This is a genomic window from Psychromonas sp. MB-3u-54 (genome assembly GCF_002836415.1).
In the GTDB taxonomy this organism is placed as follows: Bacteria; Pseudomonadota; Gammaproteobacteria; order Enterobacterales; family Psychromonadaceae; genus Psychromonas.
Map to the genome: position 1 here is coordinate 57,672 of NZ_PJBP01000179.1, position 57,671 is coordinate 115,342.

46 protein-coding genes and 1 tRNA gene (2 of these 47 cut by a window edge) are annotated in these 57,671 nt (G+C 41.2%); 17 read left to right on the forward strand and 30 right to left on the reverse strand.

Features of this window, described 5'->3' with window-relative positions:
- The 5 genes in view from CXF72_RS16640 to sdhC are tightly spaced (at most 46 nt apart) and all read right to left on the reverse strand, a layout consistent with a single transcriptional unit that may run on beyond the window.
- Positions 1–798, reverse strand: the beginning of a protein-coding gene (locus CXF72_RS16640; protein ID WP_101040730.1) for a 2-oxoglutarate dehydrogenase E1 component. Its footprint begins 2,010 nt before the window's first position; the window shows 798 of its 2,808 coding nt (coding positions 1–798); its start codon is at positions 796–798; the stop codon falls past the left edge of the window.
- Between the two features lie 46 nt (positions 799–844).
- Positions 845–1,558: a succinate dehydrogenase iron-sulfur subunit gene (locus CXF72_RS16645; protein WP_101040732.1), complete on the reverse strand. Its 714-nt coding sequence runs from the start codon at positions 1,556–1,558 to the stop codon at positions 845–847.
- 13 nt (positions 1,559–1,571) lie between these two features.
- On the reverse strand, positions 1,572–3,338 hold the full coding sequence (gene sdhA, locus CXF72_RS16650; RefSeq protein WP_101040734.1) for a succinate dehydrogenase flavoprotein subunit: 1,767 nt from the start codon (positions 3,336–3,338) through the stop codon (positions 1,572–1,574).
- Position 3,339: 1 nt separating this feature from the next.
- Positions 3,340–3,684 (reverse strand): succinate dehydrogenase, hydrophobic membrane anchor protein, encoded by a 345-nt coding sequence (sdhD, locus tag CXF72_RS16655; protein WP_101040736.1) that lies wholly within the window; start codon positions 3,682–3,684, stop codon positions 3,340–3,342.
- The gene (gene sdhC / locus CXF72_RS16660; protein WP_101040738.1) at positions 3,678–4,052 is read right to left on the reverse strand and encodes a succinate dehydrogenase, cytochrome b556 subunit; all 375 of its coding nucleotides are present in this window, start codon (positions 4,050–4,052) and stop codon (positions 3,678–3,680) included. The genes sdhD and sdhC overlap by 7 nt, the downstream gene beginning before the upstream one ends.
- Positions 4,053–5,006: 954 nt before the next feature.
- Here sdhC and gltA point away from each other — a divergent pair.
- Positions 5,007–6,299, forward strand: a complete 1,293-nt coding sequence (gene gltA, locus CXF72_RS16665; protein ID WP_101040740.1) for a citrate synthase — start codon at positions 5,007–5,009, stop codon at positions 6,297–6,299.
- 188 nt (positions 6,300–6,487) lie between these two features.
- A complete protein-coding gene (gene aat, locus CXF72_RS16670) occupies positions 6,488–7,204 on the forward strand; it encodes a leucyl/phenylalanyl-tRNA--protein transferase (RefSeq protein ID WP_101040742.1) in 717 nt (238 codons plus the stop codon).
- A gap of 33 nt (positions 7,205–7,237) precedes the next feature.
- On the opposite strand, the gene CXF72_RS16675 is transcribed toward aat, so the two are convergent.
- Entirely contained in the window at positions 7,238–7,654 is a 417-nt protein-coding gene (locus tag CXF72_RS16675) for a CBS domain-containing protein (protein WP_101040744.1), read from the reverse strand.
- A gap of 741 nt (positions 7,655–8,395) precedes the next feature.
- Between CXF72_RS16675 and CXF72_RS16680 the strand changes: the two genes are divergently transcribed.
- Positions 8,396–8,938 carry a DUF2058 domain-containing protein gene (locus tag CXF72_RS16680; protein WP_101040746.1) on the forward strand — a complete coding sequence of 181 codons (543 nt, stop codon included), beginning with the start codon at positions 8,396–8,398 and terminating at the stop codon, positions 8,936–8,938.
- Positions 8,939–9,041: 103 nt separating this feature from the next.
- Here CXF72_RS16680 and CXF72_RS16685 read toward each other — a convergent pair whose 3' ends face one another.
- Positions 9,042–9,524 carry a YajQ family cyclic di-GMP-binding protein gene (locus tag CXF72_RS16685; protein WP_101040748.1) on the reverse strand — a complete coding sequence of 161 codons (483 nt, stop codon included), beginning with the start codon at positions 9,522–9,524 and terminating at the stop codon, positions 9,042–9,044.
- A 105-nt stretch (positions 9,525–9,629) separates the two neighbouring features.
- On the opposite strand from CXF72_RS16685, the gene CXF72_RS16690 reads away from it, so the two are divergent.
- Entirely contained in the window at positions 9,630–10,529 is a 900-nt protein-coding gene (locus CXF72_RS16690) for a ketopantoate reductase family protein (protein ID WP_101040750.1), read from the forward strand.
- A 53-nt stretch (positions 10,530–10,582) separates the two neighbouring features.
- Here CXF72_RS16690 and CXF72_RS16695 read toward each other — a convergent pair whose 3' ends face one another.
- The 5 genes from CXF72_RS16695 to yejK all read right to left on the reverse strand — a co-directional run bounded on the left by CXF72_RS16695 (position 10,583) and on the right by yejK (position 15,060).
- Positions 10,583–11,818: a COG3014 family protein gene (locus CXF72_RS16695; RefSeq protein ID WP_101040752.1), complete on the reverse strand. Its 1,236-nt coding sequence runs from the start codon at positions 11,816–11,818 to the stop codon at positions 10,583–10,585.
- A gap of 110 nt (positions 11,819–11,928) precedes the next feature.
- Positions 11,929–12,528: a penicillin-binding protein activator LpoB gene (locus CXF72_RS16700; RefSeq protein WP_101040754.1), complete on the reverse strand. Its 600-nt coding sequence runs from the start codon at positions 12,526–12,528 to the stop codon at positions 11,929–11,931.
- Positions 12,529–12,615: 87 nt separating this feature from the next.
- Positions 12,616–12,966: an HIT domain-containing protein gene (locus CXF72_RS16705; protein WP_101040756.1), complete on the reverse strand. Its 351-nt coding sequence runs from the start codon at positions 12,964–12,966 to the stop codon at positions 12,616–12,618.
- A 70-nt stretch (positions 12,967–13,036) separates the two neighbouring features.
- On the reverse strand, positions 13,037–13,903 hold the full coding sequence (locus CXF72_RS16710) for a 6-carboxytetrahydropterin synthase (RefSeq protein ID WP_101040758.1): 867 nt from the start codon (positions 13,901–13,903) through the stop codon (positions 13,037–13,039).
- A 101-nt stretch (positions 13,904–14,004) separates the two neighbouring features.
- On the reverse strand, positions 14,005–15,060 hold the full coding sequence (gene yejK, locus CXF72_RS16715) for a nucleoid-associated protein YejK (protein WP_101040760.1): 1,056 nt from the start codon (positions 15,058–15,060) through the stop codon (positions 14,005–14,007).
- Between the two features lie 175 nt (positions 15,061–15,235).
- Here yejK and CXF72_RS16720 point away from each other — a divergent pair, with 175 nt between their 5' ends.
- Positions 15,236–15,460, forward strand: coding sequence for a DUF1414 domain-containing protein (locus CXF72_RS16720; RefSeq protein WP_101040762.1), 225 nt, complete (start codon positions 15,236–15,238; stop codon positions 15,458–15,460).
- A gap of 5 nt (positions 15,461–15,465) precedes the next feature.
- Positions 15,466–17,250: a DUF3413 domain-containing protein gene (locus CXF72_RS16725; RefSeq protein WP_101040764.1), complete on the forward strand. Its 1,785-nt coding sequence runs from the start codon at positions 15,466–15,468 to the stop codon at positions 17,248–17,250.
- Positions 17,251–17,673: 423 nt separating this feature from the next.
- On the opposite strand, the gene CXF72_RS16730 is transcribed toward CXF72_RS16725, so the two are convergent.
- Positions 17,674–17,764, reverse strand: a tRNA-Ser gene (locus CXF72_RS16730).
- A 195-nt stretch (positions 17,765–17,959) separates the two neighbouring features.
- On the opposite strand from CXF72_RS16730, the gene CXF72_RS16735 reads away from it, so the two are divergent.
- Entirely contained in the window at positions 17,960–19,930 is a 1,971-nt protein-coding gene (locus tag CXF72_RS16735) for an exoribonuclease II (protein WP_101040766.1), read from the forward strand.
- Positions 19,931–20,066: 136 nt separating this feature from the next.
- On the forward strand, positions 20,067–22,379 hold the full coding sequence (locus tag CXF72_RS16740; protein WP_101040768.1) for a YgiQ family radical SAM protein: 2,313 nt from the start codon (positions 20,067–20,069) through the stop codon (positions 22,377–22,379).
- Between the two features lie 329 nt (positions 22,380–22,708).
- On the opposite strand, the gene recR is transcribed toward CXF72_RS16740, so the two are convergent.
- The 4 genes from recR to apt all read right to left on the reverse strand — a co-directional run bounded on the left by recR (position 22,709) and on the right by apt (position 27,149).
- Positions 22,709–23,308 (reverse strand): recombination mediator RecR, encoded by a 600-nt coding sequence (recR, locus tag CXF72_RS16745; RefSeq protein WP_101040769.1) that lies wholly within the window; start codon positions 23,306–23,308, stop codon positions 22,709–22,711.
- 372 nt (positions 23,309–23,680) lie between these two features.
- Positions 23,681–24,010, reverse strand: a complete 330-nt coding sequence (locus CXF72_RS16750; RefSeq protein ID WP_101040771.1) for a YbaB/EbfC family nucleoid-associated protein — start codon at positions 24,008–24,010, stop codon at positions 23,681–23,683.
- A 305-nt stretch (positions 24,011–24,315) separates the two neighbouring features.
- The gene (gene dnaX, locus CXF72_RS16755) at positions 24,316–26,598 is read right to left on the reverse strand and encodes a DNA polymerase III subunit gamma/tau (RefSeq protein WP_101040773.1); all 2,283 of its coding nucleotides are present in this window, start codon (positions 26,596–26,598) and stop codon (positions 24,316–24,318) included.
- 5 nt (positions 26,599–26,603) lie between these two features.
- A complete protein-coding gene (apt, locus tag CXF72_RS16760) occupies positions 26,604–27,149 on the reverse strand; it encodes an adenine phosphoribosyltransferase (RefSeq protein ID WP_101040775.1) in 546 nt (181 codons plus the stop codon).
- Between the two features lie 474 nt (positions 27,150–27,623).
- On the opposite strand from apt, the gene CXF72_RS16765 reads away from it, so the two are divergent.
- The gene (locus CXF72_RS16765; RefSeq protein WP_101040777.1) at positions 27,624–28,568 is read left to right on the forward strand and encodes a tRNA-dihydrouridine synthase; all 945 of its coding nucleotides are present in this window, start codon (positions 27,624–27,626) and stop codon (positions 28,566–28,568) included.
- Between the two features lie 101 nt (positions 28,569–28,669).
- On the opposite strand, the gene CXF72_RS16770 is transcribed toward CXF72_RS16765, so the two are convergent.
- The 7 genes from CXF72_RS16770 to CXF72_RS16805 form a co-directional block, all read right to left on the reverse strand.
- Positions 28,670–30,520: a DUF3466 family protein gene (locus CXF72_RS16770; RefSeq protein ID WP_101040779.1), complete on the reverse strand. Its 1,851-nt coding sequence runs from the start codon at positions 30,518–30,520 to the stop codon at positions 28,670–28,672.
- On the reverse strand, positions 30,521–32,437 hold the full coding sequence (gene uup, locus CXF72_RS16775) for an ATP-binding cassette ATPase Uup (RefSeq protein WP_101040781.1): 1,917 nt from the start codon (positions 32,435–32,437) through the stop codon (positions 30,521–30,523).
- A gap of 17 nt (positions 32,438–32,454) precedes the next feature.
- Positions 32,455–32,691, reverse strand: coding sequence for a glutaredoxin family protein (locus CXF72_RS16780; RefSeq protein ID WP_101040783.1), 237 nt, complete (start codon positions 32,689–32,691; stop codon positions 32,455–32,457).
- An 8-nt stretch (positions 32,692–32,699) separates the two neighbouring features.
- Positions 32,700–34,967, reverse strand: a complete 2,268-nt coding sequence (rlmKL, locus tag CXF72_RS16785) for a bifunctional 23S rRNA (guanine(2069)-N(7))-methyltransferase RlmK/23S rRNA (guanine(2445)-N(2))-methyltransferase RlmL (protein ID WP_101040785.1) — start codon at positions 34,965–34,967, stop codon at positions 32,700–32,702.
- Positions 34,968–35,287: 320 nt separating this feature from the next.
- Complete coding sequence (locus tag CXF72_RS16795) at positions 35,288–36,523, reverse strand: ABC transporter substrate-binding protein (protein ID WP_232785012.1); 1,236 nt, start codon at positions 36,521–36,523, stop codon at positions 35,288–35,290.
- A gap of 14 nt (positions 36,524–36,537) precedes the next feature.
- Positions 36,538–37,980: an ATP-binding protein gene (locus CXF72_RS16800; protein ID WP_101040789.1), complete on the reverse strand. Its 1,443-nt coding sequence runs from the start codon at positions 37,978–37,980 to the stop codon at positions 36,538–36,540.
- A gap of 21 nt (positions 37,981–38,001) precedes the next feature.
- On the reverse strand, positions 38,002–38,727 hold the full coding sequence (locus tag CXF72_RS16805) for a response regulator (RefSeq protein ID WP_101040791.1): 726 nt from the start codon (positions 38,725–38,727) through the stop codon (positions 38,002–38,004).
- A gap of 591 nt (positions 38,728–39,318) precedes the next feature.
- Between CXF72_RS16805 and CXF72_RS19635 the strand changes: the two genes are divergently transcribed.
- The 4 genes from CXF72_RS19635 (at position 39,319) to nspC (ending at position 44,718) form a co-directional block, all read left to right on the forward strand.
- The gene (locus tag CXF72_RS19635; protein WP_198552637.1) at positions 39,319–40,743 is read left to right on the forward strand and encodes a diaminobutyrate--2-oxoglutarate transaminase family protein; all 1,425 of its coding nucleotides are present in this window, start codon (positions 39,319–39,321) and stop codon (positions 40,741–40,743) included.
- A complete protein-coding gene (locus CXF72_RS19640; protein ID WP_198552641.1) occupies positions 40,733–42,214 on the forward strand; it encodes a pyridoxal phosphate-dependent decarboxylase family protein in 1,482 nt (493 codons plus the stop codon). Before CXF72_RS19635 ends, CXF72_RS19640 begins: the two co-directional genes overlap by 11 nt.
- 74 nt (positions 42,215–42,288) lie before the next feature.
- Positions 42,289–43,506 (forward strand): carboxynorspermidine synthase, encoded by a 1,218-nt coding sequence (locus CXF72_RS16815; protein ID WP_101040793.1) that lies wholly within the window; start codon positions 42,289–42,291, stop codon positions 43,504–43,506.
- 81 nt (positions 43,507–43,587) lie between these two features.
- Positions 43,588–44,718 (forward strand): carboxynorspermidine decarboxylase, encoded by a 1,131-nt coding sequence (gene nspC, locus CXF72_RS16820; RefSeq protein ID WP_101040795.1) that lies wholly within the window; start codon positions 43,588–43,590, stop codon positions 44,716–44,718.
- Positions 44,719–45,153: 435 nt separating this feature from the next.
- Here the strand turns inward: nspC and CXF72_RS16825 are convergent, their stop codons facing one another.
- Genes CXF72_RS16825 through CXF72_RS16835 form a run of 3 tightly spaced genes read right to left on the reverse strand, consistent with a single transcriptional unit; the run spans position 45,154 to position 47,085 of the window.
- Positions 45,154–45,795, reverse strand: a complete 642-nt coding sequence (locus tag CXF72_RS16825) for a class GN sortase (protein ID WP_101040798.1) — start codon at positions 45,793–45,795, stop codon at positions 45,154–45,156.
- Between the two features lie 10 nt (positions 45,796–45,805).
- Positions 45,806–46,207, reverse strand: a complete 402-nt coding sequence (locus CXF72_RS16830; RefSeq protein WP_101040800.1) for a hypothetical protein — start codon at positions 46,205–46,207, stop codon at positions 45,806–45,808.
- A 26-nt stretch (positions 46,208–46,233) separates the two neighbouring features.
- Positions 46,234–47,085, reverse strand: coding sequence for an OmpA family protein (locus CXF72_RS16835; protein ID WP_101040802.1), 852 nt, complete (start codon positions 47,083–47,085; stop codon positions 46,234–46,236).
- A gap of 209 nt (positions 47,086–47,294) precedes the next feature.
- Here CXF72_RS16835 and pdsR point away from each other — a divergent pair, with 209 nt between their 5' ends.
- Together pdsR and pdsS are read left to right on the forward strand one after the other, a co-directional pair.
- Positions 47,295–47,996, forward strand: a complete 702-nt coding sequence (pdsR, locus tag CXF72_RS16840; RefSeq protein ID WP_101040804.1) for a proteobacterial dedicated sortase system response regulator — start codon at positions 47,295–47,297, stop codon at positions 47,994–47,996.
- Positions 47,993–50,131 (forward strand): proteobacterial dedicated sortase system histidine kinase, encoded by a 2,139-nt coding sequence (gene pdsS, locus CXF72_RS16845; protein WP_101040806.1) that lies wholly within the window; start codon positions 47,993–47,995, stop codon positions 50,129–50,131. The genes pdsR and pdsS overlap by 4 nt, the downstream gene beginning before the upstream one ends.
- Positions 50,132–50,217: 86 nt before the next feature.
- Here the strand turns inward: pdsS and CXF72_RS16850 are convergent, their stop codons facing one another.
- The 3 genes from CXF72_RS16850 to norV form a co-directional block, all read right to left on the reverse strand.
- Positions 50,218–51,243: a GGDEF domain-containing protein gene (locus CXF72_RS16850; RefSeq protein WP_101040808.1), complete on the reverse strand. Its 1,026-nt coding sequence runs from the start codon at positions 51,241–51,243 to the stop codon at positions 50,218–50,220.
- Between the two features lie 966 nt (positions 51,244–52,209).
- Entirely contained in the window at positions 52,210–53,355 is a 1,146-nt protein-coding gene (norW, locus tag CXF72_RS16855) for an NADH:flavorubredoxin reductase NorW (protein ID WP_101040810.1), read from the reverse strand.
- Positions 53,352–54,890: an anaerobic nitric oxide reductase flavorubredoxin gene (norV, locus tag CXF72_RS16860; protein WP_101040812.1), complete on the reverse strand. Its 1,539-nt coding sequence runs from the start codon at positions 54,888–54,890 to the stop codon at positions 53,352–53,354. Before norV ends, norW begins: the two co-directional genes overlap by 4 nt.
- A gap of 202 nt (positions 54,891–55,092) precedes the next feature.
- Here norV and norR point away from each other — a divergent pair, with 202 nt between their 5' ends.
- Positions 55,093–56,646 carry a nitric oxide reductase transcriptional regulator NorR gene (gene norR, locus CXF72_RS16865; RefSeq protein WP_101040814.1) on the forward strand — a complete coding sequence of 518 codons (1,554 nt, stop codon included), beginning with the start codon at positions 55,093–55,095 and terminating at the stop codon, positions 56,644–56,646.
- Between the two features lie 154 nt (positions 56,647–56,800).
- Positions 56,801–57,671 carry the 5' portion of a low-specificity L-threonine aldolase gene (gene ltaE, locus CXF72_RS16870; RefSeq protein ID WP_101040816.1) on the forward strand. 143 nt of this gene lie beyond the right edge of the window, so the window shows 871 of its 1,014 coding nt (coding positions 1–871); it begins with the start codon at positions 56,801–56,803; its stop codon lies off the right edge, out of view.

Consider the following 57,671-nt stretch of genomic DNA (forward strand, 5'->3'; position numbering starts at 1 on the left):
AAGACGGCCTCGGTGAGCCATCCCTAATACGACTTCCTGTGCGCCCTGCTCACCGGCACGTCGAATCAACTCTTTTAACATCGGAATAAAAGAGTCTCCACCTTCTAAGGAAAAACGCTTTGCACCGGGGAATTTAGATCCAAGATAACGTTCAAGACCTTCCGTTGCAGACAGTTCTTCCATAAAACGATTCTTTGCTTCATAACTGAACGAAGGTTTACTTTCACAGGATTCGATACGATTTTGTAACCAGCGTTTTTCATCGGTATTCGTGATATGCATATATTCCGCACCCACTGACCCACAATATGTGCGTTTAAGTGATGCGATAAGATCACGTAATACCATTGTTTCATTGGAAGCCGCATAGGATCCAACATTAAAACTGGCATCAAGATCAGCCCCTTCTAATTCATGATAGAAAGGGTCTAATTCCTTGATTGTTTCCAGTACGGTAAGTCCTAACGGATCCAATGAAGCCACTTCGTGGCCACGATTACGATAAGCACCGATTAACTGCAGAACACGAACCTGTTTAGCATCATTATGCACTACGTCATTAGACGGGGTAATACATTTTGTTGCTTTAGCGGCCAGTTTCATCTGCGCACGAATGCGGGAATGCGCTTCTTCCGGTTTATCACTTACTTGTGGTAAATCATCGAATACTTTCCGCCAGTTAGCGTCAACCGATAAAGAATCTTCTAAATATGACTCATAGATATCTTCAATATAGGTCGAATTGCCCCCGGAGAAATGGGATGAAGCTAACCATGTCTTCATAACATTAGTTGGCATTTAAGTTTCTTCCTTCTTTTACTTATTAGTTATAATTACATAAAAATTAAATGGCACGTTGTAATAACATTGATTTGATTTTACCGATTGCTTTAGTCGGGTTTAATCCTTTTGGACAAACACTGACACAATTCATAATACCATGACAACGGAATACACTAAATGCATCATCTAAGTCTGCAAGTCGCTCTTCTGTTGCATTATCACGACTGTCAATAAGGAACCGGTAGGCCGCTAATAAACCTGCAGGACCAATAAACTTATCAGGATTCCACCAAAAAGAAGGACAAGAAGTTGAGCAACAAGCACACAAAATACATTCATATAAACCATCGAGTTTTTCTCGCTCTTCTGGTGTTTGCTTATATTCTGCAACGGGTGGCTGCCGATCATCAGTGACCAAGTAGGGTTTTATTTTTTCATATTGCGTATAAAATTGGGTCATATCGATGACTAAATCACGTATTACGGGTAATCCCGGTAACGGACGTAATATTACTTTACCTTTAGACAACAAATCGGACAAAGGGGTAATACAGGCTAAGCCATTTTTGCCATTGATATTCATACCATCGGAACCACAAACACCCTCTCGACATGAACGGCGAAAAGACAAAGTCGGATCCTTCTCTTTCAGTGTGATTAATGCATCAAGCACCATCATATCAGAGCCCTCTGCAATATCTAAAGACATATCTTGCATATAGGGCGCGTTATCAACATCAGGGTTATAACGATAAATAGAAAACTTCACTTGCATAACAATAGCCTTTTTAATAAACACGCGCTTTAGGAGGGAAAGGTTCACGCAATACCGGTTTCATATTAACATCACGTTTACACATATTTTCGGTCTCGGGGTTGAAAATGCTGTGGCATAGCCAACTTTTATCATCCCGATCCGGGTAATCAAAGCGGCTGTGTGCGCCTCGACTTTCCGTTCTAAAGTTAGCCGCCATGGCAGTTGAAAATGCAGTTTCCATCAAGTTATCAAGCTCTAAACATTCAATGCGGTTAGTATTAAATTCCGTGCTTTTATCGTCTAATTTGGCATTTGCCAAACGCTCACGCAGTACTTTCAATTCAGCTAAACCTTTGGCCATTGCCTCACCATCTCTGAAGACAGAGAAATTGTTTTGCATACATTGCTGCAGATCTTTTCTGATTTGATTTGGACATTCAGTGCCGTTACCTTTTTCCCAACGGTTAAAACGTTCCAGTGCAGCATCTATATTTTCCTGCGTAGGTTCCTTAGCAGTGTTTTCTTGCGCAAGTACTACACCTAAGTGTTTGCCTGTCGCACGACCGAATACCACTAAATCTAACAGTGAATTACCACCTAAGCGGTTAGAACCGTGTACTGATACACTGGCTATTTCACCGACTGCAAAGAGTCCTTTGACCTCTACATCTTTACCGTTTTCATCCAACTTAAGCACTTGGCCATTGACTGTCGTTGGCACACCACCCATTTGGTAATGGCAAGTTGGAATAACTGGAATAGGCTCTTTAACAGGATCGACATGTGCAAAAGTACGTGATAATTCCATAACCCCTGGTAATCTCGACTCCAGAACATCTTTACCTAAATGGTCTAGTTTTAATTTAAGATGTATGCCCCAAGGCCCCTCACAACCACGACCTTCACGGATTTCAATCATCATTGCACGGGCAACAACATCACGCCCGGCTAAATCTTTGGCATTGGGTGCATAACGTTCCATAAAACGCTCACCATCTTTATTGAGCAGATATCCACCTTCACCGCGACAACCTTCTGTTACTAGAGTACCCGCACCAGCAATACCCGTTGGATGGAACTGCCACATCTCCATATCCTGCACAGGAACACCGGCACGCAGTGCCATGCCAACACCATCGCCGGTGTTAATATGCGCATTGGTTGTAGAGGCGTAAACACGACCTGCTCCACCCGTTGCAAGCACGGTCGCTTGTGCTTTAAACATCACTATTTCGCCGGACTCAATATCGAGAGCAGTACAACCGACAACATCACCATCATCATTTTTCACTAAATCAAGTGCATACCACTCAGAAAAAACGGTGGTTTTATTTTTAATATTCTGCTGATAAAGTGTATGTAATAAAGCATGACCTGTACGGTCGGCAGCCGCCGCAGTACGAGATGCTTGACCTTGGCCATAAGCTTTAGACTGTCCGCCGAACGGACGCTGGTAAATACTGCCATCTTCAAAACGAGAAAAAGGCAAGCCCATATGTTCAAGCTCGCGTACCACTTCCGGACCGATCTTACACATATACTCGATAGCGTCCTGGTCACCGATATAATCAGAGCCCTTAACGGTATCATACATGTGATACTGCCAATCATCTTCATGGGCATTACCCAATGCAACCGTAATACCGCCTTGGGCTGAAACAGTATGAGATCGGGTTGGAAAAACTTTACTTATCAAGGCACAACTTTTGCCTTCTTCAGAAATGGAAAGTGCTGCGCGCATACCTGCACCACCTGCACCAATCACAATCGCATCAAATTCACGAATCGGTAAACTCACCTTAAACACCCCACAAAATTACAAAACCAGAAATAACATAGACAAATGCAGTTGACGTTAATAAAAACTGTAATACAGCACGTAACAAAGTATTTTTAACGTAATCAGTTAGCACTTGCCAAAGACCAATCCATGCATGCACGAGCATTGCAATTAAGGCAAACAAAGAAAATATTTTGGTCAGCGTCAATGAGAAAAAACCAACCCAAGAAAAATAGTCAATGTCTGCAAAAGTCACAAAACCAACAAGATAAAGAACATATGCCAGTATAACTACCGCACTTGCACGCAATAAAACATAATCATGAACTCCGCTTCTACCGAAGGTTCCCACAACGTTTACCATACTAATACCCCTGTTAATACTGATAAGATAGCCGTGATTATAAATCCAACTTTTGCACTCAAAGCTGCACTTTCTAATTCTTCCCAATAACCCAGATCTTGAATCATATGGCGTACGCCAAATACAATATGGTAGACAAGCCCGGTTAGCGCCGCCCAGATAATCAATCCAATGAAGAAATTATCTATATATCCCATCACGTTATTAAAATCTGTTTCTGAGGTTAAGGACTGATTTAACAGCATTAAGAATATTGCTAATGCAATAAATACGATAATTCCGGATATTCGGTGCAATATTGATGCTGTTGCGGTTATCGGGAATTGAACCGTGGTTAAGTCTAAATTTATAGGTCTGTCTCTGCGCACAATGTAGTCTCTTTTTATTAGCCGGTAAGAAGTTTTTTTTGCAGGTACATTGTTAGCATATTGTTAACATAATGTCAGGCACATGATGTCTTTTTGTGATGCAAGCACAATTATAATCCCGTTATCCGAAAAACAGTACAAATTGCAAGCAGTTGTTATAACAAGTAAAAAAACACTTGTTGTAACAACTGAAAACTAATTTGATCGGGGCTTGTGCTTATATTTCAGATATATTGAGCAGGTCATTTAAAAAAACACTCCTCTGGACTTTTTCCAAGCTTGAAACAAAGGTTGTTTTCGCCTATTTTTATTAAAAAACAATACTTTTATGAAGAGCCTACAAACTGCTGCAAAAACAATCCCAAAAGATAAGCTGGCGATAATAACGCACAGAATTTCCAGTTGTATAGTCTGCTCTTCAGGTTTTTGTTTACGGCTATAAAACACACTTATTATGAGCCTAAAGCCGATCCAATTTGCTCAACCTGATAACGTTGATCAGCGATTAATGCGCGTACCTATTGACCTTTCTAGTACAAATTTCATTCAATATAACATTATTCTGAGCAAGGCATGAACAGAGCAGCATCGGTATTTATATAAACTGAGAACCTAGCGCAGAATGTTGCCAGCTGATGCACAATAACGACACGAAGCAGGCTCTGCCTTGTATAAAGCACGTACGAATTGCTGTGAAAACACACAACAAAGGTCAGAAGCCCCTCCTATTTTAATTTTAAATTCACTGTTATAAGTTTTGTAATGACGTTTTGTAATCATGTTACCTAGATAGTCGATAATATCATCTAAAATTAAAGTATTCCGTTAAATTAGAGCAGAACAGCTCGCAAAGTTGAACTGTTAAAATTGACAAGGGTAAATTTTGCCTGTAAAAATATGCGGGTTAAATTCTTGTGATTCTTGTAATTCTTAAAAGAAATGGAGATACAATAAATGTCTGAACAAAAAGCAATACTTCAATTACCTGGACAAAAAGCGATAGAACTGCCAATCATGAAAGGAACTGCGGGTAATGATGTCATTGATATTCGAAGCTTAGGCCAAGCCGGTTATTTCACCTATGACCCAGGTTTTCTAGCAACAGCTTCTTGTGAATCAGCAATAACCTTCATAGACGGTGACAAGGGAATTCTCTTACATCGCGGATATGCAATTGATGAATTAGCTGAAAAATCTGACTATCTCGAAGTTTGTTATTTACTGTTGAATGGCCAATTTCCTGACAAAGAACAGTCAGAAAAATTCCATCATGTTGTATTACACCATACAATGATTCACGAACAGTTAGCAAAACTGTACCAAGGTTTCCGTCGCGATTCTCATCCAATGGCAATCATGTGTGGTGTCGTTGGTGCATTATCAGCTTTCTACCATGACTCTCTTGATATTACTAACGAAAATCACCGTGAAATTACCGCTTACCGTCTGGTTTCAAAAATGCCAACGTTGGCTGCCATGTCCTATAAATATTCAAATGGTCAACCTTTTGTGTATCCGGACAATAACCTTTCGTATGCAGGTAATTTTCTAAAAATGATGTTTGCTGTACCCTGCGATGAATACAAAGTAAACCCGGTACTTGAACGTGCAATGGATAAAATATTTATCCTGCATGCAGACCATGAACAAAATGCTTCTACTTCGACTGTCCGCCTAGCGGGTTCATCGGGTGCTAATCCATTTGCGTGTATTGCCGCAGGTATCGCATCTTTATGGGGGCCTGCGCATGGGGGTGCCAATGAAGCTTGTTTGAATATGTTAGAAGAGATCGGCAGTGTTGAAAACATACCTGAATATATCGCTAAAGCAAAAGACAAAAATGACCCATTCCGTTTGATGGGCTTTGGACATCGCGTCTATAAAAATCACGATCCCCGTGCCACGGTTATGCGAAAAGCTTGTCATGAAGTATTAGATGATCTGAAAATTAATGATCCTCTTCTTGACGTTGCCATGGAGCTTGAAAGAATTGCACTTGAAGACCCGTATTTTGTAGAGAAAAAACTCTACCCTAATGTCGATTTTTATTCAGGTCTTGTACTGCGGGCAATGGGTATTCCTAAATCAATGTTTACGGTTATTTTTGCAATTTCACGTACTATTGGTTGGATATCACATTGGAAAGAGATGTTAGATCAACCAGGACTGAAAATTGGACGACCACGTCAGTTATATACTGGTGAAATTGGACTGAAAGTTGATGACGTTGAAAATCGTTCTAAATAATAGAAAATAAATGAAAAAAGTGATCAGTGCTGCAGGGAAAAATTTATCCTATGCAGTGCTTGATCACTTTATGAGTGTATTTATTACACAGCAAAAACCACTTTAAAGAGTGGTTTTTTAATTTTCAGTAGTATGATTCAATCCTGCCGCGACACTATCTCTTTTACTTTCTAAATTTGTGAATATTAATGACAATATACATTCCAGAATTGCCCCTCAATAATTCTGTTTTCCCGAACACAAACTCAGCCTTAAGCGATCCCGATGGCCTTTTGGCAATGGGCGGGGATTTAAATCCACAACGTATCATAAGTGCCTACGGGCAGGGAATTTTCCCCTGGTTTAGTGACGGACAGCCCATTTTGTGGTGGAGCCCTTCACAACGCGCCACTATCAAACCAAACTTTGTGCATATCGGCAGCAGCATGAAAAAAATTATTAACAAAAACAATTTCTCTATTTCCATCAACCTTGCCTTTGACAATGTCATTGATGCCTGCGCCGCGCCTCGAGGAGATCAGGATCAGACATGGATTACTTTTGATATGATAGCTGCCTATCAACAATTGCATCGACAAGGCGTGGCCCATTCAATTGAAGTATGGCGGGATAATAAATTGATTGGTGGTTTATACGGTGTCTGTATTGGCAGTGTATTTTGTGGTGAGTCGATGTTTAGCAAAGAGGATAATAGTTCTAAAATAGCCTTTATAGCCCTATGTCAGCACTTTGATAGATTTGGCGGAAAATTAATAGATTGTCAAATATTAACCAAGCATCTGCAAAGTTTTGCGGTGCAAAATAGTTCTCGAAAAAATTTCATCAATTATCTTAACCAATATAAAAATATAAGCGTAGATAAGAAATGTTGGGACCAACAGACTATTTCCATCAAAAACAGATAGGTAAAACATTGAAATTTTACCTATCACATGGTTTTACATTACCGGTGAACAAATATTGAATTGTTTGCTCATTCCGGCTAAAACGTCCTTTCTTGAAATGAGTCCGATAAATTTATTATTTTCATCTACAACGGGATAAATTTTTGGCTTTGCAGATAACATCAGCTGCGCTAAGTCAATAATACTCATGGTTGCTTCAACCGTCAGGGGAGTATTAACCATCACATCCTCGACTAACGCAACTAATTCGCAGTAGTAACTTGCTGCCAGCATTTTAGCTAAACAGTCCTGCTCAGATAACCAACCAATAACGTGACCGCGGTCATCAAGAACAGGGCCTCCAATCTCTTTACTACGGAGCAATTTAGTAACCGCAGTTTCAATTGGCATCTCTTTTTTGAAAAAAATACTTTTACCGGACATGCAGTGTAATATTTGCAGATTTTCCATATGAACCTCCCCTTCGATATAATTAAAGCTTAATCATTTTTACCTGTTTGTCGATGATTTTACAATAAATATTAGGGCTCCCCGGAAATTTAGTTTCCTTCGAATATGTTTACTCGCTAAACTAACGGGTATATACCCATGTTTCTTCAAAATACTTTGTCAGGCGCAAGCTCTTCGATCAGAGCAAGACGCAACATGAGGTAATGGTTATTCCCTTTTCGATTGGTGCAACGCAGCGCTGGTTTTTGATCTTGCGCCCCGTAGGGCAAGGCAAATTGTGCCAATCTGCGTTGTTATAAAATCTCACTGTAGAATAACTATACCCAAACTACTTGAAGATGCAGATTCAGAGTTTCCTGAATGCTAGAACAAGGCGTAACATGACCTTTCGAGCGATTAACTGCGTTAATCCTCTACCGGTAGATGTAAATGCAACCATTTACATCTTAAATGGTTATTCCCTTCTGAAGTGTTACAACGCAGTGCTATTTTTCGGGCGAATCTCCCGAAGGACAAGGCGATAAACGACGATCTTCGTTGTTAGCAAGCGTCGATTTAGAATAACGAGATCATCAGCCTTCTGCCTAGAATTTCATCATTTATCGTCTTGCTGATTCTTGCATCTTCAAATAATTTGGGCATGTACTTCGATTTGATGCCTAGCATCTCAGCACAATTTTCCTTGCTGACTTTGCATCTTGAAGTATCATGGGTATACATATTCAAGCACTAAGGTATTTTATGGCTTCTCTACAAGAACAACTGATGAAATCCGGTCTGATCAACAAACAAAAAGCACAGCAAGTACAAACGGATAAACGCCGTAAAGCAAAACAAAAAAAGAAAAAAGGGAGTGTTGAGGTTTCTGATATGCAAATTTCGCTCAACGATCAAAAACAGCAAAATAAACAGCAAGACTTGGATAAAAACAAAGCAACACAGGCAGAATTAGCATTGCGTGCAGCACACGGTAAACTTATTCAGATGATTGCCCAACATTGCGAAAAAAATTATCAAGGTGAAATTGACTATCATTTTACCTATAGCAACAAAGTTAAACGCATTGCGGTTGACAGTAAAACACAAAAGGGCTTGATTCGTGGTGAGTTAGCTATTTGTGTATTAAATGAAGCGTTTTATTTAATTAATAAAGAGGCAGCGGCGATATTAGCAGAGATTGATCCTTCGGTATTGGTGGCGTTACATGACAAACAAGAACCATTAGCAGCGCCCGAAGATGATCCTTACGCTGATTTTGCTATTCCAGATGATCTTATTTGGTAAATTTTATCGACTGCAAAAATAGCTGCCCAAATTATTTGCATATAAGATTCAAATAATTTGGGCAGCAGAGCGTCTTTTTGAGGTTAAAACACCCTTCTTAAAATTAATCCCTAAAGTTATTAAACTGAAATCCCTGATCGAGCTCAGTGCCTTTAACTAAGGTCATCACGGCCTGTAAATCATCACGTTTCTTCCCCGTAACACGCAGTTGTTCACCCTGCACGGCAACCTGAACTTTCATTTTATTATCTTTGATAAGTTTAACTAATTTCTTAGCAGTTGGTTGATCTACCCCTTCTTTGAATTTAATCACTTGTGTCCATGTTTTCCCAGTATGATTTGGGGTTTCCGGATCCATTGCGCGAGAATCAACCCCCCGCTTGATCAAATTTGTACGCAGCATATCCACAAGTTGCCTTAACTGTGAATCATGCTCTGCCGACAATTTTGCCACGTCATTAGTGATTTCAAAACTTGCTTTAACACCACGAAAATCAAAACGAGTAGCAAGTTCACGGTTAGCATTATCAATGGCATTTTTAAGTTCAGACATATCAATTTCTGAAACAATATCAAATGATGGCATTTTATTATCCTGTTTTTTATTAAAAATTTAATAACGCTAAGTTACCAGAAAAGTTTAATTTCAGCTATGTTATGATCTTTAAAATAATTATTTCAGGCAGAAAATATGTGGCAAATTATAGGTGCGGGCGCAATAGGCTGTTTATGGGCCGCTAACTTATTGCGGATCGGAGAAAAAGTCCAGCTTATCACTCGCAGTCCCTGCACGGCTAATCGGCTACAATATCAAGATTTATTAAAGCAGCAGTTTACTTTCCCTGTTTCAACCAGCAGATCACTGTGCAGCTCTTCAGCTCCTATCTTAGTCTGCGTGAAAGCAACCCAAGTGATACCCGCCATTACAACCCATCTAACATCAATAGATGCGCAACAGGCTATTATTTTAATGCATAACGGGATGGGCTGTGCTGAGCAGGTGGCAAAGTTATTGCCTGACAATCCAATTATCTGCGCAACAACGGCAAATGCGAGTTTACTGCATTCATCATTAAACATTGAGCAGACGGGCAAAGGTGTCACTTACCTGGGCGCCTACAACAATAATGGAAAACGGTTTCAATCATTACAGGTGCCGCTGAATGCTGCCCTTGTCGATACCTGCTGGTGTGAGGATGTGAATGAAAAGCTATGGCTTAAACTTATCATCAATATGGCTATCAATCCCTTAACTGCTATTCATCAAATAAAAAATGGGCAATTAAAAAACCCCGCTTTTCAAACACAAATCAACAGTCTAGTAGATGAAAGCTTAGCGGTCGCTACAGCTGAAGGTGTTACCTTTAAAAAAGAGGAGATATTAGATATTATTCAGCAGGTAATAACATTAACAGCAGAAAATCTTTCCTCTATGAACCGAGATATTTTTTATCGAAGACACACTGAAAATGAATTTATCGCGGGGTATTTATTAAAATCAGCGGCCTTTAAACAGATTCATACCCCGACAATTATGCACCTTTACCAACAAATAAAGGCATTGGAGCAAGCTGCTATTGTCGAGCAGTGATAACCCATAATAAATTTTTGAAAAGTTAACCTGCTGCGGGATCAACGAATGATTTAAAGCTGCTGATAATGAAAAATATGATCCGATAAGCTATTAATTAAGATCATATTTTGCGAGCCATCAAGAATATCAATTTTTTTGGGACGGTCATTTAATCCATCAATTTGAATCTCATTTTCCGTTGTTCCCAGATAACCAAATTGAATATTGCCAGGCAGCATATTCCAACTGCGTAAATCCGCACTTTCCGTGGCAACCGTCACTAGATTTAATAACAGCCCGGCAAGATTATCTTTTTCATTGACGCGGCGCACCAGCTCATACTTAGCTAATGCGCGGGTTGTTGTCAGTAATAGAATAGAAGGAGTTTCTCGCGCTAAATCTTCTCTCACTAACACCTCAATATTTTCTACCATTTCAGTGCTTATCTGCTGTTTGGACAGTGGTCTGACATTCTGCTTCGCCAGTGGATAGCCGGGCATTGATATTCTAATTAGCGGTGCAAAATTTCGGCTTGGCAGCACAACCGTTTTTTCAACCTTATGGCTGACCACACCGTCGAAATACAAAACAAACACTTGATTCTCTGTCTTTTGGCTGGGTTTAGGCAAATCCGGAAAGCGTCTTTGATAGTCGACAAACTGTTGCTCAGCACCCAATTTAAAACTCATGCGCAGTAATGCCTTTTTTAATCCAAGGGGGATAGGCATATCACGTTGTTTAATAATATTCAGTGTAAATCGATAGCTTATCAGAGCATTGGATTGTTCATTTAAGAGCTCATAAACAATGCCGGCAATAAGATGAGCACTTGCCAGCTGGCCATTTAATGCATTTTTTTCAGCTAGTTTTTTCATGGCAATATCAGCTTGCAGTATTTCCACCCGCGCGCCTTCTATATTATTCTTGAACAAATAACTGAGGGCTAAAATATTATGCACCATGACCCGATCAGTTGGGTAACCGCTATAACTTCTTAAGGTTTCACTGAGCGTCCCCGCCCCCACATTCTCGCTGATCGAAGTTGCTTCTAATACCGACATCTCTTTTTTTGCTAAAGAAAGTGTCGTTATTGCACTGTCGAAATCCCCGCTGAGAAACTCCAAAAAACCGCGATTAAGGTGGAATTGCGCATTATCCCGCGCTTGTGGTTCAGAATCTTGTAACTGTGCTAAAACAATCTCTGGCGATTGGGTATTTAAGGCCGTTGCTAAGCGGTTCGAATCCCGTTGGTATGCTGTGCAGCCAGAAAGTAGCGTAATGGCGACAAGCAATAATATTTTATGCATACGGTTACCGAGAAATAAGACGGGAGAGTAAAAAAACAGGCATTATAAAAAATCCACTCACGGGGTATTCTCCCTAGAGGAAAAGTCATAACGCCTAATGAAAATGGTTATTACTGGCGTAGTTGACTGTTTCTGACCAGTTTTTTAATCCGCTTTTCACCAACCCAAACTTTACGATTATCTTTAATGCTGATTAATTCCAAATTCACCTGGTAATAACGCACTTGAGTTTTGCCTTCTATATCGATAATCGTATTGATTTGTCCCTGCATCATAAAATCAGCGCCGTACTCTTGTCGCGCTGCATTACGTGTATCAGCTGTTGCATTTACCCCTTGATCACCACGTTCCGCACGGATCTCTTGACGCGCAACCGCCGAAGCGACAAATTGTACTTGACCTGAATTGATTAAGTCACGCTCCATATTGGCAACAAAGGTATTAGTATTAATATGCTCATGGCTTAAGTTTTTAACGCTGCCAATAATAACCACAGGATCTTTACCGGTTTCGCTAACAAACCTGACAATCCAGGGGCGAGACAGTGAATCGTCAATCATTTCCCGTGCTACCAGTTGAGAATCGGTATCATTCCATGCACCACTTAGATCAATTTGCTCTTGAGCGTCTATTCGTTCAACCGACGTTGAACAGCCGGTCATCATAAAAGTAACCGCTAGGGCGAACCATAAGTTTGTTTGTATTTTCATTGTTGCTCCGTCATGTCAGATTAAACTCTGCCCGATGCCATCCCCCAATTACTGCACTCATTGGGGGATGATTTAAACAGTCATATTTTAGCGAGAGATCAACTTGCCAAGCGGTTTCCCACCCAGTAGATGCAGATGTATATGATATACCTCCTGACCACCGTCTTCATTACAATTCATAATTAAACGGTATCCGGATTCGGCGATCCCCTCCTGTTTTGCCAATTGTTTTGCCACCGTATACAACTTACCAATTAACAGCTCATCTTCTATTTCTATCTCATTAGCAGTGGCGATTAATTTATTCGGAATGATTAAAATATGCGTGGGAGCCTGAGGATTGATATCTCTAAAAGCCGTCACGAACTTATCTTGATAAAGCAATTCCGAAGGGATCTCTTTATTAATGATTTTTCTGAAAATGGTTTCTTCTGCCATGATTTTTCCTTAAGTTAACTACCTTTTTCTATTATTTGAAGTCTGGAAAAGCCTTATTACAATTCTGATATTACGATTCAGAAATTGCGCCCTTACCCACGCCTTCATAAGCATACACAGTGACTTTTTTATCACCCATACGGGCCTTTATCTGCCCACAAATAAAGTCAGAGAGCGATTCTACTGTGGTATCATTTGGTAAGGTTTCGCTACGCCCTGCGGGCATAAGCAGCTCAAAATAACCTTGTGGCGCATTGTAAGCGGTGCATATTTCAGTGCCATCATTGCCTGCAACAAGAAAAGACAAGTCCGATCCTGCAATGACGTCTTCAGCGCTGACCAGATAGATATCTTGCCAACGTTTAGCCCATTCATCGACCAGCGCTTCACTGTATTTATCATCAATAAATATATCGATTTTAGAGCGATGCCCATGGGCAATACGCTGACAGTTACCATTATGTTTTTTTAATCCGTGCGTGTAATGGTAATAGGGAGTGCTAATATTTTCATTGCGTAATTTAATCTCAAGCCCCAACACATTTTCAGGTAACTGCGGCAGAATAATCTGCTTAAGGTAAGCTTCTAGTACTTCAACAGAAACGCTTTCGCACTCGACTAAACAATAGGCTTCATTTGGACAATTTAATTGTATAACGTCACTGTCACCGAGCTCGAAATTAACTTCTGTTCGATGCCCCTGTAGCGTGACAGTGCAATTATTCGCTGACCGTGGTACCAATAATTTATGATCTACTGCGGCATCAATAATAGTTTTTATCTGTTTTTTTACCAATGAAAAATCAAGGACCATAGATTGCTCATTAAGAGACCCTGTTAAAATAACATCCACTAGATAACTTTCACCTACAAAACCTCGATTTTTATCTAAATATGACGCATCGATAACCGTTAAATCACGTACAAATAATTTCATTCTATCCTCATTCAATAAACGACAATCAAAATCTGTGTTCGCTTGCCAACTTTATTTTTATTTTTGTTAATATTATTGCAACAATACAATTTCGTTGTTTGTTAAAATGGCGGGTTTTGATCATCCTGTTGATTATCGTCGGCAAAGTTATCACGTTTTAACTGTTCGCGTAAATTAGGTGGGATCCCCTGAATAGTTAATGTATCGCTATCCGCATCATAGAAAATGCGCTCCCCAAGGTGTTTTTGATCAAAGCTAATGCTCACCCCTCCACCCTGCCCCACATATTTAGTCAACTTTCTAACCACAGTGCGGTCGACGGGAAAACTTTTTTCTAATTGATAATCTTCACTGACAAAATCGTAAAAACTGCCTTCAAGTTTTGGTGAGTCTTGAAGTTGTTCTGATAATACGGAAAGTTCAATATCATCACCCTGTTTCAGCTGTTCATTACAATATTCAAAGGCAACTTCACGTACTTCTTTTTTCTTCGCCACGGGTAAGGCTTGATTTTCGCAAAATTCATCAACCGCTTTCATTAACCCCTGATTTTGCTCTTTTGCATCAAAACCTTCCTGTGCGCCCATAAAATCCAGGAAAAAATCAGACACTTTACGCCCGGCACGACCTTTGATGAATGAGATGTAACGATTTGACTGCGGATCTCGCGCCAATAAAGTTAAATCAATACGTGCGACCAGTTGTATTTTGCTGGTTTCAATATGCTGACTCTCCTTCAATTCAAGGTTTTCATTAACACTGATTGACTGATTATTTTGCAGTAATGCAATCAACAAATAATCACTTGCTGTCCAGCTATATTTACTGATTAATAGAATCCCCTGTTCCGCAAAATCATGCTTTTGTAACTCTTCAACTAAGCAACTGGCGGCTTGTTGTGAAAAGCGGACAAAATCGAGCTGTTGGGACATATAATCAGTCAGCGCCTTCCTAAACAGAGGTGACTTATCGCTTTTATCAGCAAAAGAAGCAAAGGATTTATTCGTTTTGCTTTGGTAAGTACGATGCAATTTCGTTAAAAATTCATCACTAGAAGCTGAAATAGGCAACTCTCCTTCACGCATTTTACATTGTAAAACCCCTTCCGGGTTATAGGTTAAAGAATGTAAAATAATATTGCTGGCAGAGATATTCATAATTTTTGGCACCATATTGATAAACAGATAACCGTAAATTATACAGAGTGAATGAATAAATAGTCTATAATTTCTATTCACTGGATAAAAATAAAAACAAGAGACCTTAAGTGATTGGTATAATTGAAAGAGTAAGTTATTATCACCTTTTTTACTTCAAAGTGAGACAGTGAACATGCCAATTATTTCTAAATATTCAAACAAAAAGATCGAAACAATACTTGATGAAGTGATGGAAGTACTCCATAAAAATGATGTATCCGTTGATTTAAGTTTAATGGTACTAGGCAATGCCATCACTCATGTCATTAACAGTCAGGTTCCGGTTAACAAACGCGCTCAAATCAGCGAAAAATTTGTCAAAGCACTGTCGGTTTCGATTAATTCTAAAGAAAAATAAATAATATGGTAGAAACAGGTAATAAATTCCATGATCAGGTTTCCCGCTTAATAAGCTGGGGGCATTGGTTTACTTTTTTTAATATAATCATTGTTTCCCTGATCGGTCTGCGATATATAGCCTATTCCGGTATGGCAGATTCCGTGGTCGGCATTATTTATCAATTTATTAGTTTAATTGGCCATTTTAGTTTTCTCTGTGCAGCTGTCTTTATGCTAATTTTATTTCCATTGGCATTTTTAATTCCTTTCCCGCGTTTATATCGGGTTATTGCAATTTTGATCAGTACTATTTTGATCACTTTTTTAATTATTGATACGCAAATATTCAAAATTTATAATTTTCACCTTAACCCTTTAATTTGGCATTTTTTACAAAGTCCCGCTCAAGTTGAGCAAATTTATACTATTAACCTGCATTACGTCTCGATTCCTATTATCTTCCTTATTGAACTGGGTGTTTCCTATTTGGTGTTGAAAAAATGCCGCAAATTGCAGGCTAAACGCATTGGCAAGCCGATTGCGGTGGTGCTGTTTAGCGCCTTTGTAATTACACATTTAGCTTATATATGGGCCGATGCGAAGCAATATCGTCCTATTACCCAACAAAAATCGACCTACCCACTCTCCTATCCAATGACTGCGCGTACTTTTTTAAAAAATCAGGGCTGGTTAAGCGAAGGTAAGTTACATGAGCGTATCAGTCGCCAGAGCAATGAATTTAAAAATGAATTACGTTATCCGATAACCCCGTTAACTTTCCCGGCAACAAAACCCGTGGACAATATTCTATTAGTAACCGTTGAAGCATTACGCGCAGACATGTTAAATGAACAAAACATGCCCAATCTTTATAAGCTTAGCCAGCAGGGTTTAAATTTCAACAGCCATTATAGTGGCGGGAGTAATAGGGCCCAGGGTGTTTTTAGCTTATTTTATGCTTTGCCAAATAATTACTGGTCAGATATAACCCTTAATTATATCCCGCCCGTTTTACTAAACCGTTTACAACAACAGCACTATAAATTTGGCTTGTTTTCAAGTATTGGCTTCACTCACCCCGAGTTTTTACAAAGCAGTTTCAGCAGCCTAGAAACAGAGCAGCTAAAAAATACGAGTGCAGATGGTAATGAGAAGATCACCAGACAATGGCGTGATTGGTTAAATCAGCAAAATGACACTAACAAATGGTTCAGCTTTTTATACTATCAACAACCTGATAACACGTTTTTACATAATACTGATCATGTAAGCTTCACGGATCACACCAAAAAGCTGGCGTTATATCAAAAACAGGTATCAGCAATTGATCAACAGATAGCACAGATAATAAAGTCCCTGAAAAACAAACAGCAACTGAAAAATACGATTGTTATTATTACGGGTACGCATGCGGTATCTTTCGCTAAAAACAGTTCTGCACAAAGCGCGATAAACGATGCGCATGTTCCACTAGTGGTATTGTGGCCAGATGAAAATAGCGGTCAAATTTCTCGCATGACAAGTCATTTAGACATTGTCCCTACTTTGATGGAAAAATCTTTAGGTAGCCAATCTAATGCAAACTTGTATAGCAGCGGGCAAAGTTTATTTGATGATAGTGAACGGCAGTTTATATTATCAGGAGATTTAAAAAAATATGTGGTTTACGAAAAAGACAGGATCACACAATTTTCAAATGATGGAGAGATAAATAGTATAGATTGGAACGGTAATTCAGTAGCCGAGGATAAAGAGGATGTCACCCTATTGATTAAGGTAGTATCGCAGTTACGCCGTTTTAATTATTAATCCCTTTAATCTATGCATTTAATTTTTTCTGCTCCTCCATGTTAAAAACGGAGGAGAGTTAAAAATGAAGCAGCGTTAAAACCAAGCAGGTTGATAGTCGTGCGCATTCGTAAAGGGTTAACCTTGCACAGAAAAAGCAATGACAGTAAAACGTTTTATTTATTAGTCGCTGGCTATTATCAATAAAAACAACGACGTAGTCTTAGTTTTAGTTTTAGCAGTATTGAAGCGTCAATATGCTTAAACGAAAAAAGGCTTCTCATTGAGAAGCCTTTTTAAATGTAGCTGAATAAACAACAGAGGAGATTAAGACTCTGGTAACATATAAACCCTGTCGTATAAACCCTGTCGTATAAACCCTGTCGTATAAAACCTGTCTATAAAACAAAAAACCCGCTGTAAAAACAGCGGGTTTTCAATGTGTGGCGGAGGAGGAGAGATTTGAACTCTCGGTGAGCTATTAACCCACGCTGGTTTTCAAGACCAGTGCATTCAGCCGCTCTGCCACCCCTCCGGAACGAGGCGCATGATAAAGAGATCCCGTTAAAAAGTCAAGTGCCTTTAAAAAATTTTTTATATTTACTGTTTTTATAGCATTGCCTCTTTTATTAAAACGCGATCACCTTTATATTTAACACTGTTAAACAGCCGCGCTTCTTTCCTTTCCATATAAGCTGTTTATATCGACATCTATCTAAGGTTTTATTTTATGTTTCAGAACAATCCGTTGCTAAGTCAATTAAAAAAACAAATTCAAGAAGATATTCCCAAACGTCAGGGAAAGGTTAAAGCAACTGAGCGTGGTTATGGCTTTTTAGAGACAGATAAAGGCAAACGTTTTTTCATTCCGCCAAGTGAGATGAAAAAAGTATTACACGGTGATCAAATTAATGCCTTTATTCGTGGTAAGGGTGATAAATCAACTGCGGAGCCAGATCAGCTCAAGAAAACAGGGTCTGCTGTTTTTATTGCACGCTTAGTTATCAAGCAGAAAAATATCTCTATTGTTCCCAAAAATCCACTGCTTAAAGGCTTTTTTAAAATAAAAGGAAGCCAAGCTTTACTGTCCCGGGGATATCAAGATGGTGATTGGGTTAAAGTTGAATTGTTAAGTCATGCGCTCGAAGGAAATGGTTTTTTAACCCAAGTGATAGAAAAAATAGCCGAGGGCAGTGATCCCTTTGCCTATCGTTTATTAACCGTCGCAACCCACAATTTAGCCAATAAAGCCCCTGAATTTGATCATCCATGGCAAGTTATCGATCCACAATTACCCCGTAGCGATTTAACTAAATCCCCCTTCTTTACTATTGATGGTGTTAACACCCAAGATATGGACGATGCACTCTATATCGAAGCGAATGAGCATGGTTGGAACTTGACGGTCGCGATTTCAGATCCGTCCGCCTACGTGCCGGAAAATAGCGACATGGATGCTGAAGCTAAACGTCGTGCCTTTACTTTATATTTACCTAACTTTAATGTCCCCATGTTGCCGCGTGATTTGAGTGACAGTCTTTGTTCATTAAAAGAGGGTGAAAAACGTGCCACCCTCTGCTGTACTATCCATATTAATAAAAAGGGTGAAATTGAGGGTGAACCGGCATTTTATGGCGCATGGATAAAATCTCATTATCGCCTTAACTATACGGATGTTTCCAATTATCTGGAAAATGAAGAGCTTAATGATGATTGTTGGAAACCTAGTACACAACTTGCCGAGCAACTGCACACTCTGAATCTGCTTTCCCTAAAGCGTCTGCAATGGCGAACAGACAATAATGCCGTGTTTAAAAACCAACCTGATTACACTCTAAAACTAAACAATAAAGGTGAGATTTCTGAAATACTCTGCGAGCCAAGGCGCAGTGCTAATCGACTGGTAGAGGAATCGATGATTGCCGCCAATATCTGTGCGGGTAACTTTTTAGCAAAACATAAACAGCAGGGTGTGTTTAATACCCATTCCGGTTTTGCAAGTGAACGCCTGGAAAAAGCGGTCTCTTTACTCGCTGAGTTCGGCATTGAAAGTGATATTGAAACATTAGCGACTGTTGCCGGTTATACAAAAATACGCCAGCAAACTAATCTGCTGCACAACAGTTATCTGGACCACAGATTACGTAAACTGCTCAGTTATGCCGATATTAAAAATACACCGGAAGCACATTTTACCCTTGGGGTCGCCCACTATGCGACATGGACTTCTCCTATCCGCAAGTACGGTGATCTACTTAACCATCGTTTGATTAAATCAGTTTTGTTAAAAGAAGATAATATTCAGGTCGATAGTGAGATCGGGCAGTTGCTCAATGCAGCCCGTAAATTACAACGTTTGGCCGAAAGAGATGTTAATAATATTCTTTACAGTCAGTATCTAAAGGATCAGGTTGAGTCCAAGTGGCGCTATAAAGCGGAGATTTTTGATATTATTAAAGCAGGTATTCGGGTCAGAATACAAGAAAATGGTGCGACTTTCTTTATCCCTTGCTCGCTACTTTGCAAAGACGGCAGTGATGCCAAAAAAATCGACTGCAATCAAGCCTTAGGAAAAGTTATTATTGCGCAACAAACCGAATTACAACTCGGCGATGTGATTGATGTGATGCTTAATAATGTCAAAGTGGAAAGCGGTCAATTAATCGGAAAACTTGCCGAACCACTGGTAATTATCGACTAATTTAACCGCTAAAATTTATTTTAGAGTTTAAATATCAATTGCTTAAATAACCATAAAAACATCATGGTTAAGAAAGCATCGCAGAGTTTAATTTCTTCTGTATAATCAGCGCTCATTTTCCAGTTAGGCAAAAATAATGAGCGTTGATCTATTACAAGCCGAAAGACCCCTTTTCTCATACCCGTCATTTAAATCCAGAAACGAAAAAGCAGCGCCATTCCTACCAATGTCACGCCAAGAGATGAAAAAACTCGGCTGGGATAGTTGCGATATTATTCTCGTTGTGGGTGATGCTTATGTTGACCACCCCAGCTTTGGCATGGCGGTGATCGGTCGTACACTTGAAGCACAAGGTTACCGCGTCGGTATTATTGCTCAGCCGGATTGGCAGAGTAAAGAAGCTTTCATGGCGTTAGGTAAACCTAACCTGTTTTTTGGTGTTTCAGCGGGTAATATGGACTCGATGATCAACCGTTATACAGCGGAACGCCGAATGCGTCACGATGATGCCTACACAGCGAACAACGAAGGCGGTAAACGTCCGGATCGGGCGGTATTAGTGTATACACAACGCTGTAAAGAAGCTTACAAATCTGTGCCCGTTGTGATTGGCGGGATTGAAGCCAGTTTACGCCGTATTGCCCATTATGATTACTGGTCAGATAAAGTGCGTCGCTCCGTTATTCTCGATGCGAAGGCCGATATTTTATTATATGGCAATGCGGAGCGACCTCTTCTGGAAGTTGCCCACCGTTTATCACAGGGTGAACCGATAAGCGCTATGACCGAGATTCGCGGCACCGCTATTTTGACTAAAGCCGCGTTACCGGGATGGGATGGTGTTGATTCACGAAAAGTGGATCAACTGGGTAAAATAGATCCGATTATCAATCCCTATGCCGATATCAATGTTGCCTGTGCCACACAAAAACTGGCGGACGAAAGCTTAAACGATCCAACCCAAGTTATCACTATCCAACCGGCAGAATTTAAACCAAGCAAGAAAAAACCTTGGGAAAAAACCTACATTCAACTGCCAAGCTATGAGAAAGTCTGTCAAGATAAAGTGCACTATGCCCATGCTTCTCGTATTATGCATCAGGAGACCAATCCCGGTTGTGCCCGTGCCTTAGCACAGTTCCACGGTGAACGTTTAGTGTGGCTCAACCCACCTGCCTATCCGCTCACCACGGAAGAGATAGACAGTGTATTTGGACTGCCCTATCAGCGTATACCCCATCCATCCTACGGTGATGCAAAAATTCCGGCTTACGATATGATCCGTTTCTCGATCAATATTATGCGCGGTTGTTTTGGCGGTTGTACTTTCTGCTCGATTACCGAGCATGAAGGACGAGTAATACAAAGTCGTTCTGAAGATTCTATTATTAAAGAAATTGAAATTATTCGCGATACCGTCCCCGGGTTTACCGGCGTTATTTCTGATTTGGGCGGCCCGACGGCAAACATGTACCGCCTGAAATGTAAAAGTCCAAAAGCCGAACAAACCTGTCGCCGTTTAAGCTGTGTTTACCCCGATATTTGTCATCATCTCAACACTGACCATGAGCATACAATTAACCTTTATCGTCGCGCGCGTAAACTCTCGGGCATTAAGAAAATCTTAATCGCCTCGGGTGTACGTTATGATATCGCCGTTGAAGATCCTCGTTATGTGAAAGAGTTAGTTGAGCATCATGTTGGCGGTTATCTGAAAATTGCACCTGAGCATACGGAAAAGGGCCCATTAGATAAAATGATGAAGCCGACCATGAGCAGTTATGAAGCATTTAAACAAATGTTTGAAAAATACTCTAAAGCGGCGGGCAAAAAACAATACCTTATTCCCTATTTTATTTCGGCGCATCCGGGTACCACGGATCAAGATATGATTAATCTTGCATTATGGTTAAAAAGTAATAATTTCAAACTCGATCAAGTGCAAAACTTTTACCCTTCGCCTCTGGCGAATGCAACCACCATGTACCACACCGAGAAAAATCCGTTACATAAAGTCTCCAAGGACAGTGAAGAGGTGATAAGCCCCAAGGGTGGCCGACAACGTAAACTTCATAAAGCGATACTACGTTACCATGTACCGGAAAACTGGCCTTTAATTCGTGAAACCCTAAAGAAATTAGGCTTAGCGAGAAAATTGATTGGCAAAAGTCCTCAACACTTAGTGCCGCCGGAATCACGTAATGAGCTACAGGGTATTGCTCAGCAGGGTAAATTTGTAAGCAAGAGTAAACCGGTACAAAGTGCGGTCACCCGCTTTACCGGCTCCGCACAATTTAAGAAAGCGACACCCAATGCAAAACAGGAAAAATCAGCCGTCGGAAAAAAAATAGGCAGCAATAAAGCGGTACCACTTGTAAAAGCAGAAAATAAGATGGCGAGTAAGCCCAAGAATAAGCAGTTTAATTTTGCAGGTCAAAAGAAAAAGTGATACCAATTCCATTAATTAGATGATCTATTTAGGCGCTGGAAAAACGCATGAAAGCAAGGCATTAATTGCAGTAACTAGTTGTTCTAATTATATAAAATAGTAGGGAACACTATTTTGAACAGCTTCAGCTGGCCACGAAGTGGTGAATAACAGGATGTTATGAATAAAATTAATCACGAAACTAGCATGTGTTTTAACCAGCATAAATGGGCATGAATTTAATCGGTTTGGTATGATTATAAAAGCGTAATAAGTTAATTATTTAAGGGCGGTTATCCGCCCTTTTTGCTGTTTAGATTAAATAATGGAGAGGTTAAATAATGGATAGGTTAAAGAACAGATCGTCCCGAAAATGAATGGGAAAGCGTGGTACTGTCGACATACTCCAGCTCTCCTCCCACCGGTACACCGTGCGCGATTCGACTCACTTTTATAGCATATAGTTTGGCCATTTCGGCAATGTAATAAGCCGTCGCTTCCCCCTCAACCGTTGGATTTGTCGCTAATATAACTTCATAATGTTGTCCCGATGAAAGTTGTTTATCAAGGAGGTTTAAGCCAAGTTGCTCCGGGCCAATCCCATCAAGAGGAGACAAATGCCCCATCAGCACAAAATAGGTGCCTGAAAATAAAGCCGTTTGTTCAATCGCCAACACATCAACCGGCATTTCAACAATACAAATTGTACCGTTTTTATTGCGTTTATCATTGTCACAAATAGCACATAAATTCTGCTCGGTAAAAGTACGGCATTGTTGGCAGTGACCTATTTCATTAACCGCTCTTTCAAGCAGATAACTCAGGTTTAAAGCCCCTTTTCTATTTTTATCTAACAGATGATAAACCATACGTTGCGCAGATTTTGGACCTACACTCGGTAGACACTGTAACGCTTGCATTAGCTCTTCAAGTAACGAATTAGAACTCATATCTAAGGCTTCTTATTATGTGAGTAGAGGAATAGATTTTACCTTAATTATCTTCTTAAATATATTTTAACTGTTATTCTAGAAAGGCAATAAAATCACCCGGCCTATTTTCTAATCCAATCGCCTAATCATTGCAGGGCATTCGGTTACGCTTTGGAGTGCAGCAGGGAAAAAGCAGAACTCGCGGCTCAACCTTGTATTTTTTAATGCAATTAAAATAGGGATTCAGTGATCTTAGTTGGTTTAGGGCGGGTCGCAGTAAAAATAAAGGGCCTGAATCAGACCCTTCAGATGTATCGGATTTTAAAAGAAACTTATACTTTCTAGGCCTTCTCAAAACGATAAATCATAGTGCTTTATTTTAAATAATAACTAGAATGGCATTTTAAAACCAGGCGGTAATTCCATACCACCCGAGACACCGCTCATTTTATTTTTATTAACTTCTTCAATACGATGAACCGCATCATTCATTGCCGCTGCGATAAGATCTTCAAGCATTTCTTTATCGTCTTCCATCAGGCTCGCATCAATGTCAACTTTACGCACATTATGATTGCCCAAAATAGTTATTTTAACCAGACCCGCACCGGATTCTCCGGTAACTTCGGTATTGGCAATTTCAGCTTGTGCTTTTTTCATGTTTTCTTGCATCTCTTGGGCTTTTTTCATTAAATCACCCATGCCGTCTTTACTAAACATATCTATTCTCTTTTTGGTAGTGAATACCAAATCCACTAATTTTCTATTCATTTATGCTTGTTAAAATAAATGCTAGCTAGACATAAAACTACGTTTTAGTCTTCGTTATTAATTTTATTCATAACATCCTGTTATTCACCACTTCGTGGCCAGCTGAAGCTGTTCAAAATAGTGTTCCCTACTATTTTGTATAATTAGAACAACTAGTTACTGCAATCAATGCCTTGCTTTCATTCATTTTTCCGGCGCCTAAACAGATCACCTAATTAGTGAAATTGGTATAACATATAAAATATAGGATCAGATTATAACGGAATGATGCTATTTTCATAGACCTTTGCCCCGTATTCACTGACAAAAGTTAGAATGTTTTTATCTTCTTTAATCGCCGTTTTTGCATTATTCAAATAGGTTTGATAAATCGCCAATTCCGACTCAAAAGCGGTTAACTTGCCACTGACATGCCCCACTTCAACGTACATACTCATTTGCCCCCCAAAATGAACTTTTAATTTTGTCTCTAATTGTGTGCATAATTGATGGTTATTGAGTAAGTGTTGTTGTTCAGGTTTTAAGGTCAATACAATTTGCTGCTCAACTATTTTCATGACGCTATTTTTGGCTAATAATTTAACTAAACCGACTAAGTGCATTTTCTGAATAGCTAATGCCCAGGGATCGCTTAATTTATCTTCTACATATTTGCCGGGATCAATTTCCACTCGTTCAATATCTTCATTAACAAAGATATTATCCGACAGAAAAGTACCACTGTTGTCTGTCGTTGCAGCAGCATTTGGCTTATTCGAAGGCGCTGCGCCGCTTTCACCGTAATCAGCACTGATTGTTGTTTCGCTGAAATAGTCTTGCGGCTGTTCTTGATAGTCGCTTTCCGGTACAAACTGATCCTGTTGATAGGATTCAATGGGGATTACCTCCCGATCGCCCCTATCCTCCTCCTGCATTGCTAATATATTATTCTCATTAGCACTTGCTGCAGGCGCGCTGTTCATCTCCTTTGCAATCTCACTTTTATGCGGCTTATCAGTGTTAAGCTCTGCTTTTAAATTTTCATTATTTTCCGCCCTAGATGCGACAACTGAGGCTGTTTGATCAATGGTTGTCGCCTGGTGCTTTTTTGCGCTTTCTCGTTTTAATCGATGACTGCGTAACATATTTCGAGAATTAGAAACCTCGGCAACAGGTGCAATTTTTTCACTCGACGCTGTAGACTGATTCGGCTGCGGATCTGCTTGTCTTTCAATTGGAGCCGGCGTTGAAGGTGCTGCTGATGTCTGTAATTGTTCGCTAGTGGAAGCCGTCGATTGAACTGTATCGGGTCTTGGCTCTGACGGCTGCAATATTTGCGGCGCTTGCGTGTCTTGCGGCAGCGGCTCTCTCACAGGGGCTATTGGTGTTTTTACTTCGCCTCCTTGTGCGGATTCGACCGATTCCGAAGGTGCCGCAGGCGCATTCAGATTGCCAAGTTGCTGCTCATCTAAACTAATATAATTTGCGGGTTTAAAGGCGAGCAGACGCATCACCGTCATCTCAAAAGCAATTTTACCATTAGGTGCAAAGGCATAATCTTTATAACCCTGAACAGCAATTTGATAATAAAGTTGCACCTCTTCAGGCGTTAAACGTTCTGCTAATAATTGTACAGCCGATTTTTGGGTTACATTTTTTTTAGGCTGCATCTGTAATAATGCTATCTCATGGCACAAACTGGCTAAGGTTTGGTGTAACATCGCAAAATCGGCCCCCAGATGCACAAATTCCGCTATTTTTTGGAATACTTTTGGCACATTTCCGGAAGCAATAAAGTGTAATAAATAATGCAAATGGTTATGATCAATAGAGCCAAGCATTTTTAATACAGATTGGTATTCAATGTGGCCAGAGCCAAAAGCGAGTGCCTGATCAGTCAAACTTAACGCATCGCGCATACTGCCCTCTGCCGCCGTGGCCATCACAGTCAGCGCAGCATGCTCGAACGTCGCCTGCTCACGGCTCAGAATATAAGCTAATTGCGTTTCAATTTCCTGCGGCAAAATCGCTTTTAAGTGAAACTGTAGACAACGTGATAATACCGTAATAGGTAATTTTTGCGGATCCGTCGTGGCTAATAAAAACTTTACATATTCAGGCGGCTCTTCCAATGTTTTGAGCAGAGCATTAAAGCTGTGCTTGGAAAGCATGTGCACTTCGTCAATAAGGTAAACTTTATAACGTCCCTGCGCAGGCTTGTATTGCACATTATCAAGCATTTCACGCGTATCATCGACCTTAGTACGGGAAGCGGCGTCTATTTCTAATAAATCAACAAAACGCCCCTGGTCAATCGCCTGGCAATGTACACAGGTGCCACAGGGTGTTGCCGTCACTCCCTTTTCACAATTCAGGCTTTTTGCCAAAATACGGGCAATGGTCGTTTTACCGACACCGCGGGTGCCACTGAACAGATAAGCATGGTGTAATCTGTTTTGCGCCAAACTATTAGATAAAGCGGTCAACACATGTTGCTGGCCAACCACTTCCTGGAAATTACCTGGTCGCCATTTTCGTGCTAAAACTTGATAACTCACAAAAATTACTCGCCTTCAAATTCGATTAAGGAAAAATGCGGAACATTAAGTGCCTGCAGTTTTGCAGCCCCTTTTAAGGACGGCAATTCAATAACAAAAACTGACTCAATAACAATTCCTCCCGAACGGTGAATTAATTTAATCGAAGCTTCAGCTGTTCCGCCCGTCGCTAAAAGATCATCCACTAATAGGACTCTCTCACCCTCTTTGATCGCATCGCAGTGGATATGTAACGAATCAGTGCCATATTCAAGTTCATAATTTTCATGAACGGTTGTTCGGGGTAATTTTCCCGGTTTACGCACAGGCACAAATCCGGCCCCGATAGCAGCTGCTAAGGGAGCACCAAAAATGAAACCGCGCGCTTCGGTACCAACCACTTTGGCAATATTTTGATCTTTATAACGTGCGATTAATAAGTCAATGGTGGCTGAGAATGCGGCGCCATTTTCAATTAAACTGGTTATATCACGAAACATAATACCCGGAATAGGGTAATCTGGAATACTTTTAATACAGTTTTTTATCTCTTCTAACGTGGTTGCTGTCATTATTTTAACTCTTTTTAAAAACCGATAGGTGAAGAGTAATTAGTTGCATGACCATGTGCAAGCATTGCTGACATATATACCCATGTTATTTCAAAATTCTTTGTCAGGCGCAAGGTCTTCGATCAGAGCAAGACGCAACATGAGGTAATGGTTATTCCCTTTTCGATGGGTGCAACGCAGCACTGGTTTTCGACCTTGCGCCCCGTAGGGCAAGGGAAATTGTGCCAATCTGCGTTGTTATAAAATCTCGATGTAGAATAACTAACCTTCAATTTTATGCCTAGCATCTCAGCACAATTTTCCTTGCTGACTTTGCATCTTGAAGTATCATGGGTATATACCCAAATTACTTGTAGATGCAGCACTCAACAAGACGATAAATAATAATATTTCAGGCATCGGAACAGATCTTATTTGTCACATAAATCAGCATACTCAGGTATACTGCCGCTTTTTCAAAGAAAGAGTGATCGAATGCAAATAACACTTGCCCCGATGGAGGGCGTAATGGATCACCAGATGCGCCAATTGTTAACGGCAATTGGTGGTTATGATCTCTGCATTACCGAATTTATTCGCGTCATTGATTTGCAGCTTCCGGCAAAAGTATACCACCGTCATAGCCCGGAACTGTATAACGACAGTAAAACCGCCTCCGGCACCCCGGTACGCATTCAATTATTAGGTCAGAATCCGGACTGTTTAGCCGCAAATGCACATAAAGCCATTAGTATCGGCTCCGATGGTATTGATCTTAATTTTGGTTGCCCTGCAAAAACAGTGAATAAAAACAAAGGGGGCGCGGTGTTATTAAAATCACCGGAAGCCTTATATGAAATTGTAACGGCAGTGCGTAAAGCCGTGCCCGAATTTAAAACTCTCAGCGTTAAAATACGACTGGGGTATGAGGATAAATCCCTCGCCATTGAAAATGCGCAGGCGATCCAAGCCGCAGGTGCTGATGAACTTGCCGTGCATGCCCGCACTAAGGCGGAAGGTTACCGCCCCCCCGCCCACTGGCATTGGATAGCTAAAATTAAAAATGCGATCACTATTCCTGTGACAGCTAATGGGGATATTTTCTCCGTAGATGATGCCAAGCGTTGCATGGAAATAACCGGTTGTGAGCGATTAATGATCGGCCGGGGAGCCCTTGCAACACCCAACTTAGCACAGGCGATTAAAGGATTTGAATCCCCCAATGGCTGGTTCGAAATTTTGAATATACTGGAAAAATATATGTTTGTTCAAACTCACGGCGATCAGGAAAAATATTTACCCAGCCGCATTAAACAATGGTTAATATTTATAAAAGCACAACACCCGCAGGCAGCTATTTTCCTGCAGCAGGTGCGGATCATTAAAACCACTCGAGAGATGTTAGCGGCGATCAATCAAGAGCAGTTAAGAGTTAGATAATAAACACGGCTTTATTAAGCAGCAAAGCCGTTCAGAATCCAAACTACTGAACGGCTATTATTAAGCGCTTAGCGGTTGTAACCTCGCAACTCACAGTGTTTCTATTTAATAAAACGACGTACTAATAATACCGGCAGTGCGAAAATCCATAACCAGAAACTGGCAGCACCTTGGCGCTCATAGGAACTATCCACACCTTTTAACAGTGCAGAATCCCAGCAATTCGGGCTGAAATCGGGTGAACTAACGGCGCTATTACGGGTTAATTTTAACATTATTTCCGTCGCATTGGTTTCATTATAATAATCCGTATCTGTTGGATATTCCAGACCTTCCGCTAATACCGTACCATTATCATTAATAACTCTGGCACTGCGGATTTTGTAGTATGGGGAGGTAACAATACCATCACCATCTTCACTGCAAATCAGATCATTAATAAACCAGCTTTTATCGGTATTACTGTTATATAAAAATGCAGATTGACTACGAGGACTGCCGCCATTAACGGAATGGGTTTGATCATAATCATCGGCTTTACCGACAATAAAACCCGATTCATTGATATCATACGCTCGGCTATTAGCACCGGTTTTAGCGCTGCTCTCACCATCCTGCTCAGTCGATAATACTTTTTTATCTTTCAATGGAAAACTAATGCTGTCTTGATCAATATCATAGACAAAAAATTCAGTGGCTTTATTAACCGCTTGTGGCACATTATATTCCCGGTTACCTAGAACAGTGTTAGTGTCCGTAATAGCGATAGCCCAGGTATTGTATAGCGTATCCCCTTGATCACCTGCGCTTTCAATCTCGCGAGCAGCCTCGGTTAATTCAGTCGGCGCGTCATAGCTACCGTCACCAAAACCAGAAGGCATATTATCCGTACTCGGTGTCATAATAATCGCACGTTGGCGACCACCTGTTGCGCTACTGCTTGCATATTCAAAAGTGGACACACCGACAGCAATACCGGCTGCATTAATATCCAATGCACTGGCACTGTAAGTTACATTCGAACTATTATTATCTGCATTATCATCAAGCCACTGCGTTGCCAGTGCAAAACCACTGATATCCTGAGTCGTATCACTTAAACCCGTCACCTCCCAAGCCCAGGCCTGAGTATCAAAACCGGGACAGTTAACGAGTTCATTAATAGTCGAAATTTCATCGGATGTATCACTGAAATAACAGTTATTAAAATATTCAGGACTATCTTGAGCGTAAGAGACGCTGGAAGCACCTACTACAAAGGTTTTTGTCACATTATTAAAGGTAACTTCTTTAATCTTATAAGCACTGCTGAAACCACCATTAGTATCAAAGTCAGGTAATAATGAAGTAACAGCGCCACTGTTCTGGTCTTTTATAAATGCACGTCGGACAAAATCCCGTTCATAAGAGTCAGAATCATAATAATAAGGAGCTGATGAATAACCAACAACAAATTGATCATTGTTACTGTCAATAATAACATCGGTTACCTTGACATCAGTACTGCCTGTACTATCCGCATCATAAGGCAATTGCTGACCTGTATCGGAGTCATCAACTACAATATTAGCCATCATATAACTGCTATATAAACTATCTTGCGCATCGGATTGCGCATTACGCCAAACCTGAGCAGCATTATAATAACTTAAATGACCGGCGGTTTTTGAACCATAAAACGCAAATTCACAAAAACCGGTGTCATATTGACAATCCCGGTTAAAGGTAAAGGGCAGCCCAAGATCCACATCGATCGACAAGTAGGACTTCATCGAATAGGTGCCGATAAAAGTACCATCGACCGAAATAGCCGAAGGATAGGCGCCATAGCTCGCCCCTTCTGCATAGACATCAATTTTTTCAACGCTATAAAAAGCAGTCTCAGCCGGAAGTGCCCAACCATTAGCCGATAATAATAACGCTACGCCGGTCAGGGGTAGTTTATATCTCATTTAACTATTTTCTCCATTTTGCAATTCTTCTAGCTCTTCCCAGCGCATAAAGGTTTTTTCAAAGCGCTCTTCTGCCTGGGCAAGTTGTGCTAAAAAGGTATCCGCTTCGCTTTTATCTTTGTTAAAAAATTCAGGCGTATTGATAGTTGCCTGTAAACTTTCTACTTTTTCTTCCAGCTCTTCGAGTAAACGCGGTAAACCATCCAGCTCAAGTTGTAATTTATAGGATAATTTTTTCTTAGCGACCACTTTTACAGGGGCTTTGTCTTTTTTAGCCGACGCTTTAACGTCGTTAACTACAGCTTCAGCGGGTGCTTCGCTTTGCGTTTTATGGCGCATAGCGTCACTATAACCACCGACGAACTGTTGTACGTTACCGTTGCCATCAAAAAACCAGGTATTAGTCACGGTATTATCAACAAAACTACGGTCATGACTGACCAATAATAAAGTACCCTTATAATTGGCTAACAGCTCTTCTAATAACTCCAGCGTTTCGACATCAAGATCATTGGTAGGTTCATCAAGAATTAATAAATTACTGGGTTTTAAAAATATTTTAGCCAGTAACAGACGGTTTTTCTCACCACCTGATAACGCTTTTACCGGTGTTCTGGCGCGCTCGGGGTGGAATAAGAAGTCTTGTAAATAACCTAAAACATGGCGTTTAATGCCATTCACTTCCACTTCCTGCTTACCTTCCGCCAGGTTATCCATTACCGATTTTTCAGGATTCAATTCACCCCGGTATTGGTCAAAGTAGGCCACTTCAAGCTTAGTGCCGCACTTGATTTCGCCTGCATCGGGCTGTAATTGGTTGAGTAATAATTTTAACAGGGTACTCTTACCACAGCCGTTTCTACCGACTAATGCAATTTTGTCTCCACGCATAATAGCGCAGGAGAAATCACGAACGATGCATAACTCATCATAACTGTAAGCCACATGCTCGGCTTCGAAAATAATTTTCCCGGAACGTGTACCGGCATCAATATTGATTTTCGCTTTGCCCATCACATTTTGACGATCGGCGCGTTCATTACGCAATGATTTAAGCACACGAACACGGCCTTCATTACGAGTACGACGGGCTTTGATACCCTGACGGATCCACTTTTCTTCAATCGCCAATTTACGATCGAATTCAGAATTCTGCTCTTCTTCAACGCGTAATGCTTCTTCTTTAGCAATTAAATACTCATCGTAACCGCCCGGCCAGGAGCTTAAATTACCACGGTCAATATCAATAATACGTGTTGATAAACGGCGAATAAATTCCCTATCATGGCTGATAAAGATAATCGCGCCCTGAAAACTGAGCAAAAATTCTTCTAACCACTCGATAGTACCAACGTCGAGGTGATTGGTCGGCTCATCAAGTAACAACAGGTCAGGATCATTGACTAATGCTTTTGCTAAAGCGACTTTGCGTAACCACCCTCCGGATAACTGATCCAGAGTTGACTCGGGGTCGATAGCTAAACGATCTAATATTTGATTTATTTTACTGTCTAACTGCCAGGCATCCAGCTGATCGATTTGCTCCTGCAGCCTTTGCAGTTTATTTAACTGCTTTTCACTGCAGTCTTCTGCAATAACATGCAGTTGGTGATGGTATGCTTTTAATATTTCACCCGCATTTTCCATACCGGAAGCCACAAAATCATAAGCACTTAGCGTACTTGCGGTAGGTGGATCCTGCTCTAAACGTGCCACTTTGACATCGGTATTGATCAATAAGGTGCCATCTTCAAGTTGAATACGACCGTCTAATACTTTTAATAGGGTTGACTTACCTGCGCCATTACGCCCAACCAAACAAACTCGTTCATTAGGTTCAATAACCAGGTTGGATTTATTTAATAATGGGTGCTCACCAAAGGCGAGCTCTGCGTTGTGTAACGTTAATAATGCCAATTAAATACTCTTTTTAATTAAATATGAAGGTTAATAAAATCGTTTAACTGCTGTAAATCAAATGGCCAGTTAAGCGTATTCCCGTTGTCACTTTCAATAACGGGAATACTATAACCATATAGACTCACTAACTGCGGGTCATCGATAATATCGACTTTTGAATATGAGACAGACGTCTGCTGCAATAATCGCTGTGCATCATCACACAAATGGCAGCCGTCCGTAAAATATAATAAAAAATGCTTATGCGCCATTTGTTATCTTAATCAGTATGCTTGGTTAAAATCCAGCACTGATGAATTTTTTTATTGCGTCTAAAGTCTTCCGGTATAGAGGACTGGCTGATATCTTTAACGTAAAAACCCAATGCTTTAATCGCATCAACATCTAATTTAAAGCCACGTTTATTATTTGAGAAAATAATTTCACCCTGAGCATTTAAACGCTCACTGGCAGAAGTTAACAGTGCAACATGATCCTCCTGCACGTCAAACACATCACTCATACGTTTGGAATTTGAGAAGGTTGGCGGATCGATAAAAATAAGATCATACATCTCATGGGCATGCTGCAGCCATTTGATACAGTCCTGCTGGATAAACTCATGTTTGCCTTTAATGCCGTTTTCTACAAAGTTATCTTCGCCCCAGGCAAGATAAGTCTTAGACATATCAACACTGGTGGTGGATTTAGCGCCACCCAGTGCAGCATGCACAGACGCGGTTGCCGTATAACAAAACAGATTTAAAAAATCTTTGTCTTTAGCCATTTTGCCAATCAGCAAACGGGTTGGACGATGATCTAAAAACAGGCCAGTATCCAAATAATCCTGTAAATTAACCAGCAGTTTAGCCTGTCCTTCATGGACAACTAATGACTGTTTTTTGGTGTCCAGTTTCTCATATTGCTGACGCCCTTTCTGACGTTCACGTACTTTAATGACCAGTTTATCATCGGGCAGGTTTAATACGTAGCGTACCGTTGAGACAACATCTAGAAAGCGGCGACGTACTTTTTGGGTCTCAATCTCTTTCGGAGCGCGGTATTCTTGAATAATGATATATTCAGCGTAACGGTCAATGGCGACATTATATTCAGGTAAATCGGCATCATATAAGCGATAACATTCAACCCCTTCACGTTTTGCCCATTTTTCCAGTTGTTTTAGGTTTTTAAGTAAACGGTTAGCAAATTCTTCAGCATAAATCGCCGGTTTGATTTGTTGAACTTCTTTAAAAACAAGCTCAGACTCACTGTCTTCTGCGGCTTCAGTTACACTTTCATTTTGACCCATGGTCCAGGGATTGATAGGCTCAGAAGTTTCACTGTTTTTCTTAGTCTTAACCGCAGGTGCTGCTGGCGTGACAGGTTCAACTATTTCGGCGCTACGTTTTGGCGAAATACGGTAATTCTTAAGCACACACTCAATCGGGCCATTAAAGAATTTAAAACTTTTACCCGCACGCATGCCTAAACAACTTAACAGTTCAGTATCCATGGCAAACATAGATAAATTCCAACCGGCAAAAGCATCTTTAAAATGATAACCAAGCTCAGTATAAAGCGTGATGGTATCACTGAAACTGCCTAAACGTTCTCCGTAGGGAGGGTTAGTGATTAGCATCCCGGTTTCCAGCTCTTCGGGTGGTAGTACTTTTTTAGCATCGGTCACAGAAAATTCAATGACTTCAGCAACCCCTGCCCGTTGTGCATTTTTGCGCGCAATTTCAATCATATCTTTGCTTAAATCAGACCCGTAAAAACGTGTTTCACACTGATTAACTGCGCGGCGGCCATACACTTGTGCAGATGTTTTAAGGGTTTGCCAGCATTCCTGATCGTGTTTTTTCCACTTTTCAAAACCAAAGGTTTCACGCAATGAGCCCGGTGCGATATTTAACGCCATCATGGCCGCTTCTATCACTAAAGTACCTGAGCCACACATTGGGTCTAAAAGGGCTTCACCCTGCCAACCACTGCGTTTAATAATACCGGCTGCTAAGGTCTCACGCAGTGGCGCTTCACCTGCGATAGTACGGTAACCACGAAGGTGCAGCGGCGAACCTGAAAGGTCTAAATAAATAGTCGCCTTGTCTTTCCATAAACGGCCGTTAAAACGAATATCAGCATCGCGTTTTTGCACATTTGGGCGCTCATCAAAGTGCTTACGGAAACGATCCACAATCGCATCTTTAATTTTTAACGCACCAAACTGAGTATTACGAATTTCATCGTTGGTACCGGAAAAATCGATAGAGAAAGTTTTATCAACATCAAAATGCGTTTCCCAGGGAATATTACTGCAGCCTAAATACAGATCCATTGAATCTAACACTTTGAATTCAGAAAGTTTTAACAATACTCGGCTGGCAAAACGAGACCATAAACAAACTTTATACCCTTGCTCTAAGGTGCCCTCGAATTTCACGCCACCATTCATTTGTTGCGGATTTTCAATACCCATCTCTTTTAGCTCAACTTCAAGCAGAGGGGCCAACCCTTTAGCGGTAGGGATAAAATAACTTAACATATAGGATCTCACGGTGTAATAGGAAAATAAAATGGGACGTATTGTACCCTTAAAATTCGATTATCCCAACATAATTAATAACGGCTGATGGCGGTCGGCTGTTAGCTGTCGAGCTGTCGAGCTGTCGAGCTGTCGAGCTTCGAGCTTCGAGCTTCGAGCTGTCGAGCTTCGAGCTTCGAGCTTCGAGCTTCGAGCTTCGAGCTTCGAGCTTCGAGCTTCGAGCTGTCGGCTGTCGGCTGTCGGCTGACAGCTGAAGACTGACGGCTGACAACTGAAGACTGACGGCTGACGGCTGACGGCTGACGGCCGAAGTCTGACAGCTAGTTTTTGATTGCTCTGATGGCCAGTGACAGAGAGTTGACCGTAGTGGCGGCATCGGCGCTGGGATTGTTAAAATAGTTACTTATTATTTTGCTTATAATATTTTGCAAATGACTGGTGCTGGCTAAGTTTTGGGTAAAAGAAGGGACCAATTGTCCATTATTAAAATCAGTAAAAGATTTATGCGCACATTGATTCAATTGATCCATATTGATGCCCTGTCTCACTGGAATTGAACCTTTTGCGAGATTAAATTCAGCTTGAAATTTTTCGCTTAATAAGATGTCGATAAAGCTGCGTTGTATTTCCCGGGAATTTTTTCTGCCGTTTTTTTCAAAAAAAACAAAACTGTCGATGTTGTAACTGAAAAGCCCTTTACTTTCAGGAACATCTATACAGATATAATCCACCATGGCTTTTTTCCCCTGGGTATTCCACATCCCCATTGCCCAGTCTCCCATAAACTGCATACCGGCCTGATTATTGCTTATAAGTTGGCTCGCCTGATACCAATCTTTACCACGCATACTACTGTCCGTGTATTGATATAAACGTTTAAATTGCTCAAACACATGGATCATTTCCGCTGACGTTAACAGCGCTTCATTATACTCAACAAAGGCTTGTTTATACTTTTCCGGCCCTAATAAAGACAAAGCCATCGATTCAAATAGCAGCGCATCCTGCCAGGCGGTGCCACCATGGGCGATAGCGATATAACCTGCAGCCTGTATTTTATTCGCAGTGGCGAAAAAACCCTGCCATGTTGTCGGCAAAGGGAGATCGAGCTCATCAAAAATGGCTTTATTAAGCCACAGCCAATTAACGCGATGAATATTAACCGGGACAGCCATATATTGCCCATCAAAGGTCACCGTCTCGCGGACTATTTTGGGGAGAAAATCGGGCCATGTGCTGGTATCTGCTATCTTACCAATGTTTTCAAGCATGCCTATTTTTGCCCATTCACCAATATCCGGACCTTTAATATGTGCTACATCGGGAGGATTCCCCGAAAGTGCCCGCATTTGCAATACCCGCACAGCACTTTCACCGCCAGCCCCCACAATGGCAAAATTATTCCATTTTATATTCTGCTCAAGTAATGCATCTTCAAGTATGCCTTGTGCTTCAGCTTCTCCTTTAGCTGTCCACCAGTGAAGCACCTCGACTTCTGCCGCATGAACATTGACAAAGCCTAAAAGAGCAGCCAGTAACATTAAATATTTGCTCACAGTATCCTGCTTTATCATAAATTAGACTTGTAAATTCTAGGTAAAGTGATGATCACCTCCAAACCACCCTGATCCCGATTAATAAGATGCAGCTGACCGTTATGTGCATTAATAATATTACGCGCAATGCCGAGTCCAAGACCATGGCCTTGCTGGTCATAATGTAAACGGCGATAGGGGGTGAATATATTCTTAAGTTCTTTAACCGGAATACCCGGACCATTATCTTGAATTAAAATCTGCAAATTTTCATCACTGTCAATAAGATAAACCTTTACTGACTGACCATACTTAACCCCATTATCTATTAAGTTAGAAAAACAGCGTTTTAACGCCAGAGGCTTACCGCGATAAAGTTCAATTTCCCCGCTGATAATCTCTATCTTATCGGGTTGTGAACTGCTGATCTGCTCTAATAATTTCAGCACGTCAACTGACTGGATATTTTCATGTATATCGGTATCTTTGACCGTTTGTAATGCCCCCTTAACCAACATTTCTAAATCGTCTAAATCGTGATTAAAGGCGACTATCTGTTTTTCATTATCCAGTAATTCCACGCGCAATCGTAACCGGGTAATAGGGGTTTTTAAATCATGAGAAATAGAGCGGAATAACACTTCGCGATCTTGAATATAACGTTGTAATTTTTGCTGCATGCGATTAAATGCGCGTGTCGCCGTCACTATTTCAGAAGCCCCCTCTTCTTTAAGGGGTTTCTGAAATAAATCAATACTCATTTCAGACACCGCCAGGGCCAGTTGTTTTAGGGGCCGGGTTTGCCTAAAAAAGAATAAAGAGATGAAGATAAGTAAAATAAAGGTAGTAAAAACCAGCGTAATGACCTGTTGCGTTGATATAATTGAGTTTTGTGACAGCAGATAAGGGGGAGGTAAAATAGCCGCCAGATAAAGCCATTCATTCGCAGCCATTTCCACCTGCATCACTAAAACCGGTGGTTTAACGGAAGGAATTATCAAAGAATAAGCCCCCCAGGAAGGCGGCAAATTTTTTAATAAAACATCATTTTTTAGAACATGTAAGTCATCGGGATGGGAAAATTCTATGTGCAATTTTTTTTCCGTTGAAATTCGTCGCCTGAGCACATCCTTAACGGTTTTTATAATCTCACTTTTTAACTCGCTGTCCGCTATCGGACTGATATTGATAAGCTCACTGTTTAATGACACAAAAAAACGGCTACCGCCTAAATCTCGAAGTTGCTGTAACGCCAGATAACGATATTGCAGGGGCAAATCTTGAAAAAATGAAACCGTGCTTAAGGCATTTTCAGCCAAATTATTGGCATTCAGCAGCAGCGATTTTTCTTCACTTTCGGCAAACTGGTTTACCCAAAAAAAACTGCTCATCGCTTGTGCGACGATAACCGATAAAACGGTCAGCAATAACATTCGGGAAACTAATGATCTGAATAATAAGCGCAAATAAACCATCATAATCCTGTATTGCTAAAAATATTAATTGTTTTCATTAACATCGGCGATAAAAACGTATCCGGCACCGCGTATCGTTTTTATGATTTTTGGTGATTTAGCATCATCCTTTAAACACTGACGCAGGCGGCTAACATGGACATCAATACCCCGCTCGTTGGCAAAAGCATCCCGACCATGCAGTGCCTGGCAAATTTGATCTCGTGAAATGGCGCTATTGGCATTGTCTAAAAACAGGGTAAGTAATTGAAAATCTGCACCGGTTAATGATAGCTCATGTTTATTTTCATCTATTAGAAGATGCTGTTTAGTATCAAGCTTCCAGTTTGAAAACAATAAATAGCGCGCCTTGGCAGTGGGCTGACTTTCTTCGCTGGCAAACTGTGTCCGCCTTAATAAAGCTTTAATACGTGCCAGTAATTCTCGAGGGCTAAAGGGTTTGGCTATATAATCATCGGCACCAATTTCCAGACCTAACACACGATCCATTTCATCGGAGTTAGCGGTTAACATAATAATCGGCACATGCGACGTCTGCCGGATTCGTTGGCAAAGGATAAAACCGTCGTCACCGGGCAACATGATATCCAGTATGATTAAATCGGGCTGATAGACTAATAGTTGTTTACCCATTTCCAGGCCGTCTTCCGCGGTGATCACATCAAAGTTATTCTTTGATAAATATTCCGCTAACAATTCACGTATTGCCTGGTCATCATCTATCACTAAAACTTGCTTATTATTGGTCACATCTATTACCTTTAAAAACAGAAATCCACAAACTCATTATCCGCAGGATGTTAACGGAATCCTTTTTCAGTTAATAGCCGCGCCAGTAATTAATGACAAAATAAGTAAGGCACTCAGCATAACATTTTTAAATGTGAGAAGAATATCTCAAAAAACATGCCTGCAACGATTCACTTTTTCCTTCAAAAATTTAATTTTACGCTTAATTTAAAGATTAAAATCAATCTCTAACAAAAAAAAAGAGAAATACCCTGTTTTTTACACTTGCCAGCAAAAAAAACGATGATAAAATGCGCGCCCTAACACGTAGAACAATCTATTTCTGCGGGTTTTAACACAACATTCACAGCAGCTTAAAATAATAATAGGAGCGTCATTAAATGTATCGATCAATCTCACTTAACCACGCTGCAGCCCTATTTTTTATTGGTTATGCTGTTTGTAACGCTTCATACCATACTTATTTAAACTCTCTCACTGAACCGTGAGTTAATCGCTTAATCCTCTGTATCACCCTCATTTTTCTAAAAGTAAGTAGAATCACTTTGACTCCATTTTATGGAGTACTTTAAAATATTTAAGGATCTCGTTATGCAAAACGTCCTGAATTTGACGCCTGAAACACATTTATCCAACGATCAAGAAATCCCCCTAGTAAGCGAATTATATAATTTAACACCTGACAATGTGCTTTTAAGCCAAGAACATTATGAATCAGAAGTGCGTTCATATTCGCGTCGTTTGCCGCTGGCGATCAACAAAAGTCGAGGCGCTATTATTGAAGATACCAAAGGGCAAGTTTATTTAGATTGCCTTGCGGGAGCCGGGACTTTGGCGCTTGGACACAACCATTTTGAAATCAACCAAGTGATGATAGAACAACTCAATCAAGGTGTGCCTTATCAAACGCTGGATATTACGACCCCGGCGAAAGATAAATTCATTAAATCTGTCATGCAGTTTTTACCCCCTAATTTTGCTGAAAATGCGCGTATTCAATTTTGCGGCCCTTCTGGGGCAGATGCCATAGAAGCCTCGATTAAACTTGCAAAACTTTATACTAAGCGTAATACCATGATTTCTTTCCATGGTGCTTACCACGGCATGACCAATGGCGCATTATCATTGACCGGTAATCTGGGGGCTAAAAAACGCCGTAGCGGATTAATGTCCGATGTACACTTTTTCCCTTTCCCATACAGTTTACGTTGTACCTTTGGCCTGGGCGGGATGGAAGGTGCTAAACAGAGCATTCGTTATATAGAGTCGGTCTTAAGTGATGATGAAAGTGGCATTACTAAACCCGCCGCTATTATTGTTGAACCTATTCAGGGGGAAGGCGGAGTAAACCCTGCGCCGGCTTTCTGGTTACAGGAACTGCGCCGTATTACCACTGAACAGGGAATTTTATTAATCTTTGATGAAATTCAGTGCGGTATCGGTCGTTCTGGAGACAATTTTGCTTTTGAAGAGTCCGGTATTGAACCTGATATTCTGGTCTTATCCAAAGCGATTGGCGGCGGCATGCCCATGTCAGTTATTTTGTACAACAAAAAATTTGACTGCTGGAACGCAGGTGAACATACGGGTACTTTCCGTGGCAATCAGTTAGCCATGGCAAGCGGCGCTAAAACACTGGAAATTATCCAACGTGATAACCTCACCGACAATGCCAAACAACGCGGTGAACAGTTACGCGCTTTATTATGCGCCATTCAAACTGAAACAGATTGTATTGCCGAAGTACGCGGGCGCGGCTTAATGTGCGGCATAGAAATAGTTAAAGCAGGTGAATTTAACACTCTGGGCCATCCGGTACACGATCCCGCACGTGCAGCACTGATTCAACGTGCCGCGTTAGAGCGTGGTTTAATCATTGAAAAAGGCGGCCGACAAGGCGCTGTATTACGCTTTTTACCGCCCCTGATTATCAGTGAAACACAAATCAACTTTGTTGCTGACACCGTTAAAGCGGCCATTATAGCCACCCAGGATGACGTCATTGATGCAGCCTAATTCAACCTGGTCAAAGCACTTTATTCAGATTGCCGGCAGCAGCAACGAGGCTTTTGCATTAGCCAGTCAGCAAACACTGGATAATATAAACAGCCTGTTTGCGCAGTGCACTAAACCTTATTCAGGTTTGGCACCGGATTTGCTAAAAGAAGCAATCTACAACTGCAATTTAGATAAGGTTGAACCGCTGCAGCAGGTTATTGAGCAAACCAATGATCTGATAGCTAAAAATTCAATCATGGTACAACACCCGCATTGTATTGCGCACCTTCATACCCCGCCGTTAATCTCGTCGGTGGTCGCTGAATTTTATATTGCGGCATTGAATCAATCGATGGACTCTTGGGATCAGGCATCTGCCGCGACTTATCTAGAGCAGTTTATTATCGATTGGCTGCTTAAAACCTATGCGCTGGGTGAGGCTGCTGATGGTGTTTTCACCAGCGGCGGCACGCAAAGCAATTTGATGGGTTTATTATTGGCACGGGACTGGTTTGCAGATAAACATTCCGGTCATAATATTCAGCAGGATGGTTTACCTGATTACGGTAATAAATTACGCATTATCTGTTCGAATAAAAGCCATTTCACTATTCAAAAATCCGCATCATTAATGGGTCTTGGGGAACGTTCGGTGGTGTGCATTAAAACCAATGTTCAGGGACAGATGGATACTGACCATTTGCAGACTACTATTGAGGATCTGCTGGCGCAGGGATTATTGCCGATGGCGGTCGTTGCCACCGCAGGCACAACGGATCATGGCGCCATTGATGATTTACAGGAAATTGTGAAGATCAGCCGCCATTTCGGTCTGTGGTGCCATGTCGACGGAGCCTATGGCGGCGCATTAATGCTCAGTCAAAAACATAAATCACGTCTGCTAGGGATGGAATCAGCCGATTCCGTGAGTGTCGACTTTCATAAACTCTTCTATCAAACTATTAGTTGCGGCGCTTTATTAATTAAAGATAAAACACACTTTAAAAGTCTTCTCCATCATGCCGATTACCTTAACCGGGAAGGCGATGATCTGCCTAACCTGGTTGATAAAAGTATCGCCACCACCAAACGTTTTGATGCATTAAAAATGTTTATGACCTTAAAAGGGGTAGGTGCTAAGACCTTGGGTGAAATGTACGATAAGTTAATTGAACTCACCCAGGCGGTGGCAAAATCCGTGCAGCAGAACAGCCACTTTGAGCTCTGTTGTGAGCCTTTATTATCAACGGTTTTATTTCGCTTAAGCCCCCAATATCAGGGTGTATTAACGCTTAATGAGTTTAATCAGTTACAGCAAAAATTACGTTTGCAATTATTAACCTGTGGCGATGCCGTGATTGCCGAAACCAAGGTTGACGGCAAACTTTATCTTAAATTTACACTCTTAAACCCCTGTTTAACATTAGACGATTTTGACGATTTGTTTGAAAAAATCGAAGCGCATGCACAACAATTAATTAATCACTAACTTAAAAAACAATAGGTTATAGCCAGAACATTCAATCAGTGGATTGGCTATTTCCTCTTAACAAGGACTTTAAAATGTCAGTATTACAAATAGGCGCCGGTGGCGTTGGTTGGGTTATTGCCCATAAATGTGCCCAGAATAACGATGTATTTGGCGATATCACCTTAGCTTCCCGCACTATTTCTAAATGTGAAAAAATTATTACGTCTATTAAAGGACGTAACAACCTGAAAGACAGCACTAAAAAGATGGCAGCCGTGGCGGTTAATGCCGATGATCTTGATGCATTGGTTAAACTTATCAATGAAGTCAAACCGGATTTACTGATTAATGCCGGCCCTCCCTGGGTGAACGTTAATATTATGGAAGCCTGTGTGTTAACTAAAACAGCTTACCTGGATACCTCGGTTGCGACGGATTTATGCAGCCCCGGACAACAAGTCCCTGAAGCTTATGATCCGCAATGGGCCTTTGCCGAACGTTTTAAAGAAGCCGGTATTACGGGTATTTTAAGTGCGGGTTGTGATCCTGGTGTGGTCAGTATTTTTGCAAGCTATGCCCATAAAAACCTGTTTGATGAAATTGACAGTATTGATGTAATGGACGTTAATGCCGGTGATCACGGTCAAAAATTTGCCACCAACTTCGATCCGGAAACCAACCTGCTGGAAATTCAAGGTGATTCTTTTTACTTTGAAAATCAGCAGTGGAAAAGCGTTCCCTGCCACAGTCGTATGATGGAATTTGATTTCCCCGTGGTGGGTTCGCAAAAAGTGTACTCCATGGCACATGATGAAGTACGCTCTTTAGCTGAATATATTCCTGCTAAACGTATCGAATTCTGGATGGGCTTCTCCGATACCTACCTTAGTTACTTTAATATGATGCGCGATATTGGTTTGCTAAGCCCTGAGCCTATTACCACATCCGACGGTATTACGGTTAAACCACTGCAGGTATTAAAAGCTATTTTACCCGATCCGACTTCCCTTGCATCGGGTTATACCGGTAAAACCTGTATTGGCACCTGGATACGCGGTCAAAAAAATGGCCTGCCTAAAAGTGTCTTTATCTACAATATTTGTGACCATAAAGAATCTTATATTGAAGTTGAACATCAAGCAATTTCCTATACAACGGGTGTGCCTGCTATCACCGCCGCCCTGCTTTATTTCCAGGGTAAATGGAATGATGTGGGTTTATACAATGTAGAACAGCTTAACCCGGATGATTTTTTAGACCTTCTACCGCGTGTCGGCTTAACCTGGCAGGTACAAGAGTTGAAGGCTTAATCTCCACCTGCTTTAAACGAAGGTTTCGGCCTTCGTTTTTATACTTAATTCCTACTTCCTAATCTGATAAAAGACCCCACTATGCACTTGAATGAAAACCAATTAAGCACACCTTATTTTATGGTCGATGAAAAAAAACTCATTGAAAATCTTGAAAAAGCCAAACAGCTTAAACAAATTTCAGGGGCTAAATTAGTCTTAGCATTAAAGTGTTTTTCAACCTGGGGGACTTTCGATACGATCAAACCCTATTTAGACGGCACCACCAGCTCGGGCCCTTTTGAAGTACAATTAGGCCATGAGACCTTTGGCGGTGAAACCCATGCCTACAGCGTGGGTTATTCTAAACAAGATATTGATATCGTCGCCCCTTTATCGGACAAAATCATCTTCAACTCATTAACGCAGTTAGACGCCCATTTTCAAGCAGCCAATCCCTTTGCATCCTTAGGTTTGCGCATTAATCCCGAGCGCAGTGTTGCCGGTCAAGATCTCGCCGATCCGGCGCGCCCTTACTCACGTTTAGGCGTAAAACAGGATTTACTGGATTTATCCGTGCTTGATAAAGTTGATGGTTTTATGTTTCACATGAACTGTGAAAACAAAGATGCCGATGCCTTTCTCGAAATTTTGGATTATATTTCAGAGCGCTTTGCAGAATACTTAACCCACCTTAAATGGTTAAGTTTAGGCGGCGGAATTTTCTTTACCGCTCCGGATTACCCGATTGAAAAACTGGCCCTGGCGTTAAAAGCCTTTAGTGAAAAACACCAGCTGCAACTCTACTTAGAGCCCGGTGAAGCGATTATTACCCGCACCGCGGATCTGGTGGTCAGCGTGATTGATATTGTTGATAATGGTAAAAAAACAGCGATCGTAGACAGTGCCACAGAAGCGCATCGTTTAGATACGTTAATCTACAATGAACCGGCCTCTATTGGTGAGGCTTCCGCCGACGGAAAATTCCCCTATATTATAGGATCATGCTCCTGTTTAGCGGGCGATCTATTCTGTGAAACACAATTTGAAGAAGCGCTACAGATTGGGCAAAAATTACATATTCTCGATTCTGCCGGTTATACCATGGTCAAACTAAATTGGTTTAACGGTTTGAAAATGCCCAGTATCTACTACAAGCGTATTGATGGCGAAATTGAGTTATTAAACTCCTTCGGTTATCAAGATTATAAAGACAGTTTAGGCAAAAGCTAAACAAAGGAATTAACTGGCATACCTTAGGGTTAAGTAATACTTAGGGTTAGGTAATACTTACCCTAAAAAATCTTCGCAAATAAACCCGACTCTCATTTCCTCCCCCCTTCAATAACAAGGGGCGTCGATAATTATATTGTGCACGCGGACTTTATCGCAGCCCTCTGTGGTAGTCCCTTAAAAGTGCTGTTCAGGCTTAAAAGCAACAGGCCGAGCCTGAAGGCCCGGTTCCGATCGTGTGTGCAAACTTTATCATTTGGAACTTTATCATTTGGAACCACGCCTTCAGGCGGGGCTATGTTTTGTAAAAAACATCCTATCAAAAATGATCATGCCAAAGGAACGGGTCTTTCTAAGCAGGTGAAAAATTCATCACGCACACTTCATTATAAAAATGAATAAGTCTGAAAGCACTGCTTGATTATGTATTACCCTTTAATTTAACCAGGCGAACTTAATATCAGAAAAAGGCTGTTTAATTCTTTTTGCAACCACCACGAAACGTAATTCACTGTTAAGCAGACTGCTTTCAAAGGGATAACAGGTGATCAGGGTCAGTATCTCCTGTTCGCTCACCTTCAATACTGATAGCTCTTTTTCATTCACTATCTTTGTCGCTATCACTCGATAATTAAATTGTAAATTTGGATAGGTGTTCACCGTTAACAAGCTGTTTAAGTGCACCTCTTTAAGCTGCTTAAAGTGCGTATCATTATGCGCGACAACCACACTGTTACCCACCTTTCCAAAGCCGCTACTTGACACCATCCAGGCAGGTGCAAGGGTCAAATGACTAATACTTGTACCTGCGACCACCATTAAAGGGCCTTGTCCGGCAATGGTTAACTGGGCAATAGGCACACTGTCTGCCCATGGCCAGGGTTTATGTCTTTCTCCATCTTCCAGATGAGACACCCAAGCAAGACTCAGTAAGCGCTGCGCAACAATCGCTTTAGCCTCTCGGTAAATACCCTGCGCACAAAAACAAATGGCAATCAGGGTAATTATCAACAGTACTTTATGGTAAAGACTTAATCGCCAGTTGCTGTTTTTTTTATTGGCTTTTAATAATGCCATTTTCTACTCCCTACCGGTAGTTAGCTGTTTTAACAGGAATAAAATGACGTTCAACAATCCAAAATATCGCAACCGAAAACAGTATCCAAAATCCTATTTTTTGGTACAAATCACTGGCCATGGCGGCTTGCGGAAAGGTCATTTTTTTTCCCCGCGGCAGCCCCGGTTGATCAACACTGCTTGGCAACATTGGACTAAATGTTTGTTGCTCAAAGGCAAGCAACCCGCGGTATTGGCTGACTACCTGCTGATCGCCTCCTAACCGGGTTGTTTCTTTTTTTTTCAGTTGTGCAGGCAGTTGATTGGCCGATAAATAACTCAACAGTAATACCGTCAAGAGCAATAAAAGCATGCTAAAACACAGCTTAGTAAACTTTTTATTGACTCTATTGAGTCGTTTACGGTGCGCCATAAAATATCCCTTTTTTCTGATTTATATTAAAACCAAATGGCTGCGGATTTCATCGTAAGCAGCGGGTTTTGTTTTAGCGAAAACCCCGTTGCTGCCATAACGGACTGCGCAGCTATCGACTTCTGCAATGGCTCCATTTTTTGCGCGTGCTCGCCGCTGGCATTTATTTGTCCGTTTAAGTGCCTGGCTAACGCCGCTATTTCTGCTTGATAGTGATGAATTTCAACACGGCGATCCAGGCCGCGGCTTGGCGACAATTTCACCGGGGAGCTCTCGCCGAGGGAAAGAACAGATATCATCCATTGTTCCACGCCCTTATCCAGCATAAAATCGGCAACAGCTTGGGCGCGTTGTTTAGCAAGTTTAAGGTTAAATTCCGCACTGCCGCTGCTATCCGCATGGCCCACTATTTGCCAGACCCTCTGTGTACCCTTTGCGGCCCTTTTTATCCGTTTCGCCGTTGCGCTTAATGCGGCGATGTAAGCAGGCTTTATTTGAGCTGATCCTAAGGTAAATAAAATGCTCTCCTCGCCCTGCAGCGGCTTATTATTCACCTGTTCATGATTCACCATCTCAACAATCACCGTCTCATTATCCACCAGCTCAACAAGCACTTCTTTGGCAATAGGGTTGAATGGCGCAGATATGGCAGGCTCCTTTTGGAAAATAAGCTTGGACGACACGGCAAGTTCCTCGGCGTCGGTTAAGGAAACTGGATTGATAAGAACAGGCTTATTCGTCCGGTAAGTGGGATTTTGCTCTGCCAGATTGCCTTTATTAAAATGATCCTGTAAGGCAATGACTCCACCCGTGATGACGGATAGAATCACAATGCTGATCGCTGATTTTTGTGAAATTGATTTACTGTTACTGTTCATGCTCTTGTTCCTCTGATTGGTCCAACTTTATTAACCATCTCTTTTTCGATGTGCTTATTTAAACAAAACCTTATGTCCTTTTAGGGTTCAAAAAAGGGCAAAACGCTGATCAATGATGTTCAAAAAATGGCAATCGCTGTCCCGCCCTTTTGCCTGAGAATTTTTCCTATATACTGAGTTTTCCTTAAGCACATGACCAAGATAAAAATATGAAACGCATTGCTATTGTCGAAGATGAAAAATCAATCAGAGAAAATTATGCAGATTTAATGAATAAACAAGGTTATCAGGTGGAGACTTATGCGAATCGACTGACCGCCATTGCCGCGTTTGAAATTCGTTTACCTGATTTAGCCATTATTGATATTGGGTTAGGCCATGAATATGAAGGCGGATTTATGCTTTGTCAGGCATTGCGCAAGCTTTCACAAACTGTCCCTATTATTTTTTTAACCGCGCGAGATAATGATTTTGATACTATTTCGGGTTTGCGCATGGGAGCCGATGATTATTTAAGCAAGGATATTGGACTTGAACATTTAATGGTGCGGATCAGTGCGCTGTTTCGGCGCATTGATTTACAGCAAACACCAACGGATCAGAAAAGCATCTTAAAACGTGGTTTATTAACGATTGATAACGATAAGATGCAGATTTGCTGGGCGGCACAAAGTCTCGATTTTACGGTCACTGAATTTTGGATTGTCCATGCTTTGGCCAATCGGGCAGGCACAGTGCGTAACAGGCAACAATTAATGCAGGATGCAAGAATGGTTGTTGACGACAATACAATCACCTCTCATATCAAGCGAATCCGAAAAAAATTCCTGTCCCTAGATGCCAATTTTAATGAGATCACTGCCCTCTACGGCATAGGTTATCGTTGGGATATTTCAGATAAAATATCATGAAAAAATTCACCCTCGGATTACGCACAAAAATCATCCTGTTATCCAGCTCATTGTTGATATTACCCTGGCTTGGTTCTCGATATTTGCAGGAGATGGAAAATTTCCTGCGTCAGGGGCAGGAGCAGACCCTGCTCGGTACAACACAAGCAGTCGCGACCGCACTCCATGAGCGCCCCGAGCTGTTTAATGAACAAGCCAGTTTTTTGAATGACCTTGATGCCGGTAAAGATTTATATGCCTATCAGCTTGGGCAAGCAATTAATATTGATGGTTTATTAAATGACTGGCAGGAAAATCAGCAGCAGAGTCTTTTTTACGGGCAAAAACAAGTGCGTTTCCAGACAGATAAAAACACTGAAAACCCCATTTCCTTTACTCATCAGCTCGGTAAACGTAATGGCTATTTATACGCATATTTTCAAGTGACTGATAAAAAACCCGTTTTTAGAGAAATTAATGCGCCTGAATTAGATAAAAACGATCATCTGATTATTGCACTGTCCAATCCTCAAGGTGTGCTGCAGCGTTATATTGTATCGGTGTCTAAAAGTGGCTGGTTTAACCCTTATGTTATGCCTGCCTTAAGGGCTGCATCACAACGCGAAAAACGCATTCAGGGATTTTGGAAATCAACCACTTCCGGTTACACCATCGAGTTGCGTTTACCGCTGGAAATGCTTGGCAATAAATTAGGCTTTGCATTGCACAGCGTATCTGATCCAAAAACACACCGGGTAGAGAGCATTATATCAACATCAAATACTCAAAATTTAGCAGAGCTTGGCACAGTATTAGTCCCTTCATCGGAAATCAAGCGTATTCTAAAAGGGATGAGCCATACAAAATCAAGAATCTGGGTGGTCGATCGTCATCAACGGGTGATCGCTAAAAGCGGCGATATTCTGCAAGCCGATGGTGTTTGGGCATCTGACCTGCCAACACAAAAAACAACCGACGCTAAGCTGCTTGATCCGCTCTACGATCTTATTTTATCACCTCCTCCTACTACCTTCATTGACGACTTAAAAGATGCAACGCGTTTAAACAGCGATTTTATTGAACAGGCATTAGCCGGCCGATTACAATCAAGCTGGCGAATGAGTGAAGACAATAAAGCCATGATTTTATCAGCCGCTCATCCTATTATGGTCGGTAGCCAAGTGATGGGAATAGTGGTTGCCGAAGAGACCACTAACGGTATTCTGGTATTGCGCAATAACACCTTCAAAAAACTGTTTAATGTGCTGCTTGGTATTATCCTTATTGGTACCTTATTACTGTTTCTATTTGCCTCTAATATCGCGCGCCGTATTCGAAAATTACGCAATCAGGCAGATAATGCCATTGATTCACAGGGGCGTATTTCAGCGCCTTTTTCGCCTTCCTGTTCAACGGACGAAATTGGCGACTTGTCTCGCAGTTTGTCAGAGATGGTTAATCGTCTTGAACAATACCACCTCTATTTAGAGCAGCTTGCAGCGCATTTATCCCATGAGTTACGTACGCCTGTAGCCGTCGTGCGTTCCTCATTAGAAAATTTAGCGTTATTACCACAAAATGAGAATAACAAAAAATATATCCAGCGCTCACAACAGGGTATTAACCGCCTTAATCGCATTTTAACCAGTATGAGTGAAGCAACACGCATTGAACAAAGTCTGCAGCACAGTGAAAAACAGCCGATTATATTGAATGATCTGGTCAATGGCTGTGTTCAGGGTTATCAAATGACCTACCCGGCCTTTCGCTTCCAATTATCACTGCCTCAGCAAGCATTACCGGTTTTTGCTGATCCTGATTTTATAGTGCAGCTATTTGATAAATTGACGGCTAATGCGATGGAATTTAGTGAGACAAAAAATGCGATTGAAATAACACTCAAAATAGAGGGAGGCTTGGCTTTATTGCTGGTCAGTAACACAGGGCCACTATTACCGGGAAAGATGACGGGTCAACTATTGAACTCCATGGTTTCAGTACGCGCTCAAAAATCGCAGGATAAAACCCATCTGGGGTTAGGATTATTTATCGCAAAAATGATTGCTGAATTCCACCAGGGGGAAATAATAATCGAAAATAGGCAGGATAGTTCGGGTGTTGATGTTTTACTCAGTTTACCCCTTGCGGGGCTATAATGCGGACTGAGCACCCGGCGCAATCATAACTATTTTACGCAAGTAAGGGCAACGAAAAGAAGCAGTCGTGATTCAATCGATAAGGGTTAAATAACCAGGCTTACGATCTTATTTCTGCCGCGGTTTTTCGCCTTGTACATTAACTTGTCTGCCTGCTCATAAATCGCTGCCATACTTTGATCCTTATGTTTAATAGTCACTATGCCGAGCGAAATAGTTAATAACTGATGGTTGTCATTATGAAAATGGGGAATCGCTAAATCTTCGACACCTTGGCGTATCTTATTGGAAAATCCGCGGGCGCTCACTTCATCATTAGCATAAAATAACAAACCGAATTCTTCCCCGCCTAATCGAAAGATATAATCATCGGCACGCAATAAACGCTTTTGCAGAAAACGGGACAATAAAATAAGTGCATTATCCCCGGCCATATGGCCATAATGATCATTAAAACTTTTAAAATTATCAACATCAATAATTGCAAAGTTTAATAATCGTGTTTGCCGTTTGGCAATGCTTAAGCTGGTTACAAATATATCGTTAAATTTTCGCCTGTTATATAATCCGGTTAATGGATCAGTGGCAGAATACATTTCTAATTGTTGACTTTTTTGTTGTAACGCCAGCTTCTGGTTTTCTAACTCAGTCACATCAAGCATCACCCCCACAATACCGACCACATTATTTTTCCGATCGTGTACCGAAGCTTTGTGAAACAAATAAATCCGCACTAAACCATCGGCACAATTGACCGATGATTGATAAACCTGCTTACCCGGTTTTTTGAGCAAAGACTGATCTTTAGCATGATATACCTTAGCTAATTCGTTAGGTATGTAGGGTGCTAAATCAAACAAAGAATTATTCACTACCTCCTCTTTACTCACGCCAAAGATGATCTCTGCAAAACTATTATTACAATTTTTATAGACTCCCTGATTATCTTTAAAAAACATGGGGGTAGGAAGAGTATTAGCCAAGGTTTGCAAAAAATAAGAGTCTTTAGAGTCTTTAAATGATTTATTGGTTAAAAGATCGGACTGCTTGAGCTTTTTTTCAAGCAAGTTAACTTTTGCTTCTAATTGTTGATGGGTTAAATTTTTATTCATCGAGTATCCAAATAGTGCGCTTAGAATAATTAATGTGATTTCATACCAATCACATTAACTTAACCCTGCATATGCACGGGTTAAAATTAATTCGAGTGTCCTTGTTAACCACTAACATCCTGTTATTCAAACTATTTGGTCAGCTAAAAAGTTTAAAATTATTATACCTGATATCTGATATCTGATTCCTCCGAACCTAATTATTGAGCATAAAAGCTGATAACTTTTTGATCCTTCTATGATAAATGATTTCTTGAATTAAAGCATTAAAATAACGTTCCTAACGCCGTATCCTCCAAAAAAATAATGGACTTGCCATCAAGTCACTTAGGATCATAAACAAGATTTTAACCTGCATTCTCATTGATCATTATCTATCCTGTTTAAGGTAAAATATTTTCATTAAGACTATTGTTAAAACGGAGTAAATCCTATAAGCAATGACTAGAATTCAGCCTATTATAAGGAAAATGTAAATGATGAATATTTCAAAATAAAAATAGTTTATTGAATAGTGAATAAGGTTTTATAAAAATAAAGGGCCATTATTTTTATAAAAGACCTTAAAATCCCGGCGATTTTCTTTATTCTTCATTCTTGCTATTCATCAATTAACCACCAGCAGCAAATCGCAGGCAGCAAAAATTATTCATTTCAATATGATGGCGGACTGATTACAAACGGCCCGGCTTTAATCACTACTGTGATACCAAATGCATTAATAAAGTGATCCGATTTACTATTCAAAATCATCCCGGCGGTTTTGTGAGCGTAAATTTAATGGTGGTCTTATTTGAATGCCAACTAGCACCAACCATGACAATAAACGTATCGCTCGTAGGGTGTCTGCTCAGATACTAAGCTGCCGCTTATTCGCTGCACCGATTGCCGCTGCCTTTGAGTTCCACTTGCGTAATAGGTGCATAACTGGCCAAAGCCCCCTTCAGCCGTATTATGGTGAGAGAGTTATAAGCTGGCGGGTAATTCGCGCATCATAGAGAAAGCTTTGCTCATATGTTGCTCAGTCACAATAAAACCAATTAGCTTTTTGTCGCTGTCATAGGATTTAACACAGCACCCCTGTGCATCAATATCAATTTGCCAACTATCAACGCCAATAACCGTTTGTCCTGACATCTGCATCGGCAATTTAGGTGTTTTAACTTTGATCAACATCGCGGGCAGTTTTAATGTTGTTTGCTGCGCTAATAATGTTTTTGCCAGTGCATTCGCACTAAGCAGTATAGGCTGCAGATAAGCCATTACTTTGCCGTTAATTTCGGCGCAGTCCCCTAAAGCATAAATATTTTTCTTGGATGTTTGCAGCTCCAGATTGACCACTATCCCTTTATTAGTCTGCAGCTCAGCCTGTTTGGCCAGCGCTATATTAGGCCGAAGTCCTGCAGCAGAAATAACACAATCTACTTGATATTGTTGCCCCGAATTTAATAGAACATTAATACCCAACTCTGATTTAGTTAAGGATTTAACCGTATCCCCCAACGCCAGTAAGCTCCCTGATTTAATCAAGCTTTTTTGCAGCTGCAATGCAATAAATTCCGGCAGCATTGTTGCCATCAGCGAAGCACAGGGATCGGCAATAATCACCTTTTTCCCGCTGCTGTCTAAATCCATTGCCAACTCAGTACCAATCAAACCGCCACCGATAACCAGCACCGATTTAGCCTGCTGAATTTTCAATTGCGCGGCTTCGAACTCCTGCAGACCATTGAGAGTCAGTACCTGATCAACGGCATCTCCTTCCATGCTTGGAATAATAGCCTTGGCACCCGTTGCCAGTACCAATTTTGAATAATGCAATGTCTCACCCTCGACAGAAATACTTTGTTGTTCGGGGTTTATTGTCGATACCGCGGTAAACGCATGCAGGGAGATTTGATACTCCCTGGCAAATTCCTCTCCGCTCATGCGGATCAAGTCAGCACAGGATTGCTGTTTTGAAAATACGTGGCTGAGATCAGGTTTATTATAATCGTGACCCTGATCATTAGTAAAAACATGAATTTCCTGCTGCTGATCAGTGCGGCGCAGGGTTTTAATAAGTTGATAAGCAGCAAAACCACTGCCGATAATAAATATTGGCGCGCTCATGATGCTTTTACCGCTTTAAGGGGGGTAAATACATCTTTTCCTAGCGCACATTCAGGGCAGAGGAAATAATCCGGCAGATCAGCCCAGGCGGTATTAGGCTCCACTCCCTGATTGGGTTCACCCATAGCGGGATCGTATACCCAGTTACACACGGTACATAACATGCTTTGCTGCGCATCTATGGCCGCTGATTTTTCATTTACCAAAGGCACAATTTCTTGAATATTTTCGGCCGGTGCCATATTCTGCGTTTGCTCAGTGGTTGCAGTGACAATTGCAGCAGGGGCTGATTGCGCAGCTAAAGGTTTTATAACCAATGGTTCAATATTATCTAAAGGGTGCAGTGCCCAGCTTTTAGCAATAATACGGCCATGCTCACGGCATTCAAGCATCGCTTTACCATCGGGCCGCCATTTTGTTTTCAGAGAAATCGACGTTTCAAAACCGGCATCCATTAGACGGGTATGGATTCGGTCAACCGCGCCGCCATTCCAACCATAACTGCCAAATGCGGCGGCTTTTTTATTTCTAAATCGCAGACCGCTGATCTCTTCCAGCATACCGGCCACCTTAGGCATCATGACATTATTCATGGTAGAAGAGCCGACTAATATGCCTTTTGAGCGGAATGCACTGGTCAGTATGTCATTTTTATCTTGACGTGAAACATTAAAGACTTTAACCGCTACCGCAGGGTCAATATCATGAATACCCTGAGCAATGGCATCGGCCATCATGCGCGTATTATTAGACATAGAGTCATAGAAAATAGTAATACGGTCTTCCTGATAAGCATCGGCCCACTCTAAATATTTATGAATGATTTGGGTCGGATTATCCCGCCAAACAACACCGTGCGCCGTGGCTATCATATCAACGGGCAGATTAAAGCTAAGCACCTCTTTTATTTTTGCGGTCACTAGTGGACTAAAGGGCGTTAATATATTGGCGTAATAACGCTGACATTGATCCATCAGTTCATTCTGATCAACTTCATCATTAAACAGATGCTCATCACAATAATGTTGACCAAAAGCATCATTACTGAATAATACCGCATCGCCGGTCATATAAGTCATCATACTGTCGGGCCAATGCAGCATTGGCGTTTCAATAAAAACAAGTTGCTTACCATTACCGAGGTCTAAACTATCACCGGTTTTTACGGTCCGGAAATTCCATTCAGGGTGGTGATGGTGCCCCACGATAGAATCAATGGCATTTTCAGTACAATATATGGGTGTATTCGGGATTTTAGCCATTAAGGCTGCTAATGCGCCGGAATGATCTTCTTCAGCGTGATTCGTGACAATATAATCGATGTCCTTAAGATCGATTTCCATTTCTAAATTCTGTAAAAATTGCAGACTAAAACTCTCTGCAACGGTATCAACTAAAACGATTTTTTCTTCACGAATCAAATAACTGTTATAACTTGTTCCCTTGGTTACTTTATACTCAGTACCGTGAAACTCCTGAACTTCCCAATCGCGTTGACCTACCCAGTGAATATTGTTTTTAACATGAATTGTCATAATAATACCTTATATTTTGATTAACATAATTTGCTTTAGTATAGAGATAGCACTTTCCATGCCAAAGTTACAAGTAGTTGTTATATAACAATTTAATTTTAAATTAAATTTAAAATTGTCATAAAGACAGTCATCATGTACAGTCAATATGACAATGAGATTGTCAAAAAGACACTACCCTTGCACTGGAAAAATTAATAAAATGAAAAATGCACATGATGAACTGACCCAACTTGCACTTGATCTCACCCTGGGCGTCTCCAGTGGGGATCGTTTTCGACGTCTATTAGCCACTATTCGACAATTATTTAATTGCGATGCATCCGCACTTTTAGTTTTCAAAGAACAACAATTTTCTCCTCTGGCCATTGATGGATTAGCCGAGGAGGTCCTAGGGCGCCGATTTAGTATTGAAGATCACCCGCGTTTAGAGGCGATCGCAAGAGCGGGTGATATTGTGCGCTTTCCTGCCGACAGTCAGTTAGCTGATCCCTATGACGGTTTAATCCCCAATCATGAAGGCGAATTACAGGTCCACTCCTGTATTGGTTTTCCCTTATTAGCCAATGACCGTTTAATTGGTGCCTTAACCATTGATGCCTTTGATCCCAGCGCCTTTGAGGCTTTCACCAATAATGAACTGCGTATTATCAGTGCACTCGCGGCGGCCAGTCTGTATACCTCTCTGTTAATACAAAAATTAGAAAATCAAATTGGGGTTATTCCGCAATCACAACTGTTAAGTAACCCGGACAAAAAAAACAGCATTGAAATGATTGGTAACTCAGCGGTCATGACCGAGCTGCAGGCGCAAATAAAAGCCGTTGCCAATACGGATCTATCGGTACTTATCACCGGAGAAACAGGCGTCGGTAAAGAATTAGTGGCAGCGTCGCTGCATGCGCAATCCTTACGTAATGAACAAACGCTGGTTTACCTTAACTGCGCGGCTTTGCCCGAGAGCGTGGCTGAAAGTGAATTATTTGGGCATGTAAAAGGGGCATTTACAGGCGCAATAAGCCATCGCCGGGGGAAATTTGAACTCGCCGATAACGGCACGCTTTTTCTGGATGAAGTGGGTGAATTACCCCTGTCGTTACAGGCGAAATTATTACGTGTTCTGCAGTACGGTGATTTACAACGTGTTGGTGATGACCGCAGCCTTAAGGTTAATACGCGTATTGTGGCTGCGACTAATCGCGCGCTGCATGAAGAAGTTAAAGCGGGACGTTTTCGGGGCGATCTTTACCACCGGCTCAGTGTTTTTCCGATCCACGTTCCCCCTTTGCGGGAGCGTGCTAAGGACGTGATATTATTGGCCGGTTTTTTTGCTGAAAAGTCTAAAAACAAACTGGGTATAAGCAATATTAGTATCGACCCCGAGGTGATTCAAATTTTTTTACACTACGCTTGGCCGGGTAATATTCGAGAATTGGAGCACGCAGTAAACCGCGCTGCGGTGATTGCAAAATCACAATCGCAAAGCAGCTATATTGTTCTTCAGGCTGAACATTTTATAATTAACTCGCAGGTTGATAATGACGGCGAGCAGAATAATGAAGAGCATCAAAATAGTGCCGTCCATTTGCGAATAAACTTGCGTCAGGGGCTGCGTGAAGCAACGGATGCGCTGCAGCTAAGCATGCTCAAACAGGCATACCAGGAGAATAACCACAATTGGGCAGCGGCGGCAAGGCAGTTACAAATCGATACGGGTAATCTGCATCGTTTAGCCAAAAGACTGAAATTAAAGTGACTAGGACTGCCGTCCTCAATAGACTTCAAATGCGCTTTTATCCTGCAACTGCCTTCTCAGGCGGTTATGTAGACCACTCATTAAGTGTACTATTTAGGCGCAGGCAAAACGAATAATAACCAAAATGGATAATAACCAAGGAGATAAACCACTAATGATTGATTTTCGCTCTGATACCGTCACCCTTCCATCGCCCGCCATGCTGCAGGCGATGATGAATGCCCCGCTTGGCGATGACGTTTATGGTGACGATCCCACCGTCATCGATTTAGAACAGTGGGCTGCACAACAACATGGCTTTGAAGCGGCCATTTTCTGCAGCTCCGGTACGCAGGCAAACCTGTTAGCACTGATGGCACACTGTGAACGGGGTGATGAATACCTTTGCGGTCAGCAGGCACATAATTATAAATTTGAAGGCGGCGGCGCGGCGGTATTAGGATCTATTCAACCACAGCCAATCGACAATGAAAATGACGGTTCACTGTCCTTTGCAAAACTGACCTCTGCTATTAAACCTGTCGATCCGCATTTTGCCCGTACGACATTATTAAGTCTTGAAAATACGATCAATGGCAAAGTACTGTCACTTGCTTATCTGCAGCAGGCACGCGAATTTGTCAACCTGCATGCCTTACAGCTTCATCTTGACGGTGCCCGAGTATATAACGCCGCCACTGCCTTAGGTGTTGATATTAAAGAAATCAGTCAATATTTTGATTCAATGAGCATCTGTTTATCAAAAGGGTTAGGCGCACCCGTCGGTTCCCTATTGTTAGGTGACAAGAAATTAATCGCCAAAGCGCGGCGCTGGCGTAAAGTATTAGGCGGCGGTATGCGCCAGGTGGGTATTTTGGCAGCGGCAGGCAAGTATGCCTTAACCGAGAATGTCACACGTTTAGCGGCAGATCATGCTAATGCCCGTTATCTTGCCGAGCAGTTATCATTACTCGAGGGGGTTAGCGTCAATCCGGCGTTAGTGCAAACCAATATGGTTTTTGCCAAACTTGATCCTGCCATCAATC

Excerpts from the sequence above, each read along its gene's own strand:
- CXF72_RS16645 (WP_101040732.1), bottom strand. The coding sequence starts at position 1,558 with ATGCAAGTGAAGTTTTCTATTTATCGTTATAACCCTGATGTTGATAAC.
- sdhD (WP_101040736.1), bottom strand. The coding sequence starts at position 3,684 with ATGGTAAACGTTGTGGGAACCTTCGGTAGAAGCGGAGTTCATGATTAT.
- gltA (WP_101040740.1), top strand. The coding sequence starts at position 5,007 with ATGTCTGAACAAAAAGCAATACTTCAATTACCTGGACAAAAAGCGATA.
- aat (WP_101040742.1), top strand. The coding sequence starts at position 6,488 with ATGACAATATACATTCCAGAATTGCCCCTCAATAATTCTGTTTTCCCG.
- CXF72_RS16675 (WP_101040744.1), bottom strand. The coding sequence starts at position 7,654 with ATGGAAAATCTGCAAATATTACACTGCATGTCCGGTAAAAGTATTTTT.
- CXF72_RS16680 (WP_101040746.1), top strand. The coding sequence starts at position 8,396 with ATGGCTTCTCTACAAGAACAACTGATGAAATCCGGTCTGATCAACAAA.
- CXF72_RS16685 (WP_101040748.1), bottom strand. The coding sequence starts at position 9,524 with ATGCCATCATTTGATATTGTTTCAGAAATTGATATGTCTGAACTTAAA.
- CXF72_RS16690 (WP_101040750.1), top strand. The coding sequence starts at position 9,630 with ATGTGGCAAATTATAGGTGCGGGCGCAATAGGCTGTTTATGGGCCGCT.
- CXF72_RS16695 (WP_101040752.1), bottom strand. The coding sequence starts at position 11,818 with ATGCATAAAATATTATTGCTTGTCGCCATTACGCTACTTTCTGGCTGC.
- CXF72_RS16700 (WP_101040754.1), bottom strand. The coding sequence starts at position 12,528 with ATGAAAATACAAACAAACTTATGGTTCGCCCTAGCGGTTACTTTTATG.
- CXF72_RS16705 (WP_101040756.1), bottom strand. The coding sequence starts at position 12,966 with ATGGCAGAAGAAACCATTTTCAGAAAAATCATTAATAAAGAGATCCCT.
- CXF72_RS16710 (WP_101040758.1), bottom strand. The coding sequence starts at position 13,903 with ATGAAATTATTTGTACGTGATTTAACGGTTATCGATGCGTCATATTTA.
- yejK (WP_101040760.1), bottom strand. The coding sequence starts at position 15,060 with ATGAATATCTCTGCCAGCAATATTATTTTACATTCTTTAACCTATAAC.
- CXF72_RS16720 (WP_101040762.1), top strand. The coding sequence starts at position 15,236 with ATGCCAATTATTTCTAAATATTCAAACAAAAAGATCGAAACAATACTT.
- CXF72_RS16725 (WP_101040764.1), top strand. The coding sequence starts at position 15,466 with ATGGTAGAAACAGGTAATAAATTCCATGATCAGGTTTCCCGCTTAATA.
- CXF72_RS16735 (WP_101040766.1), top strand. The coding sequence starts at position 17,960 with ATGTTTCAGAACAATCCGTTGCTAAGTCAATTAAAAAAACAAATTCAA.
- CXF72_RS16740 (WP_101040768.1), top strand. The coding sequence starts at position 20,067 with ATGAGCGTTGATCTATTACAAGCCGAAAGACCCCTTTTCTCATACCCG.
- recR (WP_101040769.1), bottom strand. The coding sequence starts at position 23,308 with ATGAGTTCTAATTCGTTACTTGAAGAGCTAATGCAAGCGTTACAGTGT.
- CXF72_RS16750 (WP_101040771.1), bottom strand. The coding sequence starts at position 24,010 with ATGTTTAGTAAAGACGGCATGGGTGATTTAATGAAAAAAGCCCAAGAG.
- apt (WP_101040775.1), bottom strand. The coding sequence starts at position 27,149 with ATGACAGCAACCACGTTAGAAGAGATAAAAAACTGTATTAAAAGTATT.
- CXF72_RS16765 (WP_101040777.1), top strand. The coding sequence starts at position 27,624 with ATGCAAATAACACTTGCCCCGATGGAGGGCGTAATGGATCACCAGATG.
- CXF72_RS16770 (WP_101040779.1), bottom strand. The coding sequence starts at position 30,520 with ATGAGATATAAACTACCCCTGACCGGCGTAGCGTTATTATTATCGGCT.
- CXF72_RS16780 (WP_101040783.1), bottom strand. The coding sequence starts at position 32,691 with ATGGCGCATAAGCATTTTTTATTATATTTTACGGACGGCTGCCATTTG.
- rlmKL (WP_101040785.1), bottom strand. The coding sequence starts at position 34,967 with ATGTTAAGTTATTTTATCCCTACCGCTAAAGGGTTGGCCCCTCTGCTT.
- CXF72_RS16800 (WP_101040789.1), bottom strand. The coding sequence starts at position 37,980 with ATGATGGTTTATTTGCGCTTATTATTCAGATCATTAGTTTCCCGAATG.
- CXF72_RS19635 (WP_198552637.1), top strand. The coding sequence starts at position 39,319 with ATGCAAAACGTCCTGAATTTGACGCCTGAAACACATTTATCCAACGAT.
- CXF72_RS19640 (WP_198552641.1), top strand. The coding sequence starts at position 40,733 with ATGCAGCCTAATTCAACCTGGTCAAAGCACTTTATTCAGATTGCCGGC.
- CXF72_RS16815 (WP_101040793.1), top strand. The coding sequence starts at position 42,289 with ATGTCAGTATTACAAATAGGCGCCGGTGGCGTTGGTTGGGTTATTGCC.
- nspC (WP_101040795.1), top strand. The coding sequence starts at position 43,588 with ATGCACTTGAATGAAAACCAATTAAGCACACCTTATTTTATGGTCGAT.
- CXF72_RS16825 (WP_101040798.1), bottom strand. The coding sequence starts at position 45,795 with ATGGCATTATTAAAAGCCAATAAAAAAAACAGCAACTGGCGATTAAGT.
- CXF72_RS16830 (WP_101040800.1), bottom strand. The coding sequence starts at position 46,207 with ATGGCGCACCGTAAACGACTCAATAGAGTCAATAAAAAGTTTACTAAG.
- CXF72_RS16835 (WP_101040802.1), bottom strand. The coding sequence starts at position 47,085 with ATGAACAGTAACAGTAAATCAATTTCACAAAAATCAGCGATCAGCATT.
- pdsR (WP_101040804.1), top strand. The coding sequence starts at position 47,295 with ATGAAACGCATTGCTATTGTCGAAGATGAAAAATCAATCAGAGAAAAT.
- pdsS (WP_101040806.1), top strand. The coding sequence starts at position 47,993 with ATGAAAAAATTCACCCTCGGATTACGCACAAAAATCATCCTGTTATCC.
- CXF72_RS16850 (WP_101040808.1), bottom strand. The coding sequence starts at position 51,243 with ATGAATAAAAATTTAACCCATCAACAATTAGAAGCAAAAGTTAACTTG.
- norW (WP_101040810.1), bottom strand. The coding sequence starts at position 53,355 with ATGAGCGCGCCAATATTTATTATCGGCAGTGGTTTTGCTGCTTATCAA.
- norV (WP_101040812.1), bottom strand. The coding sequence starts at position 54,890 with ATGACAATTCATGTTAAAAACAATATTCACTGGGTAGGTCAACGCGAT.
- norR (WP_101040814.1), top strand. The coding sequence starts at position 55,093 with ATGAAAAATGCACATGATGAACTGACCCAACTTGCACTTGATCTCACC.